This window comes from Shewanella sp. VK101, assembly GCF_056497865.1.
The window spans coordinates 357,029-414,699 of the sequence record NZ_CM151402.1 but is presented as its reverse complement, the minus strand read 5'-3'; the positions used below and the strand labels follow the sequence as shown (position 1 = coordinate 414,699).

At 52.2% G+C, this 57,671-nt stretch carries 54 protein-coding genes (2 of these 54 running past the window's edge); 29 read left to right on the top strand and 25 right to left on the bottom strand.

Annotated elements, in window-relative coordinates:
* Window positions 1–328, top strand: partial view of a GTP cyclohydrolase I FolE gene (folE, locus tag ACSHSR_RS01960; protein ID WP_025010867.1) — the 3' portion only. Its footprint begins 323 nt before the window's first position; the window shows 328 of its 651 coding nt (coding positions 324–651); the start codon falls outside the window, past its left edge; the stop codon is at window positions 326–328.
* Between the two features lie 102 nt (window positions 329–430).
* Here folE and pyrE read toward each other — a convergent pair whose 3' ends face one another.
* Entirely contained in the window at window positions 431–1,072 is a 642-nt protein-coding gene (pyrE, locus tag ACSHSR_RS01955; RefSeq protein WP_025010866.1) for an orotate phosphoribosyltransferase, read from the bottom strand.
* 105 nt (window positions 1,073–1,177) lie between these two features.
* Complete coding sequence (rph, locus tag ACSHSR_RS01950) at window positions 1,178–1,891, bottom strand: ribonuclease PH (protein WP_025010865.1); 714 nt, start codon at window positions 1,889–1,891, stop codon at window positions 1,178–1,180.
* Window positions 1,892–2,071: 180 nt separating this feature from the next.
* Between rph and ACSHSR_RS01945 the strand changes: the two genes are divergently transcribed.
* The 7 genes from ACSHSR_RS01945 (at window position 2,072) to ACSHSR_RS01915 (ending at window position 7,799) form a co-directional block, all read left to right on the top strand.
* Entirely contained in the window at window positions 2,072–2,935 is an 864-nt protein-coding gene (locus tag ACSHSR_RS01945; RefSeq protein WP_045283620.1) for a YicC/YloC family endoribonuclease, read from the top strand.
* A gap of 201 nt (window positions 2,936–3,136) precedes the next feature.
* Entirely contained in the window at window positions 3,137–4,402 is a 1,266-nt protein-coding gene (locus tag ACSHSR_RS01940) for a tyrosine-type recombinase/integrase (protein WP_418076182.1), read from the top strand.
* Window positions 4,403–4,413: 11 nt separating this feature from the next.
* A complete protein-coding gene (locus ACSHSR_RS01935) occupies window positions 4,414–5,262 on the top strand; it encodes a hypothetical protein (RefSeq protein WP_479631208.1) in 849 nt (282 codons plus the stop codon).
* A gap of 100 nt (window positions 5,263–5,362) precedes the next feature.
* Window positions 5,363–5,590, top strand: coding sequence for a helix-turn-helix transcriptional regulator (locus ACSHSR_RS01930; RefSeq protein ID WP_418076180.1), 228 nt, complete (start codon window positions 5,363–5,365; stop codon window positions 5,588–5,590).
* A complete protein-coding gene (locus tag ACSHSR_RS01925) occupies window positions 5,580–5,840 on the top strand; it encodes a helix-turn-helix transcriptional regulator (RefSeq protein WP_479631207.1) in 261 nt (86 codons plus the stop codon). The genes ACSHSR_RS01930 and ACSHSR_RS01925 overlap by 11 nt, the downstream gene beginning before the upstream one ends.
* Window positions 5,841–6,042: 202 nt before the next feature.
* Complete coding sequence (locus ACSHSR_RS01920) at window positions 6,043–6,912, top strand: YagK/YfjJ domain-containing protein (RefSeq protein ID WP_479631206.1); 870 nt, start codon at window positions 6,043–6,045, stop codon at window positions 6,910–6,912.
* A gap of 227 nt (window positions 6,913–7,139) precedes the next feature.
* Entirely contained in the window at window positions 7,140–7,799 is a 660-nt protein-coding gene (locus ACSHSR_RS01915; protein ID WP_479631205.1) for an HGGxSTG domain-containing protein, read from the top strand.
* Between the two features lie 130 nt (window positions 7,800–7,929).
* Here ACSHSR_RS01915 and ACSHSR_RS01910 read toward each other — a convergent pair whose 3' ends face one another.
* From ACSHSR_RS01910 to ACSHSR_RS01865, 10 genes are all read right to left on the bottom strand, one after another.
* Window positions 7,930–8,313, bottom strand: coding sequence for a hypothetical protein (locus ACSHSR_RS01910; RefSeq protein ID WP_479631204.1), 384 nt, complete (start codon window positions 8,311–8,313; stop codon window positions 7,930–7,932).
* Between the two features lie 21 nt (window positions 8,314–8,334).
* Window positions 8,335–9,042: a M48 family metallopeptidase gene (locus ACSHSR_RS01905; RefSeq protein ID WP_479631203.1), complete on the bottom strand. Its 708-nt coding sequence runs from the start codon at window positions 9,040–9,042 to the stop codon at window positions 8,335–8,337.
* A 14-nt stretch (window positions 9,043–9,056) separates the two neighbouring features.
* Window positions 9,057–12,218, bottom strand: a complete 3,162-nt coding sequence (locus tag ACSHSR_RS01900; protein WP_479631202.1) for a type I restriction endonuclease subunit R — start codon at window positions 12,216–12,218, stop codon at window positions 9,057–9,059.
* Window positions 12,215–12,886: a hypothetical protein gene (locus tag ACSHSR_RS01895; protein WP_479631201.1), complete on the bottom strand. Its 672-nt coding sequence runs from the start codon at window positions 12,884–12,886 to the stop codon at window positions 12,215–12,217. Before ACSHSR_RS01895 ends, ACSHSR_RS01900 begins: the two co-directional genes overlap by 4 nt.
* Window positions 12,874–13,731, bottom strand: a complete 858-nt coding sequence (locus tag ACSHSR_RS01890; protein ID WP_479631200.1) for a hypothetical protein — start codon at window positions 13,729–13,731, stop codon at window positions 12,874–12,876. Before ACSHSR_RS01890 ends, ACSHSR_RS01895 begins: the two co-directional genes overlap by 13 nt.
* Window positions 13,732–13,743: 12 nt before the next feature.
* Window positions 13,744–15,015: a restriction endonuclease subunit S gene (locus ACSHSR_RS01885; protein ID WP_479631199.1), complete on the bottom strand. Its 1,272-nt coding sequence runs from the start codon at window positions 15,013–15,015 to the stop codon at window positions 13,744–13,746.
* The gene (locus ACSHSR_RS01880) at window positions 15,008–16,732 is read right to left on the bottom strand and encodes a type I restriction-modification system subunit M (protein ID WP_479631198.1); all 1,725 of its coding nucleotides are present in this window, start codon (window positions 16,730–16,732) and stop codon (window positions 15,008–15,010) included. Before ACSHSR_RS01880 ends, ACSHSR_RS01885 begins: the two co-directional genes overlap by 8 nt.
* A 205-nt stretch (window positions 16,733–16,937) precedes the next feature.
* On the bottom strand, window positions 16,938–17,522 hold the full coding sequence (locus ACSHSR_RS01875; RefSeq protein WP_479631197.1) for a helix-turn-helix transcriptional regulator: 585 nt from the start codon (window positions 17,520–17,522) through the stop codon (window positions 16,938–16,940).
* Window positions 17,519–18,856: a type II toxin-antitoxin system HipA family toxin gene (locus ACSHSR_RS01870; protein WP_479631196.1), complete on the bottom strand. Its 1,338-nt coding sequence runs from the start codon at window positions 18,854–18,856 to the stop codon at window positions 17,519–17,521. The genes ACSHSR_RS01875 and ACSHSR_RS01870 overlap by 4 nt, the downstream gene beginning before the upstream one ends.
* A 688-nt stretch (window positions 18,857–19,544) precedes the next feature.
* A complete protein-coding gene (locus ACSHSR_RS01865; RefSeq protein ID WP_479631195.1) occupies window positions 19,545–20,660 on the bottom strand; it encodes a multidrug effflux MFS transporter in 1,116 nt (371 codons plus the stop codon).
* Window positions 20,661–20,814: 154 nt separating this feature from the next.
* Between ACSHSR_RS01865 and ACSHSR_RS01860 the strand changes: the two genes are divergently transcribed.
* The 4 genes from ACSHSR_RS01860 to ACSHSR_RS01845 all read left to right on the top strand — a co-directional run bounded on the left by ACSHSR_RS01860 (window position 20,815) and on the right by ACSHSR_RS01845 (window position 23,711).
* Window positions 20,815–21,591: an AraC family transcriptional regulator gene (locus tag ACSHSR_RS01860; protein WP_144168339.1), complete on the top strand. Its 777-nt coding sequence runs from the start codon at window positions 20,815–20,817 to the stop codon at window positions 21,589–21,591.
* Window positions 21,592–21,856: 265 nt separating this feature from the next.
* The gene (locus ACSHSR_RS01855; RefSeq protein ID WP_025010861.1) at window positions 21,857–22,114 is read left to right on the top strand and encodes a YjhX family toxin; all 258 of its coding nucleotides are present in this window, start codon (window positions 21,857–21,859) and stop codon (window positions 22,112–22,114) included.
* Between the two features lie 10 nt (window positions 22,115–22,124).
* The gene (locus ACSHSR_RS01850) at window positions 22,125–22,844 is read left to right on the top strand and encodes an SAM-dependent methyltransferase (RefSeq protein WP_479631194.1); all 720 of its coding nucleotides are present in this window, start codon (window positions 22,125–22,127) and stop codon (window positions 22,842–22,844) included.
* Between the two features lie 24 nt (window positions 22,845–22,868).
* Window positions 22,869–23,711 carry a class I SAM-dependent methyltransferase gene (locus ACSHSR_RS01845; protein WP_218996846.1) on the top strand — a complete coding sequence of 281 codons (843 nt, stop codon included), beginning with the start codon at window positions 22,869–22,871 and terminating at the stop codon, window positions 23,709–23,711.
* An 85-nt stretch (window positions 23,712–23,796) separates the two neighbouring features.
* Here ACSHSR_RS01845 and ACSHSR_RS01840 read toward each other — a convergent pair whose 3' ends face one another.
* Complete coding sequence (locus ACSHSR_RS01840; protein WP_479631193.1) at window positions 23,797–26,115, bottom strand: zinc/cadmium/mercury/lead-transporting ATPase; 2,319 nt, start codon at window positions 26,113–26,115, stop codon at window positions 23,797–23,799.
* A 607-nt stretch (window positions 26,116–26,722) separates the two neighbouring features.
* On the opposite strand from ACSHSR_RS01840, the gene ACSHSR_RS01835 reads away from it, so the two are divergent.
* Both ACSHSR_RS01835 and ACSHSR_RS01830 read left to right on the top strand, forming a co-directional pair.
* Window positions 26,723–27,619, top strand: coding sequence for an acyltransferase (locus tag ACSHSR_RS01835; RefSeq protein ID WP_223828889.1), 897 nt, complete (start codon window positions 26,723–26,725; stop codon window positions 27,617–27,619).
* The gene (locus ACSHSR_RS01830) at window positions 27,619–28,557 is read left to right on the top strand and encodes an acyltransferase (protein WP_479631192.1); all 939 of its coding nucleotides are present in this window, start codon (window positions 27,619–27,621) and stop codon (window positions 28,555–28,557) included. The genes ACSHSR_RS01835 and ACSHSR_RS01830 overlap by 1 nt, the downstream gene beginning before the upstream one ends.
* Window positions 28,558–28,629: 72 nt before the next feature.
* On the opposite strand, the gene ACSHSR_RS01825 is transcribed toward ACSHSR_RS01830, so the two are convergent.
* Window positions 28,630–29,127, bottom strand: a complete 498-nt coding sequence (locus ACSHSR_RS01825) for a 2-thiouracil desulfurase family protein (protein WP_071237708.1) — start codon at window positions 29,125–29,127, stop codon at window positions 28,630–28,632.
* Between the two features lie 417 nt (window positions 29,128–29,544).
* Here ACSHSR_RS01825 and ACSHSR_RS01820 point away from each other — a divergent pair, with 417 nt between their 5' ends.
* From ACSHSR_RS01820 to ACSHSR_RS01795, 6 genes are all read left to right on the top strand, one after another.
* Entirely contained in the window at window positions 29,545–30,270 is a 726-nt protein-coding gene (locus ACSHSR_RS01820; protein WP_025889868.1) for a GntR family transcriptional regulator, read from the top strand.
* A gap of 12 nt (window positions 30,271–30,282) precedes the next feature.
* A complete protein-coding gene (gene prpB / locus ACSHSR_RS01815; protein ID WP_025889867.1) occupies window positions 30,283–31,158 on the top strand; it encodes a methylisocitrate lyase in 876 nt (291 codons plus the stop codon).
* A gap of 180 nt (window positions 31,159–31,338) precedes the next feature.
* Complete coding sequence (prpC, locus tag ACSHSR_RS01810) at window positions 31,339–32,463, top strand: bifunctional 2-methylcitrate synthase/citrate synthase (RefSeq protein ID WP_025889866.1); 1,125 nt, start codon at window positions 31,339–31,341, stop codon at window positions 32,461–32,463.
* Between the two features lie 104 nt (window positions 32,464–32,567).
* On the top strand, window positions 32,568–35,159 hold the full coding sequence (acnD, locus tag ACSHSR_RS01805; protein WP_208189707.1) for a Fe/S-dependent 2-methylisocitrate dehydratase AcnD: 2,592 nt from the start codon (window positions 32,568–32,570) through the stop codon (window positions 35,157–35,159).
* Between the two features lie 85 nt (window positions 35,160–35,244).
* Window positions 35,245–36,444 (top strand): 2-methylaconitate cis-trans isomerase PrpF, encoded by a 1,200-nt coding sequence (prpF, locus tag ACSHSR_RS01800; protein WP_123115532.1) that lies wholly within the window; start codon window positions 35,245–35,247, stop codon window positions 36,442–36,444.
* Window positions 36,445–36,671: 227 nt separating this feature from the next.
* Window positions 36,672–41,108 (top strand): EAL domain-containing protein, encoded by a 4,437-nt coding sequence (locus ACSHSR_RS01795; protein WP_479631191.1) that lies wholly within the window; start codon window positions 36,672–36,674, stop codon window positions 41,106–41,108.
* 60 nt (window positions 41,109–41,168) lie between these two features.
* On the opposite strand, the gene ACSHSR_RS01790 is transcribed toward ACSHSR_RS01795, so the two are convergent.
* Together ACSHSR_RS01790 and ACSHSR_RS01785 are read right to left on the bottom strand one after the other, a co-directional pair.
* Window positions 41,169–42,260, bottom strand: coding sequence for a branched-chain amino acid aminotransferase (locus ACSHSR_RS01790; protein ID WP_025889864.1), 1,092 nt, complete (start codon window positions 42,258–42,260; stop codon window positions 41,169–41,171).
* Between the two features lie 105 nt (window positions 42,261–42,365).
* On the bottom strand, window positions 42,366–43,724 hold the full coding sequence (locus ACSHSR_RS01785; protein ID WP_345874811.1) for an esterase/lipase family protein: 1,359 nt from the start codon (window positions 43,722–43,724) through the stop codon (window positions 42,366–42,368).
* Between the two features lie 236 nt (window positions 43,725–43,960).
* Between ACSHSR_RS01785 and ACSHSR_RS01780 the strand changes: the two genes are divergently transcribed.
* Together ACSHSR_RS01780 and ACSHSR_RS01775 are read left to right on the top strand one after the other, a co-directional pair.
* Window positions 43,961–44,515 (top strand): outer membrane beta-barrel protein, encoded by a 555-nt coding sequence (locus ACSHSR_RS01780; RefSeq protein WP_025010852.1) that lies wholly within the window; start codon window positions 43,961–43,963, stop codon window positions 44,513–44,515.
* Window positions 44,516–44,792: 277 nt separating this feature from the next.
* Window positions 44,793–45,071, top strand: a complete 279-nt coding sequence (locus tag ACSHSR_RS01775) for a Rho-binding antiterminator (protein ID WP_028781134.1) — start codon at window positions 44,793–44,795, stop codon at window positions 45,069–45,071.
* On the opposite strand, the gene ACSHSR_RS01770 is transcribed toward ACSHSR_RS01775, so the two are convergent.
* Window positions 45,068–45,415, bottom strand: coding sequence for a RidA family protein (locus tag ACSHSR_RS01770; RefSeq protein WP_028781133.1), 348 nt, complete (start codon window positions 45,413–45,415; stop codon window positions 45,068–45,070). The genes ACSHSR_RS01775 and ACSHSR_RS01770 overlap by 4 nt on opposite strands.
* 202 nt (window positions 45,416–45,617) lie before the next feature.
* Here ACSHSR_RS01770 and zapB point away from each other — a divergent pair, with 202 nt between their 5' ends.
* Complete coding sequence (gene zapB / locus ACSHSR_RS01765; RefSeq protein ID WP_025010851.1) at window positions 45,618–45,821, top strand: cell division protein ZapB; 204 nt, start codon at window positions 45,618–45,620, stop codon at window positions 45,819–45,821.
* 2 nt (window positions 45,822–45,823) lie between these two features.
* Here the strand turns inward: zapB and ACSHSR_RS01760 are convergent, their stop codons facing one another.
* From ACSHSR_RS01760 to ACSHSR_RS01730, 7 genes are all read right to left on the bottom strand, one after another.
* A complete protein-coding gene (locus tag ACSHSR_RS01760) occupies window positions 45,824–46,036 on the bottom strand; it encodes a DUF1107 domain-containing protein (protein ID WP_025010850.1) in 213 nt (70 codons plus the stop codon).
* A 351-nt stretch (window positions 46,037–46,387) separates the two neighbouring features.
* A complete protein-coding gene (locus ACSHSR_RS01755; RefSeq protein WP_025889862.1) occupies window positions 46,388–46,999 on the bottom strand; it encodes a thiol:disulfide interchange protein DsbA/DsbL in 612 nt (203 codons plus the stop codon).
* Between the two features lie 159 nt (window positions 47,000–47,158).
* Window positions 47,159–48,160, bottom strand: a complete 1,002-nt coding sequence (locus tag ACSHSR_RS01750) for a serine/threonine protein kinase (protein ID WP_208182640.1) — start codon at window positions 48,158–48,160, stop codon at window positions 47,159–47,161.
* Window positions 48,157–48,450 carry a DUF3630 family protein gene (locus tag ACSHSR_RS01745; protein WP_144134341.1) on the bottom strand — a complete coding sequence of 98 codons (294 nt, stop codon included), beginning with the start codon at window positions 48,448–48,450 and terminating at the stop codon, window positions 48,157–48,159. Before ACSHSR_RS01745 ends, ACSHSR_RS01750 begins: the two co-directional genes overlap by 4 nt.
* Window positions 48,451–48,466: 16 nt before the next feature.
* Entirely contained in the window at window positions 48,467–49,939 is a 1,473-nt protein-coding gene (locus tag ACSHSR_RS01740) for a protein adenylyltransferase SelO (protein ID WP_479631190.1), read from the bottom strand.
* A gap of 5 nt (window positions 49,940–49,944) precedes the next feature.
* The gene (locus ACSHSR_RS01735) at window positions 49,945–50,277 is read right to left on the bottom strand and encodes a hypothetical protein (RefSeq protein ID WP_107353292.1); all 333 of its coding nucleotides are present in this window, start codon (window positions 50,275–50,277) and stop codon (window positions 49,945–49,947) included.
* A 113-nt stretch (window positions 50,278–50,390) separates the two neighbouring features.
* Window positions 50,391–51,239 (bottom strand): hypothetical protein, encoded by an 849-nt coding sequence (locus ACSHSR_RS01730; RefSeq protein ID WP_479631189.1) that lies wholly within the window; start codon window positions 51,237–51,239, stop codon window positions 50,391–50,393.
* A gap of 270 nt (window positions 51,240–51,509) precedes the next feature.
* Here ACSHSR_RS01730 and ACSHSR_RS01725 point away from each other — a divergent pair, with 270 nt between their 5' ends.
* The 5 genes from ACSHSR_RS01725 to ACSHSR_RS01705 all read left to right on the top strand — a co-directional run bounded on the left by ACSHSR_RS01725 (window position 51,510) and on the right by ACSHSR_RS01705 (window position 56,204).
* Entirely contained in the window at window positions 51,510–51,869 is a 360-nt protein-coding gene (locus ACSHSR_RS01725) for a DsrE/DsrF/TusD sulfur relay family protein (protein ID WP_025011924.1), read from the top strand.
* 139 nt (window positions 51,870–52,008) lie between these two features.
* The gene (locus ACSHSR_RS01720) at window positions 52,009–52,395 is read left to right on the top strand and encodes a nitrous oxide-stimulated promoter family protein (protein ID WP_025011925.1); all 387 of its coding nucleotides are present in this window, start codon (window positions 52,009–52,011) and stop codon (window positions 52,393–52,395) included.
* Window positions 52,396–52,452: 57 nt separating this feature from the next.
* Window positions 52,453–53,310 (top strand): hypothetical protein, encoded by an 858-nt coding sequence (locus ACSHSR_RS01715; RefSeq protein ID WP_109247737.1) that lies wholly within the window; start codon window positions 52,453–52,455, stop codon window positions 53,308–53,310.
* 68 nt (window positions 53,311–53,378) lie between these two features.
* Window positions 53,379–55,439, top strand: coding sequence for a S9 family peptidase (locus ACSHSR_RS01710; protein WP_109247738.1), 2,061 nt, complete (start codon window positions 53,379–53,381; stop codon window positions 55,437–55,439).
* Window positions 55,440–55,625: 186 nt separating this feature from the next.
* Window positions 55,626–56,204 carry a lipid-binding SYLF domain-containing protein gene (locus ACSHSR_RS01705; RefSeq protein ID WP_028780964.1) on the top strand — a complete coding sequence of 193 codons (579 nt, stop codon included), beginning with the start codon at window positions 55,626–55,628 and terminating at the stop codon, window positions 56,202–56,204.
* A gap of 49 nt (window positions 56,205–56,253) precedes the next feature.
* Here ACSHSR_RS01705 and ACSHSR_RS01700 read toward each other — a convergent pair whose 3' ends face one another.
* Window positions 56,254–56,823, bottom strand: a complete 570-nt coding sequence (locus tag ACSHSR_RS01700; RefSeq protein ID WP_479631188.1) for a hypothetical protein — start codon at window positions 56,821–56,823, stop codon at window positions 56,254–56,256.
* A 336-nt stretch (window positions 56,824–57,159) separates the two neighbouring features.
* On the opposite strand from ACSHSR_RS01700, the gene ACSHSR_RS01695 reads away from it, so the two are divergent.
* Window positions 57,160–57,671 carry the 5' portion of a LysR family transcriptional regulator gene (locus ACSHSR_RS01695; RefSeq protein ID WP_025011927.1) on the top strand. It continues 451 nt past the right edge of the window, so only the first 512 of its 963 coding nucleotides appear in the window; the start codon lies at window positions 57,160–57,162; its stop codon lies beyond the right edge, outside the window.

The following is a 57,671-nucleotide window of genomic DNA, read 5'->3' as shown; positions in this document are numbered from 1 at the left end:
TGAGCACCATCTGGTGACCATAGACGGCACGGCCACTGTGGCCTATCTGCCGCGGAAGAAGATCATCGGCCTGTCGAAGATCAACCGCATAGTGCGTTTCTTTGCCCAGCGGCCACAGGTGCAGGAACGCCTGACCCAGCAAGTACTGGTTGCGTTGCAGACCCTGCTGGAAACCAAAGATGTGGCGGTAAAAATGGATGCGGTGCATTACTGCGTTAAATCCCGCGGTGTGATGGATTCCACCAGCTCCACCACCACTACGGCTCTTGGCGGCGTATTCAAGTCCAACCCGGCCACCCGCGCCGAGTTTCTGCATCAGGCCAAATAGCCTCTCCGCCATAAAAAAACGCTGCCAAGGCAGCGTTTTTTATGGACTGTACAGTAGTTTACTCAAGCTTCTGTAAGAGATGAGATTCTATCCTGGGTGGCATTAAATACCATACTGTTCACGATAGGCGCTAACGGCGGCCAACTCCTGCTCCATCCCCGGTTTCTCGGCCAAGTAGGCAATTAAATCGGCCAGCTTGATGATGGCCACTATCTGGCAACCAAAGTCGCGCTCCACTTCCTGAATGGCAGACAGTTCGCCCTTGCCCTTCTCCTGACGGTCGAGGGCAATCAATACCCCGGCCAGAGTCGCGCCATTGGCCTGAATGATCTCCATGGACTCGCGAATAGCGGTACCTGCGGTGATCACATCATCCACCAACATCACCTTACCCTTGAGCTCGCTGCCAACCAGGTTGCCGCCTTCGCCGTGGTCTTTCTTCTCTTTGCGGTTAAAGCAGTAAGGAATATCCAGATCATGGTGTTCGGCCAAGGCTACAGCCGTGGTTGTGGCGATGGGGATCCCCTTGTAGGCCGGGCCAAACAGGAGATCGTAGTCGATACCGGCATCCACCAACGCAGCAGCATAAAAACGGCCCAGGCGGGCCAGATCCCGCCCAGTGTTAAACAGACCGGCATTGAAGAAGTATGGGCTCTTGCGGCCGGACTTCAGGGTAAACTCACCGAATCTCAACACCTGACGCTCAAGGGCAAATTCAATAAACTCGCGCTGATAGGCTTTCACGATCTCTCCTCTTGTGATTATGGGTAAGCCCTTAAGGCTCACGGGTACGAACAAGTACTCTCTGGAGTACGAAAAAAAGGACCCTCATGGGGTCCTTAAAAAAACTTAACTCAATGCAGCCTTCTGCACATCGATAATCTCACGAATGCCATGCTTGGCCAGCTCCAGCAGACTCAGCAACTCTTCATGGCTGAACGGCTCGCCTTCGGCGGTGCCCTGGATCTCGATGATCTTGCCGGTTTCTGTCATCACCACGTTCATATCGGTTTCGGCGGCGCTGTCTTCGATATATTCCAGGTCACAGATAGGCTCACCTTCAAAAATCCCCACGCTCACGGCGGCGATAAGGAACTTGAGCGGATTGGCCTTGAGAATACCCTTGGCACGAGCCCAATTAAGCGCATCCACCAGAGCCACACAGGCACCTGTGATGGCTGCGGTGCGGGTACCGCCGTCGGCCTGAATCACATCACAGTCGATCACTATGGTGTTTTCACCCAGCAGCTTCATATCCACAGCAGCGCGCAAAGCACGGCCGATGAGGCGCTGAATTTCCTGGGTACGACCAGACTGCTTGCCCCGGGCCGCTTCGCGATCCATACGGCTATGGGTAGAACGGGGCAACATGCCATATTCTGCCGTCACCCAACCTTGGCCCTGGCCTTTGAGAAATCTCGGCACCCCTTCGGTAAAACTGGCGGTACAGAGCACTTTGGTATCGCCGAACTCGACCAGCACAGAACCTTCCGCATGGGCGGTAAACTGGCGAGTGATTGAAATGGGGCGGGTTTGAGCCGGAGTTCTGTTGCTGGGACGCATAGTGAATTCCTGTATTTTGTCGTCTGGACTGAATTGGCTGCATATTATAGGGCCTTGCGGCGCTTGACGCCATGGCGGATCCGTATCGAACCGACAAAGTGTATACACTTCACTTTAACCCCGGGGGCAAGCTGTCTATAATCCTCTGCTACACCCGTCTTCAAGCAACTGGAATATCTGATGATCCACAGCATGACCGCCTACGCCCGTATCGAGCATAAAGCCGACTGGGGCACAGCCTCCTGGGAAATCCGCTCAGTCAACCAGAGATATCTGGAAACCTATCTGCGCCTGCCGGAACAGTTCCGCAGCCTGGAGCCTGTGCTGCGAGACAGACTGCGCAAGCGTCTCAATCGCGGTAAGGTAGAAGTCAACCTGCGCTACGAGCTGAGCGATCAACAAGGTACCCAGCTGAATATGAATCAGGACTTGGCACTGCAACTGTTGCAGGCCGCCAACTGGGTAAAACAGCAAGCCGGCCAAGGTGAGCTCAACCCGGTGGATATTCTGCGCTGGCCAGGGGTCATGTCCTCATCCGAGCAAGACATGGATGCCATTGCCGCCGAACTGCTCAAAGCCTTCGACGGCGCCGTGGATCAGTTTATCGAAGCCCGCGGCCGTGAAGGCAGCGCCATCAAAGAGATGCTGCTGACCCGCCTGGATGCCGTTGAAGCCCAGGTCGCCATAGTCCGCGAGCACATGCCCAAGGTCATGGAATGGCAAAGGGAAAAACTCAGCAACCGCCTGGCCGAAATCCAGGGCGAACTGGACCCGGCCAGATTGGAACAGGAAATGGTACTGCTGGCCCAAAAACAGGACGTAGCCGAAGAGATGGACCGCCTTGAAGCCCACGTGGCCGAAGCCCGCCGGATCCTCAACAAGGGTGGCAGCGAAGGCCGCAGACTGGACTTCATGATGCAAGAGTTCAACCGCGAATCCAACACCCTGGCCTCCAAATCAATCAGCAGCGAAATCACCGCCGCCGCAGTCGAGCTTAAAGTGCTGATTGAGCAGATGCGAGAGCAGATCCAGAACGTCGAATGATGTTTTCAGGGGGTTAACACCGCTTTAAAACCCCTTTTAAACCATGAGCTTGCAAAATACCATGTTTTTACTTGTTCGGGAATGTTTGCTATTGTTTGTGAAAAAGTGGGACTAAAGTGGTGACTAAAATCGCTTGAAACCACTAAAAATGGCCAAAAATAGACCATTTTTAAGTTTAGTCACCATTTTGGACTTAACCGCATGAATGATAAGCAAATTAAATCTTTTTTAAAAAGCAAAGAACTTGGACGTAAAGCTGTGGGAGGCGGGCTCTATATCAGAGTCCAAACAGAAGGCGTCGCATATTGGGAAGTCAGGTACAGCGTTAACGGCAAACGTCGTTCAATGGTACCCAATGGTGGCGTTTACCCAGCGATGTCTTTAGTCGAGGCCAAAGCCGAGGCGGCAAAAATCAAACTGCTAGCTAGGCAAGGAATCGATCCTCTTGCAGAACGAGAGAGGCAGCAAGAAGAAACGATCAAAACGGTCAATGACCTCTTTGAAGATTGGTACCAAACGACTGCGGTTCGTTTAAAGCATCCCGAAATCCCCAAGCGGATGTATACCAAGGATATCAAACCAACGATTGGCCAGCTAAGAGTCGAAGACGTTAACGCTCGGGATATTCGAGCGATCATCCACAAGGTGGCTAAGAGTAATCGCCCCACTGTGGCCAATAAGACTCTACTGTGCTGCAAGCAACTCTTTAACCATGCATGTAAGTTAGACCTCATCTCCGGCAATCCAGCCGCAGCTTTTAAACCTGTCGATGCTGGTGGCATTGAGAAGAGTCGCAGTAGGGTGTTATCCCTTAATGAAATCGCTACCGTATTCACTGTACTAAGAGAGAGTAAGCCCTCATTTAGCCATGAGAATTACCTCGCGGTAGCGCTGCTGCTTTGCCTTGGCGTAAGAAAGGGCGAACTGATAGCCGCTAAGTGGAGCGAATTTGATTTTGACGAAAAGCTTTGGTATTTGCCCGAAGAACGCAGCAAGACTGGCGTAGGCATCACGATACCGCTGTCTGATTTTACTATTGAATGGCTTAACGAGTTGCGTGTTATCGCTTGTGGCTCTGAATACGTTTTCCCTGCGCGTAAGGTAGGTAAGCGCAGAGGCTATATCTCGAACGATACTCTCAATCACGCCCTAGCCAAACTCTTCGGTCAAAAGCTCAATAGCCATGGAAAGTCTACAGAGGATGTCCTAGGCAAAGCAGGTGTAAGCCATTTCACAATTCATGACCTCAGACGCAGCTGCCGTACTTTACTAGCCAGCCTAAAGGTTGCCCCTCACATCGCAGAGCGCTGCCTGAACCATAAGCTAAAGGGTATAGAGGGCACTTATAACCAACATGATTATCTAGAAGAGCGCCGGGAAGCGTTAGAAAAATTGGCCGCGCTAGTGAGCCCTATGGTCAATAACCAAGCTAATGTCATCTCATTCGCAAATACCAAGATCAGCTAATTAGGCTATATATGACTGTTTTACCAAGAACCACAAAGAACGACCGAATCAATGATCTAAAGCAGATGATTTTGCCTGAAATGGTACCTGAACAGTTGAAAATGTTAGATGTAACACTCACAGATTTTTATACCGACAATTTGGCTAATGTCCAAGCCAGCGATGCGGGCGGCATTGAGTTACTCAGGCTTATGGAACGAAGAACCAATCTCATACTGAGTCGAGGTAATGAACTATATGCTAATAAAAGTCGCCTATCGGCTTCACAAGTCGAGTTGGTGAGTCAAAATATCAATATCTTCATGACGCAGTGCCAAACGTTATCTGAGCTTGTACCACCCTCAGCCCCAAAAAATGAGCCCATATATAAACTGATAGACCGACTCATCGAAACCGCTTTGTATATTGGCTATTACGCAGGCAGTAACGATACTTTAGCACTTACCGATAGGTACACCGACTCTGGTTACCGAGCCACTGTCACTCAAACGCAAAAAGGTGGCCAAACAAAGGCACAACCAATCAATGCCCTTAAAGACTTAGTTATAGATATGGCAAACCACCTTTACCGTGACCCTAATTTGATAAGTACCCCGAAAGTGACTGTGACAAAGGCGATCTATGAGGTTCTTCAAAACTATTCATCTAAAGGCGATAACAATAAGCACCCCTCGCTAGTGAAGTTTACTAACCGAGTACCAGAGTGCGACACCCTAAACAAATGGCTTAAAAACATCACGAAACCCGTCAATGAGCTAAAGCAACCCAAGCCTAGTTTTTCTATAGTCAAAGCCAAATTGAGCAAAACATTTACTGAGCAAACAATCACCAGAAAACTTAATCACAAGCTTAAACAATAAGTTAATCCAAAAAATAGGCACCTCTACTCAGTAGACTGTCTATCTCCATTTCTATAACCCCGCCAAAATCGCTCCTGAACAGTATGAAACAGGAGCGAGTATGAACTCATCACATCAAACAACAGACCGTTTCGTCCGAGAGGCTGAACGCCGGGCAATCACGTCAATATCACGTACTACTGCGTGGACACTAGAGCGCAAAGGCCTATTTCCCAAACGTCGACACCTATATCCACAAAGTACCGCTGTAGGTTGGCTCCTGTCTGAGCTCAATGAATGGGTCGCTACGCGTCAATCCAGAGATAAGGAGGCTTGCTATGCAAAATAAATCAATGAGAACTGCCCCAAGGCTAGATAAAGAATCCGATCATTTGGCTATGTACATTGAAGATACAAGGCTTGTTTATAAACAGCACATCCAACATGTATTTGGTATTAGCAGGTCGACACTATACCGATGGGTTAAATCAGGAAAGTTTCCAGAGCCAACAATGACCCAGAATGGCCGCTCATGCTGGCTGTTTAAAGATATACATGAGTGGTTTAACGAACGCTTAGAAAGGCGCTTAGGGGTCTAATTGCAAGCAGGCTTAGGCCTGCTTTTTAACAACTCTAGATGACACACTTTGAAGCATCTAACTAAAGCTACAGAACAGCCCCGACTAGCTACAAACCGCAGCATACGGGCCTTTCAATGCAGCGCTTCGCCTAAATACGGCGGATATTAAAGAATATACAGCTCGCTAACGCTACGGTAGTCAAATAACCAAGAGAACTAATATGACTAAGCTAATCTCTAACAATTCAAACACCGCAATACGTAAGAAAAACCAAGCTCGTCAATTTTTCATTAACCGCCATAACACTGAGTTATTTGCCTATAAAAACCATGCATACCAAGTCTATAAAAGTTTACCCAAAGGCTTATCGACCAAGACTCTTAAAACGATCATTTCAGACTTCGAGATAATGCTAAGCCATTACAGTAGGGTGTTAGTTTTTCGAATAGATCTACACCCTAAGACTGGTTCTGAGACCAATGAGACTATTTCTCTGTTTCTCAAAAGCTTGCTCAAGACTCTGAACACAAAATATCAATGCAAAGCGATTTATCACTGCGCTAGAGAGCAAGACACCGCTGACAAAGAGCACTATCACCTAGAGCTCTTGCTTAGCGGTCATAAGGTTAAACATTCCGCAGCACTCCAAATTTTGGTCAAAACGTTATGGGAAGCTCAAACTCAGGGCTCGGTGGTGTTCGTCAAAAAGCCTTTCTGCATCATTCGTCGGGGCGATAAGGCCTCTATTAAGGCAGCCTTTTACCGTACTAGCTATCTAACAAAGGAACGTACCAAAGAGCTTAATGGCAAAGCGAAAAGCTTTATAAGCAACAAGCTAAAACCTTCAGCAAGCTTCGACCCAGCAACTGACCTCATGCTGGTAGATCCTAACGTCACGTTTGAACGGAGTAAGCGCAAGCAGGTTTATCTGAATGCACCGCTAGCCCCAGCCAAGACCACCTCATCCAAATATGGGTGGTTCGATAAATTATCCAATGCCCAGCTCCTGAAAGAATGTATCTCATCAAGAACCTCTAGCCTCGTTCAACTGATCAATCCTCTTACTGATAGGCGTTTGTGCCCTCATTGATCACTCGGGCACTCTATGAACCGAAGAGTCATGATCAGCTTCTGTTCTTTGATCAAAGAAAAAGTGATCACTTAACAAGCATCAATAAACCGTCTCGTACAGAAACGGGGAGGGGCAGATAGGCAGTTAAGTGATCACAGGCCGCAACCGAAATTCTCAAAAGGCATAACAAACTCTATGAACCGAAAAATCAATCACAGTTGTGATCAGCCAACGAAGGAGATCACATGACAAAATTCTCGCTAGATAGCTTGCCCAAATGTGGGGCTAAGACACGTTCAGGAAAGCCTTGTCAGCGTTACGGCAATAAAACCAATGGTCGCTGTAAACTTCACGGAGGACGCTCGACAGGCCCCAAAACCAAACAAGGTAAACTTACCGTACGCGCTAATCCGATAGTTCATTCTGTCGTGTGGCATGTCAACAATGTACTCTTGGGGGGCATCAAAAAGGAAGATGCTTACAAAGCGGTAAACGCCTATCTCATGCTCGGTGAGCTTTGCGATAACGGCGATCATGAGGCCTATGGGCAAGCCATGGCTATCATTCAAGACACCTACGTAGAACTTGAGATGCTCAAATACAGTATCGCCAATTATGAGGGCGCGGTGGCGTTCTTACTGATTCAATCCGCCCTAGACCATTACTACAAAGAGAGCGGGAGCAAACACCTATTTTTCCATGTTCACACAGCGCTGTCCCCACCGTCATTTTTTAAACCGAATGGCCTCACCAAAACTCAGCATCAAGAACATATGAAATGGGATATTCGCTCGATGCGTAAGCGAGATTTTAGCTTCAACAGCAGAGTACGAGAAGCCCCTCATATTCGAGCATGGAAAAAACAATTTAAAAAACGTCAAAGGGCGTTATGGGACGATATTTAAGTTTAAGCGGTCAATGAGTATCCCTACTGTCCCCATAAAATGACCCGTTCTGACAGTTACCCTGATTTCTGGTGTCTTCATCAGATTAGATTTGAGCTAGTACAATTAATACCTTCGTTGAGCCAAACCGTTAATAAACTAAGCCCTGCTCGCGCTCTTTCTTAATATCAGCCAATCTAGCTCTCTTCTGCGCATTCGTGAGAGGTATGGCGGCCTGTTGGAGCATCGTATTGTAATTTTCATCAGGCGTGACCTCATAACCCATGCCTTGCAAAATCCCCATCATCGTACTTATCGAGCAAATAATCGGAGATCCTGCCTCATGAGGTATATGGCTATTCAGATAGCTGCCATCAAGAATATTAGATAGACTTTGAATGCACTCAGCTGGTGTAGACTCAAAAATGTACGCAGAGTCGATCTCCTTTACGTAAGACTGACGTGTACCGCAAGGCTTAGCCATCAGCACAAACACGTCGATGTCACCAGTCACTAGCAGCTTAACTAACGCCATCCTCCACCTCCATTTAAGTAATTACATCACCAGCAGTTGGGCGTTATCTCGCAACCACGCCTTACACTCTCGGTAATCAGGCATAACGCGCTCTACCTCGCGCCAGAATTGCGGTGAGTGATCATGGTGCAACAAATGGCAAAGCTCATGCACCACCACATAATCAACGATTCGGTTAGGGGCTAACACAATCAGCCAGTTGAACTCTAAGTCACCATAGGGGGTACAACTACCCCAACGACTCTTAAAGTCTTTGATACGCACTACAGCCGTTTCTACGCCCACTACCGACTGATAGCGCTCGACCTTTTCGCGGATTTTCTTATCCGCATTGCGCTTGTACCAATGAGTCAGCGAACGGCGAACAAACGTCTCTTGCTTGGCATATTCAGGCACAGTTACAGTGATCTTGCCGTTGACTAACCGGGTTGGCGTCACTTTGCCCTGAACCACTTTTAGGCGGTAGTTTCGGCCAAGATAAGGAAAGGCTTCACCAGACACGTACTCTTTACCACGCGATGGCCGTGCTTCGGCATGAATAGCGAGCTTCTCTAAAATCCATTGATGTTTAGCGGCCACCAGCTGGTGGATTTTCTCCATGGGGAGCGTTTTGGGCACCACAACGGCGACAACGCCCTCTTCCACTTTAATCGTGGCTGACTTGCGGCGCGCAGTGCGAACAACCTTTACCTCGTAGCCCGCTTGTTTGATCACGTCACTGTCTTGCATTCCTTCTGGCACCGTCATTTATTGCCAAACTTATGCTGAGCCAAATCGATAAAGCGGTCTTGCAGAATTGCCACCAACGCCCTATCACCAAAGGATTGATCCGTCACCACACGCTTAATGTTCTTCTTCATACGCTTAACCTCATCGTCCTTTTTGAAGAAGTCGACGATCTGTGTCGCCTCATCAAACATCAACACCAGCTTTTGAGTGGTCGCCTTAATCTCTTCATGTAGTTGATCGTCAATAACGTCACCTTCTCTAGCCTTAGTTACCTCAACCATCAAAATGTTGTAGAAGGCAAACTCAGTCTCGTTCAAGCCCACGTCTTGCGCCGCTTGCTTATGCGCCGCACTAAGGTCGTCTGTCATCTCTAGCAATAGCTCTAACTGACGCTCCCAATTACCTGCGGTTTTCTCAATAATGTCTCGCAGACGCAAGCTAAGCGAACGGTAATACTCAGGGTCGTCGTCTAGCTTGATATTGATATGGTGCTTCAACGCGCTCTCTATTTCAGAGGCTTTGGACTCAGCCGATTTTTTCTTGAGAACATGCTCTTTAAAGTTGGCGGCCAGCAAATCAATCGGTGGGATTTTCGGATCAACCCCTGTACTCAATATGTGCTCGTCCACCAGCTGGCGAACTTTCTCGCCAACATCGAGCAAGTCCATGCCATCGTCGTGATACTGGTTGCGCGCCGCATGATGCACTTTGCCCCACAGCTTCATATCGGGAATATATGGCTTAGCAGAGGCATCCGGCAAAATAACGTTGAGTTGCTTGGCAAAGCGCTTATAGGCGACTTCAAATTGCGCCCGCACTGCATCGTCTTTCAGCGCTAACACATAGTCATCAATATCATCACTGGTCACGCCTTTAAAAAACGCTTTAACGCGCCTATGTGCATCTTCTAGCTTGGGTAGTTCGTCTTTCAGGCTCTGGTAAGTGCCTTCAACATCATCACTGCTAAACAACTCCAGCGCGTCGGTGAGGTAACTTGCTAAGCCATAGTAATCCACCACATAGCCACACTCTTTGCCCTTATAGTTACGATTCACCCGAGCAATGGCTTGCATCAACGTATGATCTTGCAGCTTGCGGTCGATATACATCACCTGCGCAATCGGCGCATCAAAGCCCGTCAACAGCATGTCTTTCACAATCAAAAAGGCGGTGTTGTCGTATTTCCGTTGTTTCTCGTCCGTGCCGGGGAAATCGGTACCAAACGGCTTCTTAAAGTTAGCGATAACCTTTTTCTGATGCGCTTTATCGGTGTACTGGGCGATGTACTGAGGGTCGTTATGATCGCCTGAGATAATCACTTCTGACGGTGGCGCACCGAGTTCGTCTAAAGTCTTTTTAAACACAGTAGCCGCATGGCGACTGCCTACGACTATCATCGCTTTAAAGCCGTCAGGCTGAATACGCTCGCGGTAGTGCTTCAGCAAGTCGATACAGACCCAGCGAATACGCTGAGGCGCTTCACGTACGGCGCGCTCAACGCCATATTTACGCTTAATCTCTTGCTGCTCTTCTTTGGTGTATTCGCCAAAATACTCTTCAAACAGCGCGTCAAGTGACTCACCCGCCACGGCGGTTTTCACCTCTCGACCTTCATACAACAGCCTTACCGTAGCACCATCCTCTACCGCCTCATTGATTTTGTACTTATCAATGTAACCACCAAAGGCAGTATCCATCTTCTGGGTTTTAAGGAGTGGCGTACCCGTAAAACCGATTTTAGGGGCGTTAGGTAGTGCGGCGTTAATCGTGGTCGCTAGGCCGCCAAATTGGGTACGGTGCGCTTCATCAGCCAGCACAATAATCTTGTCAGAGATATTGAGGTCAACAAAGCTATTGTCACCCTGCTGCTCCGCCTCTTTCTCAGCGTCTTGGAACTTCTGCACCATGGCTGTTACAAGATCTGAGCTGTCTTTTTTCAATAGCTCACGCAACGAGGCCACTGAATCAGCATTGTAAACGGTTTCGCCTTGCGCACCCTGGAAAGTCGTTGAGAGCTGCTCATCTAACTGAGTTCTATCGGTGACAAACACCAGCTTGTATTGCTTAAGCTCAGGATCATGGCGCATTTTTACCGCCAACATCACCATGGTCAGCGATTTACCGCTCCCTTGGGTATGCCACACCACACCCGACTTTTCCTTACGGGTTTGCCCGGTCTTAAGCCTTTTAATCACCTTGTTCACTGCACGGAACTGTTGATAGCGCGCGACCTTCTTAATCAAGCGGCCATCATCCGGCTCAAACAGAATGAAATTGCGCACGATATCGAGAAAGTTCTCAGGACTAAACATCCCCGCTAACAAGCGCTGCTGAGCCGTCACCCTAGCAACTTGATAATCAGCTGGAGGCTCGGCCACTTGCTTAAGCTCGCCACCTGTAGGGTCGACTGTAGCAACGGGGAACTCGACATCGAGCTTATTAGCGAGCGGCACTACATCATCACTATCCCGTTGAGCAATCTGTGCATCAGTCAGCGGGTAAGCGTCTTTCCAATCACCATAATATTGTGCGGGCGAGCTAATTGTACCGACTCGGGCGAGATCACGGCAGGTCGAAACCATCAACTGGTTGTACCAAAATAGCTTCTCAGCGCCCTCAAAATGCTCAGGATGGCGCTGATTAGCGTAACGGCGCAATTGGTCAATGCCGTGATAAATAGGCGTAGAGATATAAGGTGATTTACACTCGATCACTGCTAACGGCAGGCCGTTAACGAAGCACACAATATCAGGGATGATGGTTTGATTGGGGCCTTCAACCTTAAACTGATTGGCACAGATAAACTCGTTATTGTCGATGTTATCAAAATCAATGAGCTTAACGGTTTGGCCTTTCTTTCCTTTGCCAAGGTCTTGCTCAACCGACAGATAGCCCACCATGGTTTGATAAAAGCCGTGGTTATACTCCATCAACCCCGTGCATTGCGGATGCGTGACCTCACGGACAACCTTGCGTAAGTTCTCTTCATTGATCCATGGGTTAATGCGCTCTATCGCCTGAGTTAAGCGTTTTACCAACACCACGTCACGCAAATAACCACGCTCTTGGTTGCTGTGCTCCGGTGCCAGCGCTTTACCGGGAACATAACGCCAGCCTAGCTGGTGGAGCTGCGCAATGGCGGGGCGTTCTACCTTATCAAACTCATCATTGCTCATAAGGCAACTCCCAGCCCACCAGCAACACGTTCATATTCGGCTTGAGCCGCTGCAACGGTGCGGTCTATTTGCTGTTTAATAAGCTCTACTATCTGATCAGCGCCATTATCAGACATCAGCTCAGCTAACGGACACTCGTAACCCGTCAAGATGCAAGATTCGCCATTCTTATCCTTTGCTGGCGAAGGATTGCGACTGAAATCAGGGTAAGCAGTGCCAGCCCATATATTGTTATACCAGTTATCTTCAAACGTTTGATATGGCGCGCATATCACCACGCGCAGTAAGCTTTGCGCCTTATCGACTGATAACGGCAAATTCAACGCATCGGGCTCGTTTTTATGCCCATTGCCATGGCTATCCACGCCCGTATCTGACACAACGATAAACTCAACCAGATAATCACCAATACGCACCTTGTTGGCCGCTTGAAAGTGGCTGTACAGGTAGTTAGTGTTTATCCCCGGCAACAGATCCCATTGCCAGTATTCAGTGATATTGTGATTGGTACGGGGAGTAAGCCCAAAGTCGGCATTTCCCCAATAGCTAAAATCCAACTCAAGGTTGTTTGCCATTTCCTTAATCGTTGGCACCATGCGCTGATAGTAAGCCGCCAATAAACGGTGCGCGGTACGTACCTGCAATAGCAAATCATCTACTTGTTCCATGTGCTGATGTCCTTGAGTGAAATGGGGTGCGATGTGGCAAACGCGGCTAGGTCGTGCCAACAGCGTGGTACTTTGGTTGCTGAAAACGGTTGAGGTTCGGGTTGAGTAAGTGCTTTGGGTTTCAGCTTATCGCGCAATAGCGCTTGCTGTAAGCTCAACCGTGGTAGCTGGTGGTCGAGTAACGTTTGCCAGCTGTAAACCTGTATTTTGAGTTGATATAAGCGCGCCGCTTGCAAAATGTCAGCGATAATACGCTTGTCTTGTGCATTGGGCTCACAATCGAGAACGCCCTTGTCGAGTTCCAGTATGTCATTGATCACTGGCTGCCAAGCCTGTGCGTTAATACCTGCTAGCTGGCTCTTAAACTCAGTATTGAGCTCTTTAATCCAATCATTAACCACCGCACGACTTGGAATACGGCCAATGGCGAGAAAATACAAGGGCAACTGGCTGCGCTCTTCAGCTTGCAGGTAAGAGGCGATCTCACGCTGCCATTGGTCAATATATTGGTCGCCACCTTCAGGTGGTTTTATTTCGAGAATCACGGTAGCACTGGCAAAGTTGAGCACTGCATCAGGCTCAACGCGATTGCGTTCGTCGTTATTATCAAGCTGAAAGCTAGGCCAAAAATCAATCTGCTCAAAGTCATCAAAGGCTGGCTCAGTCACGCCAAGCCAGCGCTGCATTAAGATTGCTTGTACAGGCGCAGACAGATAGGCAAAACGACCAAATACCGCCGCAGTGATCAGGTCTTCCCGTCCCTTAAACAGCTCACGCCAGCTTATCGACTGGCCTTTATCGCCTTCGATACGCCCCGCCTTTCCATGGAGAATCGCCTGTAACATTGCTCGTCCTTGCTAATCGATGGTTACCCGTACCTTGCCCGTTAGTAGATCCTGCATCAGGGCTTTTTTCAAAGAGCCAGTGTTGTTCAACTTGATGTTTAATAGATCGATTTTTCGATCCAATGCTTTAATGGTTGAACCAATAACTTTTTGCTCATCAAGTGGAGGCATAGGAAAATGTAACTTTTTAAACTCCGTTAACGAAACTCTTCTTCTCGTTCCCGCAACTTCAATTTTCTCTATCTCCTTGCGACCTAAAGGTGAATTAAGCAAATATGCGAGAAAATCACTATCTATGTAATCAGCTGGCCGGATACGTATGACATCTTGAGTAACAATTGCTCTACTTTTCTTTCGATAAACGCCAGAATTACAAGGCGGATCACCGACCTTTGCAACCAATACATCACCATATAAAACATTACAGGCACTTAAATAATCCGCTTTTTCCTCAGTAACGCACACTCGCGATATGTGTTTATAAGCCTGATCTTTCATATCCCTAACATAAATAACAGGAACTCCACTATCTGTTAGTTCTGTGGAAAGCAAATCACTTCCAAATGGACCATTTACAAAGGACTGTTTTTCGCTAGAAGCAAAATAAAGTAGAGGTCTTAACTCCCAGCATTTCGGAATCCGCCCGACAGGGGAACCCTTAAACTCGGTGTGCGGCTTGCCATCGACGCCAACGCCTTTAGTCAACAGCTCCTGCATCATGCCCGTTTTCAGGTCTTTGAGCTTGTCGATTTGCGCCTGTGTCTTCTCAATCACCTCATCCACCGAGGTCAGGATCTTGGCGATTTTTTGTTGTTCTGCTGGCGTGGGAGTCAAGACCTCTAAATTCTTAACATCCGAAGAGTTAATCGCTGGATAATTAGATCCGACCACTAACGAATCGATTTGGCTTGAAATATCGTCACCTAAAATGGTGTTAAAAATAAACCGCCCGTCATTACCATTTTTTGCTCTTATTACCGAAAAGCCTGTTGATGCTACAAAATCCGCTTCGGAGACATTGAAGTACGCAAAAGCTTTCAAATTTGGTCTTACAGTCGACATCAAGACGTCGCCCTGTTTTAGCTTTTTACGGGCACGACTAGGAGCATCAGAAAACTTTATGTATTCAGATGGCAGCTTAACTTGTCCTGTCGATACAGAAGCAATATCAATGTACCTAAATCTGTAATCCGGATCTGTCGATGTTTTTAACGAATCTTTGTCTATGTCAGCTAACAGACTCAAAGGGTTATATGACCACCCTTCAGGAACCTGATTACTCATAACCCAGCTCCTTGAGATAGCCTTGCATTACGCTCTCTGCGGTCGCTACTTCATCGTCGAGTTGTTTGAGCGATACTTGGTACTTGTCCCACCAGCGCTCTAATTGGCTGATGACTGCGGGTGTGGCATCGGTGGCAAACTCGCGAATCTGTTCTTTGGCACTGATCTCAGGGAGAAACTGATAGTAGCCCTCAGATTTAAGATTAAACACGCTGCTGACGTCGAAGCTTTGCAGGATCTCTTCTTGAATATATTCGCTCTCGACCTCACGCACTGGCACGCCGCCATGCAAGATAGCGCGGACATCAAAGATCTCTGCTGGTGGCGCGGTATCGGCGTAGCGGCGAATATTGAGGTTGTAGTCGTTGTCGACAATCTCACTCAGCTCAACCACTTGGGCGTAACGCTTGATATCTTGGTAGTTGTCGAAGGTGGTGACGATTTTCTCAATATCTTGCGGGCGCAGTTTGTTTTGGTTTTTGCCTTCTTCGTACTCAAGCTCACTATTGATAAACAGCACCTTGCCTTTACGCTCAGCCGTTTTGTTTTTATTGATGATCAGCAAGCAGGCCGGAATGCCCGTGCCGTAGAACAAGCCCGATGGCAAGCCAATGACGGCTTCGAGCAAGTCATCTTCTAGAATGCCCTGACGAATCGCCTTTTCGCTAGAGCCACGAAACAACACCCCATGGGGCATGACCACACCAACCATGCCTTCAGCGTTCGTACTGGCAATCATGTGCTGCACAAAGGCTAAGTCGCCCGCATCTTTCGGCGGCGTACCGTAAGGGAAACGACCAAAGCCGTCGTTATCACATTCGTCTTTCCCCCACTTAGACAATGAGAAGGGAGGATTGGCTATCACCCGGTCAAAGCGCATCAGCTCTCCACCTTCAGTGTGCTTAGGTTCGCGCAGGGTATCGCCTTTACGAATGTCGGCACTGAGCACGCCATGCAGGAACATGTTCATCTTACAGATAGCCCAAGTGTTCAGGTTCATCTCTTGGCCGAACAGCGACAGGTTGCCGGGGTTTTCGCCATGGGCGGCGAGGTAGTTACGGGTTTGCACCAACATACCGCCAGAGCCGGAGGTTGGGTCGTAGATACGCATACCCGCTTTAGGCTTGAGTAAGGCCACCAGCAGTGATACCACTTCGCTTGGGGTGTAGAACTCACCGCCCTTTTTGCCCGCGCTATCGGCAAACATTTTAATCAGGTATTCGTAGGCAGTGCCGAGCAAGTCAGGCCGCTCAAAGTCTTCATTACGCAGGCGGTGTTTGCTGAAGTGAGACAGTAAGTCACGCAGCTTTTTATCTGACAGCTTGTTTTTGATGTTGAAGTCGATAGTGACCAACACGCCTTCGAGACTGCCGTTGTACTCTTCAATCGCCTCGGTGGCTTTGTTGAGCGTTGCGCCGATATCGTGTTTTAGGTCTTTCAACTTTGACCAACGTGCGTTTTGCGGCACGAAGAAGGTTTTATCATATTCGTCTTCATCTTGCGCCAGCGCTTCGGCTTGCTCTAGGGTTTTGCCTTTACCAAGGTAATACTGCACCACGCCTTCTTGCGCCTCTTCAAAGGCGTCAGACAGGCGTTTTAAGAACATCATGCCAAAGATGTAGTCTTTGTACTCTGAGGCGTCCATATTGCCACGCAGGATGTCAGCGGCTTCCCACAGGAAAGATTCAAGCTGTTGGAGAGTGAGTTTTTGGGTCATTGAACAATGCAACCTTAAAGTGATTCTGGGCGTATCTTAACACCTGCAAACCAACTTGGACTATGTGGAATGTATCAATTTCAGCCTGTTAAGCACTAGGCTCTACTGCCTAGTGCTGACGCGGTATTTACGCCATTGGGAATGATGGGGTTATCAAAAAACTATTGTGGCGAGAGATCTCGACGCTCACTTAGAGTGTTCACTATCAGAGAGACCAAGTAACGCCTGTTGATATCGGCACTATCCCCACCTTAAGGCCAAAGGGCTTAAACAAACGATTGAGAATGTCTGTCTTATAGCTACCACGGTCATTCTCAACGTCAGAAAGCGTCTTACGAGATACTTTAGCCAAGTTTGCATACTCGTCTTGTGTTAGCCCTAACACCTCGACTCGCAGCGCTTTAAGCGCTTGCCCTTGGGTTAGCTCACCGCGCAAAAGCCGTTGTGTGATGGCATGAATCGCGCTTTTTCGTTCAGCCGTTCTAACACCGCCGGATTGCTTAGAGGCTCGTTTAGCGCCTTGCTTTGTTTGAGCCTCGGGAACGTTTTGAGATTGATGACGCGGTGGCACTTCAGTCGTAACCTCACTCCGTTGCTGGCGATTGGCTCTAAAACGGGCAATGGTTTCTGAGGCCCGTTTAGCAGCTTGTTTTGTTTGAGCCTCTGGAACGTTTTGAGATTGATGACGCTGCGGCACCTCAGTCGTAACCTCACTCCGTTGCTGGCGATTGGCTCTAAGACGGGCAATGGTTTCTTTAGCCGTTTCCGCAGTAGATGATTTATCACTCATACCAGCCCCCAACGAGTTAGCTTGTCTTCAATAAAAGTAAAGCCAATTGCAGGCATGTCGATGATCCGCTCAGGCACACCACGTTCAATTAACCGTTGCTTCAAGTCGAGGCATTGCTGGGCCGTGAACTTTAACGCTGCCATTAGCTCCTGAGCTGGCACCAGATCAGAGAGTGTGTCAGCAATCCCCTGAAAGTCATACTCCCCACCTACTTCGAGCGGCGCTTCCCATTTTGTGGTTCTGGCCACCCCTTCAGGGTCAGCTTTCATCGGTGCAAAATCAAAGATAGGCGCCAGCCTTATCCAACCATCGCCTTTAAGAAACGCTGTATTGCGGCCATGATTATCACTATTACCAAATAGGATATTGAGTAAGTCTCGCCGCACCCATTCAAGCACAAACGCGTGTACGTCAAACTGATAGCCTTGCTCTAAGACCATATGGCTATGAGTAATTTTATCGACCAGCGTTCTTATGGTTTGCTCGTGATCTAGGGTAACGCCCGCACCTTTGCCAAGTATCGAATAAACCGACTCCATTGCGTAACGTTGTTGGCCGAACTCATTGTAGTAGACGTCAAAACGCGGCAGCCACAATGATGGGTAGTTATCACCTTCTTCGAGCCTCATGTTGGCAGTCGGAATGGTGTCAAAGCCCATGTCTGCCAGCTCGTGATAATAGTGGTATTCAGCGCGCAAAATATCGCAATCGACAGGCGAACGTGAGCCTCTCGGATATTTGACCAAATAATGAAGGTCACGGTTTTGCGGCTCGTCTTGATAGCTATCAATCCAGATGCTTTGCTCATCGTCACAACGTAACAACAGCTTGGGGGCTTCACCGCCTGCACCTGTTGCGCCACCAGCCGCAGCGCCTCGGTGTTGCGCATAATCCAAAAAGTCAGCCGCGCGATTTTTAACGTCGTCTACTGTAAACGTCAGCTCATCTGCAATAGCCGAGCGCTCGGGTAACGACTCCTTGACTCGCAAATTACCGACTGGCGCAATCGTGCCATATTTCAGCAATACAAAATTTTGCTCATCTACACTCAAGTCGGCGATATCAAGGTACTTAAGCCAATAGCGTCGGCTTGCACCGCTAGGCATAATGTCATCAAGAAAATACAGCCATATCGGCTCATCAAAAAATAAGCTAACGGGGTGGTTTATAGAGACCGCGTGAATGTCGTCTTTATCTAGCTCAGCCAAAGCATAATCTTGCTCGTAATCTAACGAGGTAAGCCGATAATTACCTTGTTCACTCTCAGGAAAAGAGAGCTGTGCAATATCTCTCCATTGGCCATTAATGAAAGCCTGAATGGTCAAATGTTCCATAAGAGCTCCTAAACAATTAATGAGTAATTTAATACTCATTAAGCCAGCAAAAAGCGATTAATGAGTATATATTTACTCAAATACTACTATCAGTATAGAAAACATACAAAGCTTTTATGGGCAATAAACGGCATTCTCTAAGCAATTAGGTTAAAAACTCATGGGGAGTCACACCCACCGAACCCGCTATCACCTCATGGCGCATTACCATCGCGTAAGTTCATCAGATACTAGCCAGAGGCTGTCAACGCTCAGACATTGTGAAGACCACAAACTAAGTCAGAGCGACTTGATACCTCGCCACAACCATCACCCCTCTTTCTGTCTTGATTACTTGATGAGGCATTACCCAAGAGAGAACGATCAGCGCATTGTAGAGGTTGAACAAAGTGGGACTAATGTGGTGACTAAAATAGATAACCAGACCTCACCAACACCATAAGCACATGTTTAAATTTAGGTTATTAAACATGCACGACAGTCAGATCCAGAACGTGGAGTGATATTCCGCGCTGTTAAAAACGTTCAAAATTCAGCAAGCCCCATTCCAAAAAGCCCCTTCAATAAGGGGCTTTGTCATTTCTAGATCCTACCTAATAGCTGGTCGCCGCAAATGAACACTAAGACCGGAGACTGGGCCTAATAGCGCAAACTCTGCATTGAACTATAGCCAACTGCGGCAAACTCATCAACGAACCCGGCTTACCAACAGCGCCATACTGCCGCAGGCGATCAGTACCCATCCCAAGTGCTGCACCGCGCCTGCCAGAGCTAGGCCGCTGCCGATGAGTAAGTAGTACATCAAGCCGAACAGGGCACCGGCGCTGCCGGCCTGCTGCCGGTACTGAGCCAAGGCCATGCTGAGCACATTGGGGATCGCTATTCCGAATGCCATAACCACAAGTAGCATAGGCGCCAGAAACCCGATGGAGTTCAGCGAGAGTTGTACCCCTATGGCTCCCAGAAGCAGCAATAGAGCAGCACCTTGCAGGAGTTTGCCTTGAGAGACTCCCTTGGAGATCAAGCGTTTATTACTGTAGCTGCCGACCAGTGAGCCCAGGCCAAGGATTAAGCCGCTGTAACCGAACTGTTCCGGCGTGAACCCAAGCCTGGCAAAGTTGAATCCACCGAGTTGGTAGTAAGAAAACAGGGCGACGTTATAGGCAGTGACCAAGAGTGCAGATTGCCAGATTTGCCTGTCACCGAGCATACGTTTACTCAAGGCGACCAGTTGCAAACTCTGCCTGCTGGTTTGGGTTTCCGGCAACCTGATAAAACAATAGGCGAATAATCCCAAGGCCATAATAAACAAAGCCAAAAACACCGCATGATGACCACCCGCCTTGACCAATTGGCCACCGGAAAACATGCCGATAACAGGGCTAATGGCAATCCCAAGCCCCATCACACTAAACACTTTCGCCAACTCTTCACCGCTGAAGGCGTCACGCAGCATGGTTTGGGTGACGATTGAGCCGACAGCAATACCAAAAGCGCTGCAGGCTCTGGCGGCCATCAGCACGGCGAAGCTGGTTGTTGACATGGCCACCCAGGCTGCGACGCCATAGATAAAGAGTCCCAGCAACATGGCCGGGCGACGGCCCCAACTGTCGGCCACTATGCCCCACACTGCCACGCCCAAAGCGAAAGCCAGAAAATAAACCGATAGAGTTTGCGCCACCTGAGGGTAGGACACGGCAAATGTCTGCGAAATCGCCCCCAGGGCCGGGCTGTAAATGGTTTCCACTATTTGCGGGAACATCAGTAGCGCCAGCATCAACCATAACGAAGGTTTGGTTTTCATCTCTTATCCTTATCACAATAAAGCAAGCTGCGAACAAGCCCTGTTCCTCTATGCAGGCTTGATCCGCGCTTTTCCAAGTCGGCGCGCAGTGTATACTCGTGATGAAACGGCACGTTAACGACATAAAGACAAGAAACATCAAAATAGGGACATCATGGCGATTATTGAGCAGGAAACTGAGTTCGATGCGGATACCTTTCCAGCCAGTGTTATCGGCATTGCGGCCGATGTTGGCCAGCACGATTCGGGCATGCACCAACACCATAAAGGGCAACTGCTTTATGCCCCCCACGGCTGCATGAGCTTTGCATTGGAGAATGCCATCTGCATCTTGCCACCCACCAAAGCTGTGTGGATCCCGCCCGGTATTTCGCACCGTGCGGTAATGACCAATGTGGTGGCCTATCGCTCTTTGTATTTTGATTGTGCCAGGTTCAACACTCCGGCTGAGCTTCGCATTATAGAGGTCAACGCCCTCTTGAAAGCCTTGATAGACAAAATGGCACTGTGGCCTTGGGACACGCCGGAGCAGAATATGGCCAATAGCAGTGCGTTATTTTGGGAAGAGTTTTATGCCGCAAAGAAACATTCATTTCAGCTGCCACTGCCACAGGATCGCAGGTTTCGCCGATTCCGCCAGCGGCTTATCAAGGAAGAGTTTCTCGCGCCTGATATAGGCCGACTTGCCGGCAGTGTCGGCGCCAGCACCAAGACAGTCACCCGGTTATTCAAGGCTGAAACCGGTATGACTTATCAGCAATGGCGCCAACAATGGCGCCTTTTGAAGGCCATTGAACTCCTATCCGGCGCCAGATCTGTCAGCGAAGTGGCCCACAATCTGGCGTTTTCTTCCGACAGCGCCTTCATTGCGTTTTTTAAAAAGCAGACGGGCCAAACGCCTTTGAGCTTTATTCACAATCCAATCAACTGAAAACAAGAGTAAAATGTACAAACAACAGCCTAAAATCACAGTTCCCCAACCGGCTGATTTACATCTAACATCCTTAGTGGTAAAAATTGAGCGGTAAAGCTACTTTCAACTCTCATTGAGGCATTGATGCTGGAGATTGTAATCATCAGATAATCAGTTAACTGACCTTCCAAGGCCGGTCTGATTATCAATGCGCGTAAATCAAAGGTGGACACTGACAAGTGCCCGCATGTTTTGCTCATGATGATTATCGAGTTTTTCCAGTATGAATATATCCCGTCAGGAACAACGTACCCTGCACGTCCTCGCCAAAGGCGGACGCATTTGTTATTTCCGCGACACTTCAGGTCGCGTCACAGCCGTTGAATGTTATAGCCGCGAAGGGCTTGTTCTTTGCGACTGTACCCTCGCCATTTTCAAAAAGCTCAAAGCTAAAAAACTGATCAAATCTGTCAAAGGTCAGCCCTATCGCATAACCACGGCCGGCTTGCACAATGTGCGCGCCCAACTGGACAACCGTTGAGGAAAGAAAGATGAATACACTATTTTCCCGTGACTATATCAACAGCAACATGATGGGCCCCAACGCCCTGCGGCTGGCCGAAGAAGTCTGCCGGTCACTGCAACTGCAACCAGGGATGCGGGTGCTGGATTTGGCCTGTGGCACAGGCATGACCTCCATCTATCTGGCGAAGGCCTTCAACCTCGAAGTCACCGCAATGGATCTTTGGATAGCGGCCGAAGACAACCAGGCAAGATTCAAGGCCGCTGGCCTGGAAGACAGGATCACGGCGGTAAACTTTGACGTAACCCAGATGCGGCCGGGACATGCCCCATTTGCAGAAAACAGTTTCGATGCCGTCTTGTCCATCGATGCCTATCACTACTTTGGTGCCAGTTCAGCGTTTTTTGACACCCACCTCGCCCCTTTCATCAAGCCGGGCGGTCAGGTCGCCATAGTGGTACCCGGGCTGAAAAAGCCTTTTCCACTGCAGCAAAGCGTTGCCCCTGAGCTGGCCCCCTGGTGGCAGCCCGGGATGAACTTTTTCACCGTCGACTGGTGGATGCAACTCTGGCAACAGAGCGCATTTTTACAGTTGGAGCTGTGCGAAGAGAGCGGGCAGTGCACCCAGGCATGGCAGGAGTGGTTGGCATGCGACAACCCTTATGCCGTACGGGATCGCGAGATGATGGCCGCCGAAAACGGCCAGTGGTTCAACTTTACCAAAATGACAGGCCGCATACACAAGTAAGCTTTCAAAAAAGCAAGGAAAGGTATGAATATCAATAAGCTAATCAGCCAGCATTTGCCAATAAGGCTGTCGCCGAACGAAAGCAAAATTCCCTGGAATGATGCCGATTTCAGCCAGCGAATGCTGGAAAACCACCTCTCCCAGGAGCACGATTGGGCCAGTAGAAAACTGGCGGTGATTGAGCGCCAGGTAGATTGGCTCTGCAGCCAACTGGCTCCTGGCGCAAAAGTGCTGGATCTGGGTTGTGGCCCCGGCTTTTACACTCAATTGCTGGCAAAACGCGGCTTTTGCTGCACCGGCGTCGACTTCTCACCAGCCTCTATAACCTACGCCCAACAACAAGCGCAGACGGCTGGACTGGATATCGACTATCAACTGCTGGATGTCAGAAGCTACCGGCCGACCAAGAAGTTTGACTTCATCATGATGACCTTCGGTGAGCTGAATGTTTTCAGCACAGCGGATGCCAAGAGTTTACTCAAGCATTGTGCAAACTGGCTGATGCCGAATGGCAAACTACTTGTGGAAGTTCACAGCTTTGATGAAGTCAAACGACAGGGACAGGCAGAGCCAAGCTGGCAAAGGCATTCACAGGGCCTATTTCTCGATGCTCCCCACCTGCTACTGACGGAGCATGCTTGGGACGAGGCACTCCAAACCAGTTCCACACTGTTTTGGGTGATTGAAGAAAACGGCAAGGTGGCGCGATTCGGCAGCCGGATGCAGGCTTGGCAAGATGGGGAATATCTGCAGCTGTTAAACGAGTGCGGCTTCAACAAGATTCAGCGGATAGACACTGCAGAGTGGCCCAGCAGCAATACCTTTGAGGGCAAGCTCTACACACTAATGGCATGCTCCAAGGCATAACCTGAGTCCGTTTGAAAGAGGAAGGTGTTAAGGTCTAAACCCCGGGTACCTTCCTCTTTTTTATTGTTATCAACACCAATACATTTCAGTAGCGCTTTCTAAGCAGTCTCAAGGCGTTGGCAGTTACCAACACAGTTGCGCCCGTATCGGCCATCACCGCCAGCCAGAGGCCGGTGATCCCCAGTAAGCTGGTCACCAGAAAAATCGCCTTCAGCCCCAGCGCCAAGGCTATGTTCTGGCGGATATTGCTCAGGGTTGCCCTGGCCAAGTGGATCATTGCCGCCACCCCTCCCAACTGATTATGGGTCAGGGCCGCATCGGCGGTTTCCAGCGCGGCATCGGTTCCGCCGCCCATGGCAATACCGGTACGGGCTCGCTTCATTGCCGGGGCATCATTGATACCATCTCCCGTCATGGCAACATTGCGGTGCTCGGCCAATGCCGCCACCTCAGAAACTTTATCTTCCGGCAGCAGCCCGGCGCGCCAATCGATGGCCAGTTCCTCGGCAATCGCCTTGGCGGTTCTTGGGTTGTCACCGGTCAGCATTATGCTGTCGATACCGAGATGGCGTAGCTTGGCTATGGCTTCGGCGGCCTCGGCGCGCAGCTGATCCCTGAGGGCAATAATGGCCACAGGAAGAAGTAGCTCCCGCTCGGCATCACACAGTACCACCAGGGTTTGCCCCTGCTGCTCCAGTTCTGTGACGCGTTGCAGCAACTCAGGAGCTAGGTTTGGCAGCCTTGAAGGGGCCAACAGTCGCCAGTTTTGCGAATCGACCCGTCCTTCAACGCCCATCCCGGGTAAGGCCCGAATAGCTTCTGCGCCTGGCAGTTCCAGCCGCTGCTCTTTGGCATGATTGACTATCGCCTGTGCCAGGGGGTGATGTGAGCCCAATTCAATGGCGGCGGCCACCCTGAGCCACTTGGTCGCATCCTGCTCTGTGAGGCTCTCCACCAGGGTAACTTCAGGTTTACCTTCTGTGAGGGTGCCCGTCTTATCGAAGGCGACGGTATCGACATGTGCCAGTGCTTCCAATGCCGCGCCGCCCTTAATCAAGGCTCCCTGACGGGTTGCAGCCGCCAGCGCAGAGGTTACCGCCGCCGGCGTCGAAATTACCAAGGCGCAGGGGCAACCTATCAACAACAGTGTCAAACCACGGTAGATCCATTGCTCCCAAGGCTCGGCGTACAGCAGAGGTGGCAACAACACAGTCAACAAGGCCAGCAACATAATGGCTGGAGTGTACCAGCGACTGAACTTGTCGATGAATCTCTCTATCGGTGCTCTCTGCCCTTCGGCCTCTTCAATCAAATGCAGGATGCGGTCTATGGCGTTGCTGCCAGGCTCGGAGACAACCTTCATCTTCACCAGCCTGTCGGCTGCCAGGCAGCCTGCGGCGACCCGTTCGCCCTTAATCCTTTCTACCGGGATAGATTCTCCCGTAAGGGCACTTTCATCAAATGCCGCCGAGGCATCAAGCAGTTCGGCATCGGCCGGCAGGCGTGCCCCAGGCGCAACTTCTATGATGTCGCCCGGGCGCAGCTCAGAGGCGGCCACCTCTTGCCTCTGGCCATCTTGCAATCTCAACGCCTTGTCCGGCACCAATGCCATCAAGGCGCTGACTCCGGCGCGGGCGCGCCCGGCCGCAAACGATTCGAGCTGCTCACCGAGCATAAACAGGAGCAACACCATGGCCGCCTCGGCCGTTTCGCCCAGCAACAAGGCACCTATGGCGGCAACTGTCATCAGGGTTTCAATGGCAAAAGGGGTGCCGCTGCGAATAAGGGCCCAAGCCTTGCGGGCAATAGGCAGCAGCCCCCAAACTGTAGCCAGAGTGAACAGGCTGGTGCTGATACTCGCAGGCGCCAGAGCCGCCAGCAGCATTAACAGTGCCAGTGACAAAGGTTGCCAGTATTTGGGTTGCCAGTATTTGCCAAGCCGGCTCGCCGGGCCGGGTTTTGGGCCTTCCTTACCTGCCTGAGCCTGCTGCTTAAGCTTAAAGCCGGCCGCATGCACAGCATCGACTATGCCTTGGGGCGAAACGCCGGGCGTCAGTTCCACCAGCAGCTTTTCGGTGGCAAATACCACCCTGGTGCTGCAAACGCCGCTCACCCTGGAAACCGCAGTTTCGACTTTACGGGCACAGCTGGCACAGTCCATACCCAGTATTTGCCACTGATGCTGCTCACCTTGAGCAAGCCTGGCAGTGTTGACTTCGGCAGCAGAGTCGGCCTGATGGGACTCATGATGATCATGGCAACAAGCCGAATGACAGCCAGAATGCTCGTTGGAATGACTGACGGCTTTACCGGCTATCTGGCTATCTGTGCAATTTGCCGGGTCCTTAGCCCCCGCCTTTACAGTCTCGGGCGTGGGTTTGGGATCACAACAGAAATGACTCATAACTGTGCCTCATGCTATGGCTCAAATGATGCCTCGGAACTCAAATGTGACTATCCGGGCCGTTTGTTATTGCCAAGGAGTGTAAAGCTTGGAGTAAGCTCCAGAGTCAAGCATCTGTGCCAAAGTATTTGCCCGGCCCGAAAACCAAGCCCTATCAATTAACCAACCAGCCCAAGCCCTATCAGCCAGCCACTATCAATTAACCAGCCACTATCAATTAACCAGCCATAGCCGCTATGCCGCCCTAGCCTACAACGGCGCCGATTGTCCCATTTACCGGCGCCAGTGTTACGCTTGACAGTCAATCGGCTTCCACCAAAAATGCGCCGGGGACTTAAAGAGCCAGGCGCAGTTTCGCCACAAAGCAACATACGGGTAAAGGCTCAGGAAGATACTGAAAGACGCTGCACTACAAGCCATCTTCTGCACAGCGCAATGAATAGATGGCACAACTTATGCGGCTGAAGCTGGTTAAACCTCTTGTACCAATGCTTATGTGAGCAGGCCCTAACTCCCTGTCAACGCCAGCTTAAGATTGAAGCCAGGTGGCGACTGCGGTTAACATAGTCGGTCGATTTTTCTTTTTATGATCCTGAGGGAGCCCAAGTTGTCCTTGATTCGAGGTTGTCTTGCCTTTAGCGGCTATGTTATCAACACCCTGTTTTGGAGCCTGCCAATTCTGCTGGGCAGCCTGATAAAACTGCTTCCAATAAAGCCATTACAGCGCCTATGCAGCCACGCTTTGGATTTCTGCGCCAGCGCCTGGATCAGTGTTAACGGCGGCATAGAAAAGCTGCTTCATCCGCTGAAGATGCATATAGACGAGCTTCCGGAGCTGTCAGAGCAGGAGTGGTATATGGTGGTAGCCAACCACCAGAGCTGGGTCGATATTTTGATCCTGCAGCGACTGCTTAATCGGCGGATCCCTTTTCTCAAGTTTTTCCTGAAAAAAGAGCTGATTTATGTGCCCGTACTTGGGCTGGCCTGGTGGGCGCTGGACTTTCCCTTTATGCGCCGTTACAGCACGGCCGAGTTGAAAAAGAACCCGAAACTCAGGGGTAAAGACATTGAAATTACCCGTAAGGCCTGTGCCAAATTCAAGCACAAGCCGGTGAGCGTGATGAACTTTGTCGAAGGTACCCGCTTTCAGCCCAGCAAACACCAGAAGCAAAACTCACCGTTCAAACACCTGCTCAGACCCAAGGCCGGCGGCATGGCCTTTGCGTTGTCGGCCATGGGCGAGCAGATCCACAAACTGGTGGATGTCACCATCTATTATCCCGGCAAGATCCCCAGTTTTTGGGACTATATCAGCGGCCGTTTGCCTGAGGTTTACCTCCATTTGGAGGTCAAGGAGATAGACTCGGGGATGCGGGGTGACTACGCCAATGATCGTCAGTTCAAACAAGCCTTCCAGGAGCGGCTGAACGCCCTCTGGCAGCACAAGGATGAAGTGCTGGAACAATTGGCCGCCAAGGCAAACCATTCTCAAGGGGACTCCTGATGTTGCACTTCCTGCCCGGGCCTGTGCTGTTTATTCTCAGCCTGAGCTTGCTGATCATCAATACCGCCGTTTGGGGGTCGCTGGTGTGTATCGGCGGCCTGTTCAAATTGTTGCTGCCCTGGAAGGGTGGCCGCATCGCCATGACCCGGTTAATGAACCGTTTCATGTGGGCCTGGGCCAGCTGTAATGGCGGCATACTGCACCTGATAGCCAAGGTCGAATGGGATGTGCAGGGACTTGAAAGCCTCAAGCCAGATGGTTGGTATCTACTGATCAGCAACCACCTCAGTGGCTTTGATATTGCTGCGCAGACCTATATCCTGCGCAACAACATCCCCATGCTGAAGTTCTTTCTCAAGAAAGAGCTGCTGTATGTTCCTATCATGGGCCTGGGTTGCTGGGCGCTGGACATGCCCTTTATGAACCGCACCAGCCCGGAAAAGCTGAAGAAGAACCCCAAGCTCAAGGGCAAGGATCTGCAAACGACCCGGCGCTCCTGCGAAAAATTCAAAGACTTGCCCACCTCTATCATCAACTATGTGGAAGGCAGTCGCTTCACCGAAGACAAACGGCAAAGGCAAAAATCCCCCTACAAGCACCTGCTGCGGCCAAAAGCCGGCGGCATCGCCTTCACCTTGTCAGCCATGGGCGAGCAGTTTGATGCCTTGCTGAACGTGACAGTGCTTTATCCCGATGCCCCCAAGGATATTCTCGGCGCCGTGATGCAGGGTAAAGTGCACAAAATCGTGGTGCGAATCGAGGCTCTGCCCGTGCCTCAGGTGGATTCTGTTCGCTACTTCAGCGAGCCAGAGTACAGGGTAGAGTTTCAACGCTGGCTCAACGACATCTGGCAACAAAAAGATGCCCAAATAGACCTGTTGCTGGCCGAATGCAAACCCGCCGACGACTACAACAAGCTGGCACAAAAAAGCCACTGACAGTGATTGTCCAAGACAAAACAATGCCGGGCCTAAGCCCGGCATTGTTGTTTTAAAACTGAGTATTTCGACTCAAGCGCTTTTATCACATTCAGTCAGATACTTCTCGGCAGCATCCAGCTCAAATTCGCTGAACACTTGAATGCCATGACGCATCAGCAAGGCGGCGGTCACGCCGTCGCCCTCTATGAGTTGGCGGGAGAAACTGCCATCGTAAATCTTGCCTTTGCCACAGGAAGGGCTGCGGGCCTTGAGAATGGCCGCAACCACTTGCTGTTGCTGCGCCTTGGCCAGTGCCAGCTCGGCGCCTCGCTCAAAGGCCTCTGTCACGTCCTCACCGTCACAGGTCAGCACTCGTCCCTGTATCTGTTCGGCCGGAGCTCTGGGTGTCGGCAAGCCGCCGGCGCACTCGGGGCAGAAAGGCACCAGCCGCCCTTGGGCCTGCCATAGCTGCATTCTGGCATCATTGAGCAAGTTATGGCCACCGTCATAGCGTACTTCTTGCCCCAATAAACAGGCGCTTATCAATATCCGATTCGGTTTTGCTGTGTTGATGATTTCTGCGCTCATGCTTTGTCCACTCTTGTCACTCTTGCCTCTCTCCTCACTCGAACGATTCACTCCGGGCAACCGCCCTCCCCTAATTGGCAGTGGCTCATGCTCTCGGTTTAACGGCCCAGGGTCTGGGACACTGCTACGGATAACAAGCTTCGCTCTTTTCCTTGTCTGCCGCTGACAAGGAGCATTCTATCAGTCGCCCCTCAAGAAAACTGTTTAAAACGGGATTGTCGACAATAGTTGCAATAGCAAGTGTAAACCCATGCTAACAGCAAGTTTAAAAAATAAACCCAAGACAATGTTAAGTAAGGGTTTAACCACCAAAAACACCAAATTATTAGACTTACGTCTAGGTAAAGGCATTGTTGACAATGACCCAGATCACATCTAATGTCGAACCATTGTTAACAATCGAGCGAAACTTAAGCAGTGACTCAGGCACCTGTATTGGACAAAAACGGCGTTGATAAAGCCACTCCGGAGAAGAGCAGTACCCTGGTGGATCAGATCCTGGTGCAAATTCAGACCAGCATCATCAAGGGTGAGTTGGCTCCCGGCAGCAAGATCAACGAGCAGGCGCTGGCACTCAAGTACGGTATCAGCCGTGGTCCAACCCGTGAGGCCTTGCAAATCCTCGAGCGTCAGCGCTTGGTAGTACGTATCCCCCATGTGGGTGCCAGAGTCGCCGCCATGACAGTGGCTGAGCTCAACGACCTCTACGAACTGCGCAGCACGCTGGAAGCCATGGCCTGTGAACTGGCCGCCAAACGGATAACCGATGAGCAGCTCAGCCAGTTATGGCAACTGCTGGCCCGTCAGGAAGCGGCGCTGGCAGAAGGCGATACCTATTTTCAGGAAGAGGGTGATGTGGACTTTCACTACCAGATCATCCGCGCCAGCGGTAACAAGCACCTGCAGGAAACCCTGATCGGCGGCTTATATCACCTGCTGAGAATGTATCGCTATCAATGCACCAATAAGAACCGCCCGGTCAAAGCCATTGCCGAGCACAGACGCATCGTCGAAGCCATAGCACAGCGCGATGCCGAACTGGCCGGCTTGCTGATGCGCCGTCATATCGAACAGGGACGGCGCAATACCGAACTCAGACTCAAACAGCTTCAGGCGGAGCATGCCGCCCTGGACTCAATATAAGGAAGCAAACAGATGACTCGCAGCGCAGGACTCAGATTCCGCCAGGCTCTGGCCAAGGCCAAGCCGCTTCAAATCGTGGGAACCACCAATGCCTATTTCGCCCTGATGGCCGAGCAATCCGGTGTTCAGGCCCTGTACCTTTCCGGTGCCGGTGTCGCCAACGCCTCTTACGGCCTGCCGGATCTGGGCATGACCTCAATGAACGATGTGCTGATCGATGCCGGCCGTATCACATCGGCCACCGAACTGCCGCTGCTGGTCGACATAGACACAGGCTGGGGCGGCGCCTTCAACATTGCCCGCACCATCAAGGAATTTGAAAAGGCCGGTGTTGCCGCCGTGCATATGGAAGATCAGGTGTCACAGAAACGCTGTGGTCACAGACCCAACAAGGCCGTGGTCAGCACCGAAGAGATGGTTGACCGTATCAAGGCCGCTGTGGATGCCCGCACAGATGAGAACTTCGTCATCATGGCTCGCACAGACGCAGTTGCCGTGGAAGGGCTGGATGCCGGTATTGAACGCGCCCAGGCCTATATCGAGGCGGGTGCCGACATGATCTTTGCCGAGGCGCTGACCGAGCTGGATCAGTACCGTCGATTCAAGGCGGCCGTCAACGCCCCGATCCTGGCCAACATGACCGAATTCGGCAAGACAGAACTGTTCAACAAGGAACAACTGGCCGAAGCCGGTGCCGACATGGTGCTCTACCCACTGAGCACCTTCCGCGCCGCCAACCTGGCCGCCCTGAAAGTGATGCAGGCACTGATGGCCGACGGTCATCAACGCAATGTGGTCGATGCCATGCAAACCCGTGAAGAGCTGTATAAGTTCCTCGGCTACCACCACTACGAAACCAAGCTCGATGAGCTGTTCAGCCAAAAGTAACGGCTGAATCCAGGGATGATTGACCGGCGCAGACGCGCCGGTTGCTGGGTTTGCCCCAAGAAACACCCGGGGTTGCCGCCCTACACAGCGCCCCAGAGCGCTGAAAAAGGCAACCGCATACCAGACCAGCCATGGCTGGCCAACAAATTGACAAGAGTGTAACGGAAGAGGGAATGCATTATGACTGACAAGAAACTGAGCGGCGCCGGATTACGCGGCCAAAGCGCAGGCGAAACTTCACTGAGCACAGTCGGTAAGTCCGGCTCAGGCCTGACCTACCGCGGCTATGACGTCAAAGATCTGGCCGAAAACGTCAGCTTCGAGGAAGTGGCCTACCTGATCCTTTACGGCGAACTGCCCACCGAAACTCAACTGGCGGCCTATCGTCAGAAACTCAAAGGCATGCGCGGCCTGCCACAGGCACTGAAAGAGGTGCTGGAGCGGATCCCGGCCGATGCCCACCCTATGGACGTTATGCGTACCGGTTGCTCCATGCTGGGTAACCTGGAAACCGAAAAAGATTTCTCCGAGCAGAGTGAAGTGGCCGACCGTCTGCTGGCGGCATTTCCTTCCATCATCTGTTACTGGTATCGCTACAGCCATGACGGCGTGCGTATAGACACAGAAACCCATGACGACCAGATAGGCGCCCACTTCCTGCACCTGCTGCACGGCGAAGCTCCATCGGCCCTGCATGCCAGGGTTATGGATGTGTCACTGATCCTCTACGCCGAGCACGAATTCAACGCCTCTACCTTCACCGCCCGGGTTTGTGCCTCTACCCTGTCTGACATGCATTCCTGCATAACAGGCGCCATTGGCTCACTGCGCGGCCCTCTGCACGGCGGCGCCAACGAGGCGGCGATGGAGCTGATTCAGGATATGCGCGATGAAGACCATGCCCGCGAAGTGCTCAAGGGCAAGCTGGAGCGCAAAGAGAAGATCATGGGCTTTGGTCACGCCATCTACCGCGAGTCTGACCCCCGCAACGTGATCATCAAAGAGTGGTCGGAAAAGCTGGCGCAGGAATATGGTGATGATCGCCTCTATCGCGTTTCTGTCGCCTGTGAAGCCCTTATGTGGGAAGAGAAGAAACTCTTCTGTAACGCCGACTTCTTCCACGCCAGTGCCTATCACTTCATGGGGATCCCCACCAAGCTGTTTACCCCCATCTTCGTTTGCTCCCGCCTCACCGGCTGGGCCGCGCATGTGATGGAGCAGCGCGCCAACAACCGCATTATCCGCCCGAGTGCCGATTATGTTGGAGTTGAGCCACGCAAGGTGACGCCTCTCAGCGAGCGTTGATCCCGGCGGCGGCCAAACGGTCGCCCGATGAATGAGCAAGAGCGGGCACCCAAGTGAGCAGGGGCCCGGCTCTTTTTGCAGTTGCTTCTCAGTGGACAGAACTCATGAATACCAATTACCGAATTCCCCTGCCCGGCACCAGCCTCGAGTATTTCGATACCCGCGCCGCGGTCGAGGCCATCAGCCCCGGAGCCTATGCCAAACTGCCCTACACCTCGCGGGTGTTGGCCGAAAACCTGGTCCGCCGCGCCGAGCCAGGCAGGCTCAACGACTTCCTCGAACAGATAATCGAACGCAAACGGGATCTGGACTTCCCCTGGTTCCCGGCGCGGGTGGTGTGTCACGACATTCTCGGCCAAACAGCACTGGTTGATTTGGCCGGTCTGCGTGATGCCATCGCCGACAAGGGTGGCGATCCGGCCAAGGTTAACCCTGTGGTGCCAACCCAGCTGATTGTGGATCACTCTCTGGCAGTGGAACACCCCGGCTTTGAAGCGGATGCCTTCGAGAAAAACCGCGCCGTTGAAGACAGACGCAACGAAGACAGATTCCACTTTATCAACTGGACCAAGACGGCCTTTAAAAACGTCGATGTGATCCCGCCCGGTAACGGCATCATGCACCAGATCAACCTGGAGAAGATGTCCCCCGTAGTGCAGAGCCGCGACGGCGTAGCCTTCCCGGACACCTGTGTCGGCACCGACAGCCACACACCACACGTGGATGCCCTCGGGGTGATCGCCATAGGCGTGGGTGGCCTGGAAGCCGAAAGCGTGATGCTCGGCCGCGCCTCCTGGATGCGCCTGCCGGACATAGTCGGCGTCAAGCTGACCGGCAAGGCCGCTCCCGGCATTACCGCCACGGATATAGTGCTGGCGCTGACCGAATTCCTGCGTAAAGAGCGGGTGGTGGGTGCCTATCTGGAATTCTTCGGTGAAGGCGCCGCCAGCCTGACCCTGGGTGACAGGGCGACCATCTCCAACATGACTCCCGAATATGGCGCCACTGCCGCCATGTTCTATATCGATCAGCAAACCATAGATTATCTGCGCCTCACCGGCCGTGATGACCAGCAGGTGGCGCTGGTGGAAAACTATGCCAAGACCACGGGTCTGTGGGCCGACAGCCTCGAAGGCGCCGAATATGAGCGGGTGCTGGAGTTCGATCTCTCCTCCGTGGTGCGCAACATGGCCGGTCCTTCCAACCCGCATGCCCGTTTGGCCACCAGCGACTTGGCCGCCAAAGGCATTGCCGGCAAGGTAGAGCAGCAGGAAGGCCTGATGCCGGACGGCGCAGTGATTATCGCCGCCATCACCAGCTGTACCAACACCAGTAACCCACGCAACGTGATTGCCGCCGGCCTTATCGCCCGCAACGCAGTGGAAAAAGGCTTGGTACGCAAGCCTTGGGTCAAGACCTCTCTGGCACCCGGTTCCAAGGCGGTGGATCTCTATCTGCGCGAGGCAGGGCTATTGCCTTACCTGGAACAGCTGGGCTTTGGCATAGTCGCCTTCGCCTGTACCACATGTAACGGCATGAGCGGCGCGCTCGATCCCAAAATCCAGCAGGAAGTGATCGACAGAGATCTATACGCCACCGCGGTATTGTCCGGTAACCGTAACTTCGATGGCCGGATCCACCCCTATGCCAAGCAGGCATTCCTGGCCTCGCCGCCTTTGGTAGTGGCCTACGCCATTGCAGGGACTGTGCGTTTCGACATAGAGAAAGACGCACTCGGCACAGATCAGAACGGCAACGCCGTAACCCTCAAGGACATCTGGCCCAGCGACGAAGAGATAGATGCCATCGTCAAGTCGTCGGTCAAGCCGGAGCAGTTCCGCAAGGTGTATGAGCCCATGTTCAATATCGCCGTGGAATACGGTGATGGGGTCGACCCTCTGTATGACTGGCGCCCAATGAGCACCTATATCCGTCGCCCACCCTACTGGGAAGGCGCCCTGGCCGGTGAACGTGCGCTCAAGGGGATGCGGCCACTGGCAGTATTGGGTGACAACATCACCACGGATCACCTGTCGCCATCGAACGCCATTCTGCCATCCAGCGCCGCCGGCGAATACCTGGCCAAGATGGGCTTGCCGGAGGAAGACTTCAACTCCTACGCCACCCACAGGGGTGACCATCTGACGGCTCAACGGGCCACCTTTGCCAACCCCAAACTGTTCAACGAAATGGTCAAGGACGACAACGGCAAGGTGATCCAGGGCTCGCTGGCCCGTATCGAGCCCGAAGGGCAACAGGTACGCATGTGGGAAGCGATAGAAACCTACATGGAGCGCAAGCAACCCCTGTGCATCATAGCCGGTAAAGACTATGGCCAGGGCTCCAGCCGTGACTGGGCTGCCAAGGGCGTGCGTCTGGCCGGAGTCGAGGCGATTGTGGCCGAAGGCTTCGAGCGCATTCACCGAACCAACCTGATAGGCATGGGCGTGCTGCCGCTGGAGTTCTTCCCGGGGACCGACAGGCTGACCCTGGGCATAGATGGCACAGAAACCTTCGACGTTCTCGGCGAGCGCACTCCCGGCGCCACCCTGACCCTGTTGCTGCATCGCAGCAATGGCGAAACGGTGGAAGTACCTGTGCGCTGCCGCCTGGATACCGCTGAGGAAGTAACCATCTATGAAGCCGGTGGTGTACTGCAGCGCTTCGCGCAGGACTTCTTGCAGGGCAATGTTTAAGTCGGCCCTTGATGCGTGACCAAGTCGGCCATAGCCAAGGTTATGGCCGACTGATAAGAATACTTATGTCAAAGGATCCAATGCCATGGCATTTAAACCACAGATAAAAATTCCCGCCACCTATATGCGCGGCGGCACCAGTAAGGGAGTGTTCTTCCGCCTGGACAAACTGCCCGAGGCGGCCAGAGTGCCCGGCCCGGCCCGCGACGCCTTGTTGATGCGGGTCATCGGCAGCCCTGACCCCTACGGCAAACACACTGACGGCATGGGCGGCGCGACCTCGAGTACCAGCAAATGCGTGATCATGAATGCCAGCCAGGTTCCCGGTCACGACGTAGACTACCTCTATGGTCAGGTCTCCATAGATAAGCCATTTGTCGACTGGAGCGGCAACTGCGGCAACCTTTCCACCGCGGCCGGCGCCTTTGCCCTGCATGCCGGTCTGGTGGCCCCGGAACGGGTACCGGAAAACGGCATCTGCGAAGTGCGGATTTGGCAGGCCAATATCGGCAAGACCATTATCGCCAAAGTGCCGGTCAGCGCCGGAGAAGTGCAGGAAACCGGTGACTTTGAGCTCGACGGTGTCACCTTCCCCGCCGCCGAAATTGTGCTGGAATTTATCGACCCCGCCGATGATGGAGAAGACGGCGGCGCCATGTTCCCTACCGGCAAGCTGGTGGATGAGCTGACGGTTCCCACCCAAGTACACCCCAGCGGTAAAATTCAGGCAACGCTGATCAACGCCGGGATCCCGACCATTTTCGTCAATGCCGCCGATCTCGGCTATCAAGGCACCGAGCTGCAGCCGGAGATCAACGGCGATCCCGAGGCGCTGGCTCGCTTTGAACTACTTAGGGCACACGGCGCGCTGGCCATGGGGCTGATTAAGGATCTATCCGAAGCCGAAACCCGCCAACACACTCCCAAGGTAGCGTTTGTAGCCAAACCGCAGGCGCATCAGGTTTCCAGTGGCAAACAGCTGGCAGAAACCGATGTCGACCTCTTGGTTCGCGCTCTGTCAATGGGTAAATTGCACCACGCCATGATGGGCACGGCGGCAGTGGCCATAGGCACGGCCGCGGCTATCCCGGGCACCCTGGTTAACCTGGCGGCCGGTGGCGGTGAGCGCAGTTCGGTACGCTTCGGCCATCCATCTGGCACCTTGAAAGTCGGCGCCGAGGCCGAATTCAAGGACGGCCAGTGGCAGGTGACCAAGGCCATCATGAGTCGCTCGGCGCGTATCCTGATGGAAGGCGCAGTACGGATTCCGGACGACAGTTTCTAACAATAACGTGGTTTTCGATGGCAGTCGTTGATAACACTGCTGTCGATTGCCTCTCCCCTTTCCAAAAGGCTCCGCTTCCTCCCTTCCGGCGGGGCCTTTTTTCCTTTCTGTTATCAACGGGGCAACAAAGTAGGATAAAGTGCGATAAAGTTTGCCAAACTGAGAAAAGAAATCTGTTATAAAATAAATTCTCACCAATCAAAAACCTACTGAAAAAAGAGGGCCTCTTGTCTCGGATCTGCTGCCTACTCGCCGCTCTACTGTTATCTGTTTGCCTGTTTGAGCTCAGGGCAGAACCTGCGCCCCAGCTCAGATTCCAGCATGTCAGCAGCATGAATGGCCTGAATCAGAACAGCATCACCAGCCTCTACCAGGACAAGGCGGGCATTTTGTGGATTGGCACCCAGGATGGACTGCACAGTTACAACGGCATCGAATTTACTCTGTTTCAACATGACCCCTACCACAGCCAGACATTGTCGGATAATCATGTCACCGACATACTGCAGGATAGCCGGGGACAGTTGTGGATCGGCACCTTCAACGGCGGACTGAACCGCCTGGATCTACAGACGGGAGTATTCACTCCCGTTGGCCGTGACAAGGGGATCAACAGCAAAAGAATCAACCGCCTGACTCTGGTGGGTGAGACACTCTGGGTCGGAAGCGGCAATGGACTCTACGCCCTGGATACGATCAGCGGCGAGCTGCATGAGTTGTCACTGGGGCAAAATATCAGCGCCGATATCCGGGTACTGACTCCCATAGGAAAAGATGCCCTGCTGATTGGCACCCAAAGTGATGGTTTGCTGGTTTTGCGTAATGAAGGACTCAAGCCCCTGCCCTTACCCGATGTCGAACATGGTCATCCGGTACAGGCTCGCCAGAGCGAAGATGGCGCCCTGTGGCTGGTTATCGATGATGCACTCTGGCGTTATCCGCCCGGGCTGAAAAACCCAGAGTTCATCTACCGGCTGCCAACGCCCAATCGGGGCATTCTGGAGTTTATCTTTGACAGCAGGGGCGGCATCTGGCTAGGGGGCCAACAGACGGGGCTTATCCAGCTACAACTTAAAGAAGGCCAGTGGCAAGCCAGGCACTATCGCTATGACCCATCCGATCCCAATAGCCTCAGCGATAATGATGTCTACAGCCTGCTGCAGGACAACAACGGTATTCTGTGGATTGGCAGCCTGTTTTCAGGCATAGACAAGGTGAACCTGGCCCGGCAGTATTTCGAGCATATCTACAACAATCAACAACCCCTGGAACGCCAGCGGGACAACAATATCCGCGCCATTTTCCGCTCCGGCGACGGCTTGCTGTATTTGGGCACCGACAGGGCCGGCTTATTTCATATGGATCAAGATGGCCGATTTTTCTCCCACAACAGCCAGCTCGCCAAACTACTTGGGCAGGATGAATCCTTTTTGGACCTCACTATCAGGGCGATTACCGAGGACAGCAGCCGGAGGCTATGGCTGGCCAGCAGTGAAGGCTTGATAAGACTGAACAAAAGCGGCCAAATGCAGCTGTATCGGCCCCCGGGCAACGAACCCGGTATTCGCGATTTGATCATCAGCCCAGATGAACAGATCTGGCTCGGTGCCGGCAACACTTTATACCATTTCGACCCGGAAACCGGTGTTTTTCAGGCCCACTTTGTCAACGAGTATCTTGAAGAAGGGCCACAGTCGCAGATGATCCTCAGCCTGACCACGGCCAACAACGGCATCTGGGTCGGCACCACCAATGGCGCTTACTGGCTGCAACCTGACACGGGCCAACAGCAGATCATCCGCGGTGATCGCCTGGCCAATCCCATGGTGCGGGATATTCTCAGAGACAGGGACGGCAATATCTGGTTTGCCACTCACGGTGGCCTCAGTCGCCTGCGCCAGGATGAGCTGCAACACTTCGGCCGTAATCAGGGATTACCGGGCAATACCGTCTATGCCATGGAGCAGGACAAGAGCGGCGACCTCTGGCTCAGCAGTAATTCAGGGATCAGCCGCTTTGCCATCGATAAGGAAAAGGTGCTGACCTTCAACGAATATGAAGGTTTGCAGGCGCTGGAATTCAACGGCAATGTCAGTTGGCAGGACAAGGATGGCAGTATCTGGTTTGGAGGCATCAATGGGTTGAACCATTTCTACCCTCAGCAGGTGCCCAAGGTACGCAAACAACCCAAACTGGCCCTGGCCGGTTACCGCCTGGGCAACAGCTATTTTCCCAGGCTGGATCTTGGCCATATACCCGAGCTGACGATTCCCTACAGTGAGCAGTTAATAAGCTTTGAGATCACGGCACTGGATTTTGCCTATCCCCAACGCCACAGATTCAGCTTTTTCCTTGAAGGCTGGGACAAGAGTTGGCATCCGGCCCAGTCGCTGCACGAGATCAGCTATACCAATTTGGCGCCCGGCGACTATCGGCTGTTTGCCCGCCATCAGTTGCAACACAATCCCGAAGGACATGAGCAACTGTTGTTAAAACTCACAGTGCCGGCCCCTTTTTACCGCACCACCCTGGCTAATCTGTTTTATCTGGCACTGGCGCTGTTGTTGTTTGGCCTTTGGCTAAGGCGTTTCCTGTCACAACGTCGTCTCGAGCAGCAAACCCAGTCCAATATCCAGCTTTCTGAAGAGAGGCTGAAACTGGCGCTCTGGGGCTCGGGTGACCGGATGTGGGACTGGCAGTTGGAAGACGATCGCTTCTTCGTTACCGGCCCCAAACAAGGCTCGGAAGCACCACTGGAAACCAACGCCAGTCGGCAGATGGCGCTGGTACATCCCGACGACAGGCCCCATGTTCAAGCGGCACTGGAGAGTTACCTGCAGGGGGATGCCGAATTCTTCGAGGCCGAGTATCGTATCAAGCTTGGCAACACGCACTGGGGCTGGGTATTGGATCGCGGTAAAATAGTCGAACGCGACCGTAGTGGCAAACCACTGCGCCTGGCGGGCACCTACACGGATATCAGCATGCGCCGTGGCCAGGAAGAGGCACTGCGGCTATCCTCCCAGGTACTGGAAAGCATGAATGAGTCTGTGGTGGTCTGCGATCTCAACTACCGCATCATCTCGGTCAATCCGGCGTTTTGCAGCACTACCGGCTTCAACGAACAGAAGATCTCCGGCAAGTCTTTCCTGTTCCTGACCCGAGGACTCTACGCCAGAAGCTTCTATCAGCAGATAGAGCATCAATTGCTGAACCAAAAACACTGGTCCGGTGAAGTGCAGATTCGCACCCACAGCAAGCAGCCGCTGCTGGTATGGATGGAAGTCAACCAGGTGCTCAACAGCCAGGGCGAAGCCAGCCATTTCGTGGTGGTATTTACCGATATCACAGACCGCAAACAGGCCGAGGAAGACCTGCGCCTGTTGGCCAACTATGATCAGCTCACCGGCCTGCCCAATCGCACTTTGTTCCAGGACAGACTGGATCATGCCCTGCGCCAGGCGCACCGTAACCGTAACATGGTCGCCCTGCTGTTTCTGGATCTGGACAGGTTCAAACACATTAACGATTCTCTGGGCCATCATGTGGGCGATCAACTGCTGAAAGCGGTTTCCTCCAGACTGACCCAAGCGATAAGAGATGGAGATACGGTTGCCCGTCTGGGCGGTGACGAGTTCATCATCATCCTCGAAGGCCTGCAAAAAACCAAGGCGGCGACCGTTATAGCCGAAAAACTGCTGGCAGCGTTCGAGCGCCCCTTCGCACTGGAGAATTTCAGCCTCAATGTTTCACCATCCATAGGTATCAGCCTCTATCCGGATGATGCCGAAGAGGCGCTGGAATTGCTGAAGTTTGCCGATACCGCCATGTACCATGCCAAGTCGCTGGGGCGCAATAACTTCCAGTTCTACACAGCTAAACTCAACGCCTATGCGGTGCGCCATGTGCAGCTGGAAGCCGGGCTGAAACAGGCGCTGGATCGCGACGAATTCTATCTGCTGTACCAACCCAAATTCTGCGTCCATACCGGTAAACTCACCGGCATGGAGGCCCTGCTGCGCTGGGAAAGCCAGGATCTGGGGCCTATTTCTCCGGCGGAGTTTATTCCGCTGGCCGAGGAAACCGGCCTGGTCAACGCCATAGGTCAGTGGGTACTGCTGAGTGTCTGCAGTCAACTGGAGCGCTGGCAGAATCAGGGGCTGGAAGCGGTTCCGATAGCGATCAATATCTCCGCCAAACAGCTGCAGACTGACATTATTTCCAGCATAGAGGTTGCTCTTGCCATGCATGGTCTGGCTGCAGATCTACTTGAGATAGAGCTGACAGAGTCGGCTGTGATGCAGCAACCGCTGGAATCAGTGGAAATACTCAATCAACTGAAGGGGTTGGGGTTAAGCCTGGCGGTCGATGACTTCGGAACCGGCTACTCCAGTCTGGCCTATCTCAAGCGTTTCCCGCTGAACACTTTGAAGATTGACCGCGAGTTTGTCCGTGATATCACCAAAGACCCGGACGATGCCGCCATTACCAGCGCCATCATAGTCCTGGCTCACAGCCTGGAGTTACAGGTGGTGGCAGAAGGGGTAGAAACCCAGGCCCAGCTTAACTTCCTCGCCGCCCAGGGCTGCGATCAGGCCCAGGGCTTCCTGCTGGGGCGCCCAATGACAGAAGCGCAAGCACAAGCCTTACTCGGCCGAAAATAGCATCACCCCATAAAAAACGCGGCTCAAATGGCCGCGCTTTATCAATAATTAGTTATTGGCTTATGCCTTCTCCAGCCTGGGCACTTTGCAAACCCAACCTTGAGGGCCTTGTCTGTGCCCTTTCTGGATTTCGGTGAAGATTCGATAGATGCGACTGACATGTTCACCCACCTTGCCGTCACCAACAGTGACCACCCGGCCATCTTCAAAAATGTAGGAGCCGACCGGAGAAACCACGGCTGCTGTGCCGAAACCGCCGGCTTCGATGATCTCGCCCGACTCGACACCTGCAATAAAATCATCCAGTTTGACCTGCTCCTGGCGGACATCACAGCCAAGCAGTGGCGCCAGCTCAATAATAGACTGTGAGGTGATCGACTTGAGTATGGTATCGGTAAACTCAGGGATGATCACTGTGCCATCCTTGAGAATATGGAAGTGGTTCATCGCCCCGGCTTCTTCGATATATTCATTGGTCGAGTCCAGATACAGCACCTGGGAAGCACCGTGAGCCGCGGCAGCCTTACCGGCACGCAGTGAAGCGGCATAGTTGCCAGCGGCCTTGGAGGCACCGGTACCACCGGATACTGCACGGTGGAATTCTTTACTGATCAGCAGGCGAATGGCATTGAGGCTCTCACCATAGTAGGCGCCGCTGGGGCTCATCACCACACAGAAGGTGTAGCGGTTGGCCGGGCTGACTGACAGTCTGTCTTCGGTGGCAAAAATAAAGGGCCGAATATAGAGGCAAGCCCCGTCCTGCATGGGGAACCAGAGACGGTCGACATCGATAAGGGCATTGATCGCCTTAAGCTGCATGGCTTCATCAATATTGGGAATACAGACGATATCGGCAGAGCGGTTCATGCGTTCGGCATTCTTGTTGAGACGGAAGGTATAAATCTCACCGTCTTCATGCATAAAGGCCTTGGCGCCCTCAAAAATACTCTGACCATAATGCAGCGCCATCGCGCCGGGAGCCATCTCAAACGGACCGTAGGGGACGATGCGGGGATCCCGCCACTCGCCATCATAATAATCCATCATGAACATATGGTCGGTGCGCAGACGACCAAAGCCAACATTACCTTCAGGGCAAAACTGCTCTGAGCGACGCTCTGCGGCGGGCTTTAACTGATACTTGATTTCCATTGCTTACCACCTTGACTATTGTTCAAGCAGACTAGGGAGCGCCCGGAATAATGTCAAGAGGACCAAGGCCTGTGTCCAGCAGGAGTACTGTAAAAAATTTAGCCATCAAATATCGGTAAGTTCCCCCTGGGGAGCTAAGCGGGAAAAGTCGCCGCCCTCTTCAGGGCTGACCAGAGTAAACAGCCCTGCATCCCTGTGCCGCTTAAGCAAGAGATCCACTTCCAAAGTGGCGTCCTCCTTTAACAGCCTGGATACCGCGCCGGCATCAGACTGGAACTCAACCGCACGATAATAACAGGCGCCATCATCTGGGCGCGGTACCAACTTAAAGCCGATTTTCCCTTGAGACAGGGTCTGCATCTTGGCGGCATCCAGATACAGGGTCAGGCAGTTGGGGCTCTGCTGGTTGCGCTGCTTATCCTGCATAAAGCCTCTTGGCAGAATACCCGGCAGATACTGCTCGCCACTGAGCAGATAAAAATCGAAATCCTCTATGGCGGCGCCGGTATCATCCCACACCCGAATCACCAGCATGGTGTAACGCTTCTTGGTGGTCCGGCTTTGGGTTTGCCGCGTAAGCTCCTGACAGGCACGGCGGTAAGCCTCTACCGAGTCGACCTTCAACCAATTCAGAATCGCCTGCACTACCGGCTTGTTGGCAGCGTTTCTACGACTGACGGAACGCATGATCCCCATTTTCTCTTTGCTGTGGCAGGCCTTGGGAATAATGCCGAAGCCACTGACAGGGGCCTGAATGAAACTTTCCGGCGCCAGCTTGGCCACGCAGGCACCATCAAAGCTGTCACATTCCTGTGCCTGCTCCACCAATTGCAACCGAGCATAATTCATATTCGCCGCGGCGACCCGCACGACACCATCCGAGCCCGGCTCGGCGGTATAGGAGTTGAGATAATCATAGAGGGACGCATCTATACTTTCGCCGGTCAGCACCAAGGGCCAAAGCCGAGCGGCCTCAAAATCATAGTTCAACCAGGCTTTACTTAAAGCAGCCTGCCCCAGGCTGCCCAGCTCCAACCAGTCGAGGATCTTCTGCCCCGGCTCCAATCCATCGAACCAGGCCTTAATCCTGGCGAGGCGCGACTTGCCAAGCTGTGCCAAGGCGGAGCCGTGGTTGGCCGGTGCCAGCATGATCATATGAGTCACGGGACAAGCCGCCAATTTTTGGGCTCCGAAGAAGGTCTCCAACCAGCAACGTATCACGGCTGCTCCAGTGCTGTGGGTGATCACAGCGAAAGGTTCATCCCCCAGCACTTCACGTCTGGCAGACTCGAAGGCCAGCGCAACGTCCTCCAACTTCACCTGGTCCTGAAAACTGATGTAGCGTCCCAGGTGCAGATGACTCACCTCAAGCTCAGTGTCTGCCAGCTTGGCCAATGCCTGCGGCAAATAACCATAGGTCTCTGTGGACGTCACACTCCAGCCGTGTACAAATACCAGTCTCATCCCTTTTCCCTCAGGTTAACAGTCTATTTTTCGACCACAAACCCATCACTGACCCACAACAATTGGAATTTCTAACATCAGGTTTTTTAACACAAAAAGCCAATACATACGATTAAAAACCCGATCCAGCTCTCATTCAGGTGGAGTTCAGTAAAGCAGTCCTAACCTGCCGATGAACACAAGTTGACCCGGCTTAAAAACAGCCATCCGGACTTCCCCGGATCCAGGAGTAAATTATGAAAATTCAATCTCTAGTACTGGCTTCCGCTGCGGCTCTCGCTTTCTCAGCCCCTTCTTTTGCAGCTGACTGGTTTGTTGGCGGCGGTGTTGGTGCGCAGCAAAATGACTACTCTCATAAGCCCACTGATGGCGGCAAGTTCAGCGATGATGATCGCAATGCCGTCTACATGCTGCGTGGTGGTGCCTTCCTGACCCCCAACCAGCGTCTCTACGCGACGTACAGCTACAACAGCGATGACTTTGCCAAGCAGCAGATGGGACTGGTTTCCTATGACTACCTGATAGGTTTGGATCAGGCCAACAAACTGAACTGGTTTGTCGGTGCCAGCGCCGGTATCAACCACACGGCACCGGACAGCGGTGCCCTGGAATCAGACAATAATTTTGTCTGGGGTGGTCAGACAGGTCTGGTGTATAAGCTGAGCGACAATCTCAATACCGAGATAGGTTATCGCTATCTGAAGCAGGACTATGACAACAAGATAGACTCAGGCAAATATGCACTGGATAACACCCAGCAACTGTACCTGAGTGTCGACTATCGATTCTAGCCAAACTCCAGCCTCTAAAAAGCCCCATTTATGGGGCTTTTTGTTTAATATCTCTTCTTGAATCGAGTGGCATGGTTAACAGCCACGACGATACAGCGACTTTAGCAAGCCACTCCCCCACCAGGTTCATGTCTCACAATTTACTGCAAGTTATTTTGGTATAAGTGAAAATTCGAACTACTTTTATACCATTCTGCATGGAAGCAGGTGCAACTTTGGATAGCTCAAGCTTCCATCTGGAAGCGCATTATTTAACTTCAAACTAAAAGACCAAGATATGAAACCTTACCAAGCCATAGATTGCGGCCGCTATGATTACCTGGAGTTGGCCTGTATTCGCGGTTATCCGCTGAAAATAGAGCTGTTGCAAGGAGAGATACTGCATGGCAAGGCGCTGATCACCGAGACCCGTCCCGACAAGAGCGAGTGGCTGCTGGTGCAAACGGCCACCAGCAACCGCGCCATTCGAATGGATCAACTGCTGGCTATCACACCTGAGCAGGAAGGCGCCGAGTTTGGCCGAGTGCTGATTGCCTCGGCCGGCTGTGAGATTTAAATCGCCGCAATAACCGAGACTTCCACCAGATACTCGGGTTCGGCAATAGCCGCCTCCACACAGGCTCTGGCCGGTGCATGCCCCGCCGGTAGCCAGGCATCCCAGATAGCATTCATGGCATCATAATCGCTCATCTGTTTCAGGTAGATAGTCGCAGAGAGGATCCGCTCACGACTACTGCCAGCCCGCTTGAGCAGTTCATCCACCTCTTCGAGCATGGTACGGGTCTGCTGCTGAATATCGGCAAACTTATCCTTGGCAACCTGACCACAGAGATAAACCGTGTTGTTGTGGATCACTATGCTGCTCATGCGCGGATTGGTATCGATACGTTGAATTGTCATCGGCTTGGTTCCAGGTGAAAACCGTTATTTTATCCGGCAAAAGTCGGCTTGGGACAGTTGTGGTTCAGATAAGTGAAAAAAACTGCCAAACAGCCAATTTTATCGCATATTTTTTGGACACTTGGAGATAAGAGCTATTCCTTAAGCCAGCGGCACTGATAGAATCAATATCTCATTCGCCCAACTATTTAAGGACTCCTGTATGAGCCTAGAATTACTGTCCAAACTGGAGACCAAGATCCAGGCCGCGCTCGAAAATATTGAGCTTCTGAAAATGGAGCTGGAAGAAGAAAAGCAGAAGAATGCCCATCTGATAGAGCAAAACCAACAACTTCAGCAAGATCTCAACTCGTGGAACGAGAAAGTCACCGGCCTTGTTGGTCTGCTCAACGACGAAGTCAACTGAATCTAAACGGTTTTAGCTTGGCTATTCTGAGTTTCAATGAGTTCGTTCAATTCCATGATAGCCTGCTTTACCTTTGGCAGGCTTTTTCTCGGCAGCAAAAAGCGCCCTTTATCAAACTCTAATCTTCCCAGATCTTTCACCCAGACGGCGCCGGTCAAGAATATCCTTACGTGTTTGACAATCAGCTTGGGAGCATAGACAGGAAATACACGCACGAGAAACCTCCTTTAGTTGATTTCCGATCCCGAAGTTTTGACCCCCTAACCCGGTGGAAGGTTTCATTTCAATCCAGGAAAATGAGTCAAAATTCGCAAATATGCGCCTTTGTTCTAAAAATCTTGCTGTTATACCTCTCGCCCATGCAGATTAGTCAATAAAGCAACACTTGCCAATTTTTTGACGCACTGCTAGAGTAAAGCCGTTACTCAGGGTAAAAACTGAGCCCTATGGCTCTAATCCGTGCTTCTTGCGACCAGGGAGTACGGTTTTTTTTTGCTTTATGCCCAGCTGTTTTCCGGGTAACAAAAAAGGGCCATTAAGGCCCTTTTTTGTATTTAGATGCTAAATTATTTCAGCTGAGTCAGATAGATAGCAATATCCAACATCTCGTCATAAGACTTGATGGCACCGGTTTCAACCCGATACTTACCATTCACCACCAGCGCTGGAACACCTGAGATCTTGGCGTTTTCTGTGTTGCGCTTCATGTTAGCCACCATGCTGTTGACCATAAAAGAGTTGGCCGCAGAATCAAACTGCTTGGGATCCACACCATTGGCAACAAAGATAGCCTTGATGTCATCACGATTGGTGAAATGCTGCTTCTTGTCCTGAATGGCGCTGAACATGGCATGATTGACCTTATCAGACACCTTCAGTACTTCGGCAGTGGCGAAAGCACGGGACATCTCAACACCCATCTCGCGGCCGATAAAGTCGACATGGTTTTGCTCAAAAGCCACACCTTCGGGCAGACGAGCCTTCAGCTTGGGGATCACGTTCTTTTCAAAGTTATAGCAATGAGGACAGTAGAAAGAGAAAAACTCTGTGATTTCAGGCTTGGCGGAGGCGGGGCCTTCACTAACCACAGTATAATGCACGCCTTCTTTGTACTGGGCCGCTGTGGCCGCCAGGGGAAGCAGCAAAAATGCCGCCGCCAACATCAGGATTTTCTTCATTGGAGTTCCTTGTTTATTAAAATTTCAGCCAACACTGCTGGAGTTGCTGAATAACATAATCTTCTTTTTGAGTCGAACTCAAGCTCTGAGTTCCCTTTTTGTTAAATCCAAATGCCGGGCGGCCATATCCTCAACGCCCGGCACTCGTTCGATGCAGCCTCAATAAAGAATAAGACTCAGTGACGCTTCATCCAGGCGCTGTTGCTGTTCTTTAAAGGCTTGCAACTGCTGTTGCCAGTATTCTTCGGTCGCAAACCAGGGGAAGTGGCGCGGAAACGCGGGGTCGTCCCAGCGCTTGGCCAGCCAGGCGTTGTAATGCAGCATTCGCAGAGCTCTGAGTGGCTCTATCAACTGCAGCTCTTTGGTATCGAAGTTGGAGAAGGCCTCGTAGGCCTCCAGCAATACCTCCAACTGCAACGTCTGTTGCTGCCTGTCGCCGGACAGCATCATCCACAGATCTTGCACCGCAGGGCCGTTGCAGGCATCGTCGAGATCGACAAACCCGGGGCCATTGGGGGTCCAGAGAATATTGCCGGGATGCAGATCGCCATGCAGACGCATACTCTGGTATTCGATACCTTGCCAGCGCCGCTGCAGCTCAGAGAAGAGGCTTAACGCCGCCTCGAGCAGATGTTCCCGCAAAGCGTTCGGGATCAGCTCTGTGCGCTGCAATTGTTCCAGCGCCGGAGTACCAAGGGTTGTCGGCGTCAGATTCAGGCGCTGTTTGAACAGGCTGCCACGGGAATACTGGTGCAAACGGCCGATGAACTGGCCGGCACCCTCTATCTGATCCAGGTTGTCCACCTCAAAGCTGCGACCGCCTATGGAAGGAAACAGCGCAAAACGCCACTCTTTGAAGTGATGCAGACTGCAGCCGTCGAGCACCACAGGTGCAGCAATGGGGATCTCGGCTTCGGCCAGCTCGAACGTAAATTCATGCTCTTCCAAAATCTGGGCATCGGTCCAACGCTCGGGGCGATAGAACTTAACCACGTACCTCTGGCCACGATCGCAACGAAACTGATAGACCCGGTTCTCATAGCTGTTGAGTGGCGTTAGCCCCGTCTCGGGGTAAATCGCCAGACTTTCGATGGCATCCAAAATCAGTTCAGGGGAAAGATCCCGATAATGAAACGCCGCCGTGGCCTGCTTTTCTGTCATGCCTGTGACTCCAGTAAGTGCTTCAGGTATACCAACACATCCCAGTCTTGTTCATTCTGGCAGCTCAACCAGCACACATCGCCGTAGAACTCATAGTTGAGCCACAAGAGACTGCCTTCAAAATCCAGCAGCCATTGGTGACGATCAGCCCCCCATTGCCGCTCCAGCACCTTGGCATCGAGCGCCCGGCACAGGGGCTCGGCAAAGCTGTCGAAGGCTTCGAACTCGACCCCGGCCGTCATCGACAGGGTTTTATGCTCGGGATCCAAGCTAAGATTTTGATACTGCATTTTTTAATCCTATTTCTTAACTACTGCAGGACATGATCAACCCCTGCCCCCAATCCGGAGGTCGCTTGGCATACTCCTGCATCTCAGGCTGTTCATCGAACGGGCGTCTGAGGAGCTGGTGCAACTGCTCAAGCGGCTGGGTATTGCCCTCCTCTTCGATGGCAATGATCGCTTCCTGAGCCAGATAGTTGCGCAAGATATATTTGGGGTTGTGGGCCCGGCGCTCGGCCTGCCACTGCTCAAGTCCCTGGCGAGTATCGATACGGCACCGGTACTCGGGCAGCCAATCATCCCAGCCCTGACGATTGATAAAATCATCCCTCAGACTGCTGTTTTCTGCCTTGGGATCCAGCTCGCCAAAGCGGCGCAGGCTCTGGGTGTAGTCCAAGGCGTTTTGTTCCAACAAGCCGGTAAAGGCGCCGATAAGCGCCAGGTCCTTGTTGTCCTGCTCCAGCCGGGCATCAAGGCTTAAATCTTCGGCCAAAGGTGCCAGCCCCAACTTGGCGCGCATCAAACCAAGATATTGCTGCACTAACTCATGCTGATAGCTATTGAGCGCGGCTATCAAATCATCGGAAGCCAGCACTGGCGTCAACGCCTGCGCCAAACGTTGCAGGTTCCACAAGCCGACGCCGGGTTGCTGACCGAAGGCGTAGCGTCCCTCGGGATCAGAATGGTTACAGATAAAGTCTTCCTTGAAGGTATCGAGGAAGGCGAAGGGGCCAAAGTCGAAGCTGTCACCGAGAATCGACATATTGTCGGTATTCATCACCCCGTGGGCAAAGCCCACCGCTTGCCAGTGGGCTATCATGCGCGCGGTATCGCGCACCACCAGCGCAAACCAAGCCTTGTAGCCGTCATAGTCCAGGCTGAGCTGGGGATAATGTTGGCTGAGGGTGAAATCGAGCAGCTGCTTGAGCTTGTCGGCCTGACCCTTCTCGCTGTAACAGAAATACTCGAAGTGGCCAAAACGTATATGGCTACGGGCCAGGCGCACGGTAATGGCGCCTTTTTCCAGCGACTCGCGCCACACCGGCAGCTCAGAGCCGATCACCGCCAGTGCCCTGGTGGTGGGCACGCCCAAATGATACAGCGCCTCGGAAACCAGAAACTCGCGCACCGCAGAACGCATCACTGCACGGCCATCACCGTGACGCGAGTAAGGCGTGGGTCCCGCGCCCTTCAAGGCCAGATCCCAGGCACCGTCAGGCCCCTGCGCCTCACCGAGAATGATCGAACGGCCATCGCCCAACCTGGGGCTGTAGCCGCCAAACTGATGTCCACTGTAGACTTGGGCGTAATATTCGGCGCCCGGCATTCTCTGGTTGCCGGCGAGTTGCTGCAGCAGGGTTTCATTGGGGCCAGCCAAGCCCAAAAGCACCGCCGCATCATCACTCCAGGCCAACCAATGGGGCGAAGGTAGCCCGGCAGGCAGTACCTGCTGGTAAAATCCCGCCAGGCGGGTGAAGTAATCCTGTTTAAATTTCATGTCCCTTAGGGGCCGTTATTGTGCCATTGGTCACAGATTATCATATCCCTGTCGTCGAGACGGCAGTTGTGACCACACTCGAAGCTGCCCTTGCCCTCATTGAGGCGCTGCATGCCTCTGCCCTTGTCCTGGCACTGCTGCAGGGTTTGATAATAACCGGCAATGGCGTGGTAACGATCCAACGTCTCGACCGTTTGCGGCTCGACGTCCGACTTATCTCTATTCGGCTGCTGTATATCCGTATCCGGATAGTAAAACAGGGTCCATTGCGGCTGCTTGCTGCAGGCTGCCAGCAGCAACAGCGAAGTGAGGGCAACCCATAAAGTCGCTGGTTTCATTGCGGCTCTCCATCAATAAAAAAGCGAACCCGCAGGCTCGCTTGGGAAGGAGTGAAAAAGCACTTTGCCCTTCACTCCTTGCTTGATTCTACACATTGAATCGGCTTTTGTACTCAGGCTGAGGCTTTATCTCTGGCCTTTTCTATCCGCTTGATACGACCTTCAAAGCCCGTAACTGTGCCATCTTCCAGCCCATATTCAATCGCCTTGTTGCAAAGAGCTATGGCGGCATCGAAACGACCTGCATCGCTGCACAGGGTAGAGAGCTGCATAAAACCCGTGCCCTTGAACTCGGCCTTGGGTGATTTGCTGAGTACTTTCTCCCGACTGGCGGCAAACAGGGCGCTATATGCGGTATCGTACTCTTGCCCCAACTGCAGATACTTGCTGTTTTTCCGCTGCTTGTAGCATTCACCTATCACGGCCAGTAAAGCATCATGCGCTTCGATAGCGCCTTCAGAGGCCTGATACTGTTCCATCGCCCGCTTGAGGGTAATATTGCCCCAACTGATATCCGGCGCAGCCGCCTTGACTGGCTCTGGCTCTGGCTCTGGCTCTGGCTCTGGCTCTGGCTCTGGCTCTGGCTCTGGCTCTGGCTCTGGCTCTGGCTCTGGCTCTGGCTCTGGCAGGACAGCCTCGACCTCGGCGCGGCCAACTTCCACCTCTGGGGCGATATTTTCCGCTTGAGGTTCAAGCTCAGGCGACTCTGCGACCGCTTGCTCAGCCGATGGCTGAGGCTTGGGTTCGGCTTGCTCTTTCGATTCGGCAAAGTCCAGATCGACACTCTGGTGCTCTTCCTGAGTCTCGTTTTCCGTCTCGGCCTGTGGCGCCTGAGGCATGGCCGAAGCTCTGTCTTTGAGCTTAAGCGCCTCATCACGCTCCTCTTTTGCCAGCCGCTGCGCCCGGTTATAGAGGAAAATACCCACTGCGACCAACAGTACTACGACCAGGATTTTAAACATCTTCGTCCACCATTTCTTGAGTGCCGGGCCAACTGGCGGCCCTGTTTTGTGGTATTGGCAATCCGCCAAAGCCACCCCGCTCTGCACAGAGTTTAACCGATATTAATAGAGTATCGTCTTAGTATAAATCAAGTATTTATGCTTTTTCTGCTCGCTTTTAGGCGCTTTTTGCAATTGAAACTCAGTCTGTGAAGCCTGGCGCGCCATCGACAGATACAAGCTGGTACACTCCTAGGGTTTTGATCCCAAGAATGGCAAACAAGGATTCAGATGCAAAAATTACTGATAGTGGCTCACGCCAGCCCTTATGGCACAGAAAAATTATTCAACACTCTGCGTATCGCCCTGGCGCTGAAAGACCAGGAGCAGACCGAAGTGGAACTCAAGTTATTCCTGATGTCAGACGCTGTCTTTGGCGCAGTAAAAGGTCAGAATACCCCTGATCTCAGCTACAACCTGCAGCAGATGTTTGAAATCCTTACCGCTCAGGGTGTGCCCTTGCTGCTGTGCAAGACCTGTGTTGAAGCCCGCGGCGTAGTGGCCGACATGCTGCTGGACGGCGCCGCCATTGGCACACTTGGCGATTTGAGCCGCTGGACCCTGGAAGCCGACAAGGTTATCCATATCTAGGGTTAACTTGTCATTTGACCTTGGGTGCGCATAAAGCTTCATTTTGTGCGCACCTTCATAATTCCTGCCACTGACTTTGAACCCTGCCCCACCTCAGGACTAAGATGACCATAGTTGAGTTATTTACTAAGGTAAGGCTATGGAACTGCTGCAAGGAAAACTACTGACCGAATTCCGCACTGTTTCTGCCATGGTGTGGATCTACTGCCGTGACCATCACCCCAGAACTGAAGATGGCAGCCTCTGCCCCGACTGTCAGGCCTTGATGGAGTACGCTCACACCCGCCTCGACCGCTGCCCCTACGGTGAAAGCAAGCCCACCTGCAACAAATGCCCGGTACACTGCTACAAACCTGAACCCAAAGAGCAGATGCGTCAGGTGATGCGTTATGCCGGTCCCAGAATGCTGTTGAGCCACCCGATACTGGCACTGCGCCACCTCTGGTGCGAGCGCAAAGCCGCACCGGGCAAGCCCCCGAAGGATGCCTCCAACCGCCATAAGCGCATGCAGTGCGCCAAAAACTGACTATTTTTTGTTGCACCCCTCAAGCGGCTGAGATAAGAATGTCGTTAAGGGGGCCAGATGACTGCATTCAGCGACATTTTTACCCAAGCTTACTGGTGGCTGTCGCTGCTTGGAGGCCTGCATTGCCTGGCGTTGTCCATCTACGCCCGCTTTGTCTATCAGGACAGCCATAGCCAACGTCGACTGCTCGCCGGCATCTTTGCCTTGATGGCACTCTATTTCTTTACCGGCCTGTTCAATAATGACAATACCCCGGCGCCTATCCATTTGCTGTTTCTGTTATTGTTGCCGCTGTACTTCCTGTTGATGCCGGCACTGTATCAATACCTGAAGCAACAACTCAGGCCGACTGTAGATGCAAGGTTGCCGCTCAAGCATCTGTTGCCGTCCATACTTGCCATGTTTCTGGTGGTGTTGCTGTGGCTATTCAATCCCAGCCTGGTCACAGGTGTGGCTCTACTGGGCTACCAGCCCAGCCTGAGTTGGGGTTCCCTGCTGTTGCCACTGTTGCTGTTACTGCAAACCACCCTGTACCTGGTATTGGTGCTGCAGCTGATGAAGCGCCACTTTCATGCATCGGCTCAGCAGGACAACAGATTGCAACAGCTGCGCAGTAACTGGCTGCTGGTATTGACCCTGGCACTGATACTGAACTGGTTGGTTCGTAACATTGCCGTGCTCTTGACTCTATTTCTCGGCGATCAGTTTTCGGCTGTGGCGCAGGCAATCCCGAGACTGGCACTGCTGCTGACCCTCTATCTGCTGGCCATCTACGGCCTCAATCAGCTCACCCGCGCCGCCTATCTGCGTGGACGCGAATCCCGTGCTCAAGCCGCCTCTGTACCCAAACAGCCTCTCGATAAGGAAGAGCTGGATTTTCTCAATGAGATACTGCACGAAAAAAAAGATAAGTAACATCGCCCAGGCTGTGACCTTTACGTTAATCTAATGCGGCTTTTAATAACAAAAACAAAGGAACAGAGATGGGATTGCCTAACAGCTACAGCCTGCTGGCCCTGTGCCTTATCGGTATGGGAACCCAGGTATTGGCCGCAGAGCGGCAGCATAAAATAACCAATCAGGACTTTTTCGAGATAGCCAACATGGGCCAGGTAGTGCTCAGCCCGGATGCCAAAATGGCCGCCTGGCTGGAATCGCGCTGGGACAAAAATCTGGATAAGGCCCAGAAAGACATCTGGCTGGTCGACAGCAAGAGCCGCCAGAGCAAACGACTGACCTTCAGCAACGAGAGTGAAAGCGCTATCAGCTGGAGCCCGGATGGCCAATATATCTACTTTCTCAGCAGCCGCGGTGATGCCGAGCAGCCGGCGCCCTTTAACGCCAAACCGCAAATTTATCGTCTCTCTATCCAAGGTGGTGAAGCCGTCCCCGTTACCCAAGAGGCCGGTGGCGTCAAGAGTTACCAGCTGAGCGACGATGGCAGCCAGCTCTATTTCCTGACCCATAAGACCCTGACAGACAAAGATCCCTGGGCCGGTATGCGCGCCGCTCACCAAGGCCCTGAGTATGCTCACGGCAGTCGCGATACCAATCCTCTGTACCGCCTGGATCTGAACTATTTTCGCAAGCAGTTGCTGCTGGATGATGACAAAGTGGTTTGGGAGTTCAGCGTCAGCCATGATGGCAATAAACTGGCGCGGATCACCACAGAAGACAACGAGCTGGTCAATCTGGAAGGTTGGTCCCAGGTAGAAGTCTTCGATATCAAAAACGCCGGCAACCAGGTTCTGGCCGACAAGCGTTGGCGTGAACAGGCGCCCTCTCCTTACGGCTGGCTTCTGGGGCTGAGTTGGGCCGAGGATAACCGCCGTCTCGCCTTCAGAATCGATTTCGACGGCCATCCAGGCAGGCTGTTTATCAGTGATACCAGTAAACCCGAACAGGCACCTTTGAGTGTTAAACGCCAGGGTGATATGACACTCAGCGGCGGCGACATCCATTGGCGTCCTAGCAGCGAAGAGATCTGCTATCGCGGCGCCGATCATGCGCTGGTACGCCTCTACTGCACTGAAATCAATGACCTGGAACAGGGTAACACCCGGACTCTGCTGCAGGATGATACCGTCATCGGCAGCTACAGTTTCAGTCACAACGGCAAGCAACTGGCGTTCAGCCATAACGGCCTGGATCACTTCTACGATCTGTTCATCGCCAACGCCGAGAAACGCAAAGCACCGGCCAAACGCCTGACCAATATCAATCCGCAAACCGATTCCTGGCTGCTGCCACAACTGAGCATAGTCAAGTGGCAAGCCGCCGATGGCACTCAGGTTGAAGGCATACTGGAATTACCACCCGGCTACCGCAAAGCCGATGGCCCCCTGCCACTTGTTGTGCAAATTCACGGCGGCCCCACTGCCGCTACCCCGTTTGCACTGCAACACAGATCCTATGGCCGTGCCACTTTCGCCGCCAACGGCTGGGCCTTGTTGTCGCCCAACTACCGCGGCTCTACCGGTTATGGCGACAAGTTCCTCACTGATCTGGTGGGGCATGAACACGAGATTGAGGTAAACGACATCATGGCCGGTGTGGACAAGCTGATTGCCGAGGGCCTGGTCGATGCCGACAAGCTGGCCGTCATGGGCTGGAGCAACGGCGGCTATCTGACCAATGCGCTTATCGCCAGCAGCGACAGATTCAAGGCCGCCAGTTCAGGGGCCGGGGTATTCGATCAACGCCTGCAATGGATGCTGGAAGATACGCCCGGACATGTGGTCAACTTTATGCAGGGCTTGCCATGGGAAAAACCCGAGGCTTATACCCATGGCTCGTCGCTGACGCATGCAGACAGAATAAAGACCCCGACACTTATCCATATCGGAGAGAAAGACGCCAGGGTACCTTTAGGGCACGCCCAGGGGCTATATCGCGCCCTCAAGCATTACCTGAATGTGCCGGTGGAACTGATTACTTACCCGGGTGAAGGCCATGGTTTGAGCCGCTACAAGCACAAACAAGCCAAGATGGACTGGGATCAGGCCTGGTTTGAACATTATGTTCTCGGCAAACCCTTTCCTTAGCAGCGCTGTATAGGAGATGGGTTAACTGAACTCTGGCTGACATTCACTCCAAAAAGCGCCGTTATCGGCGCTTTTTTAGTCTCCCCCTCTGTATTTTTGCTGCCGGACAAGTAAGCTCAAGAGTACCTACAGGTACCCAGTCTCTCATTGACGGGGAGCTTAAGACTCTCAATTTGGAGGTTCATCATGAAAGCCATTTCAAGTACCTTGTTTGCCTTATTAGCCCTGGCGAGCAGCCTGCTGCTGATCCCGACGGCCAGTGCCAATGACAGCTACAGCAGTGCCATAGCTACCTTCAAACAAGCCAGTGAAACCCATAAATTCTTCGACTCTGCCTATGGTTACGCCATATTCCCCACTGTCGGCAAGGGAGGTCTGGGCATAGGGGCGGCCTATGGTAAAGGACGTGTCTATCGCGGCGGCGTTTATACCGGTGAGTCGAGCATGACTCAAGTTTCCATCGGTTTTCAAATCGGTGGTCAGGCCTACAGTGAGATTATTTTCTTTAAGGATGAACAGGCCTACCGCGACTTTACCAGCGGCAGCTTTGAATTCGGCGCCCAGGCTTCCGCCGTAGCCATCAACGCCGGTGCCAACGCTCAGGCCGGTACTACAGGCAACTCGGCCGGAGCCGGCCAATCCGGCGGCAGTCAGGCTGCCAAGGCCTCCTATATCAACGGCATGGCGGTGTTTACCGCTGCCAAGGGTGGCCTCATGGTTGAAGCCGCACTTGCCGGACAATCATTTACCTTCGAAGCGCAATAAGCCCATGGGTGAGGTGATTCTGAGTCGCCTCACCCATTTGCCAGTATTATCAATGTCCCCATGGCGCCGGAGGTGGCGTTACTTCATTGCTTAAGTTGAACTGCAACAGAAAATCACGCTTCTCCCGGGTCAGGCGATAACTGAAATTCTGCTGCTCCAGCCCCAAATGCCAAACATTGGTTACCGACTGGACCAGACCATGTTGTTTGAAATTGGCAATTGAAAATTCATCGACCGGGAATGACTGCCAGGACTCGGTTCCCGGACTGCGACTGTCACCGCCATACTGGGTTACGGCATCTTCGCTGCCATCCTGATGACGATGATCATGCTTGAGCCTGAGGCCATCGGCCGTCTTGCTGATCACCCAGGTGCGGGATCTGTCCTCTCCCACATGCAGCGGAATACGGATCTCGATTTTTGAGCATTGGCGCACATGCATCACCAGCGGCTGGCCCGTAAAACCATCGCCGCTGCTGCCCCCCTTGATCAACTCACCACTGTAGGCCTTGCCACACAAACCGGATAAGTGGTTAAAAAACTGCTCGGCAGCAGTCAACTCCTGCCCCTGAACCGTCGTTGCCAGCAGCAAGGATGCCATCAGTCCCAATCGTTTCATTATTCTTGTTCCTTCTCCATTAAATGAACGACTATAACGGCGCAGTTTGAAACCAAACTGAATCCCTATAACAAGTTTTTGCCATGCGCAAGTAGCAAAGTCACAAGTGAGTATCTCGAAAATACTTTCACTGTATTACTTGAGTAAATTCACACCCTGAGAATAAAAATAACCCTATGTTAATTTCGTCTGCGGAAATAAGGTTTTTTCGCTTAGCTAAAAATAGGAAGCAATTCATGTTTCAAATAATTAACTATTTCTCAATGTGATCTTAATCTTGGCAATAGGCCAACAATGAATTCATAGTAATGTCTCAGCAGTGTGGGGAGCGATTACATGAAAATTGACAGCCTTAATTACAACCAATTAAAAGTTTTACTCGCTGTATATAAACATGGTCAAGGAAGCTTGGCCGCAGCCGAATTAGGTATATCCAGTTGTGCCGTCACCCGTACACTAAATGCGCTACGTGATGTTTTTATGGACTCTTTATTTGTCCGTAAATCAAATGGATTAATTCCTACACAAAAGACCGAAGAGTTAATCCCACACGCCAAATTATTGGTAGAACAATATCAACTGCTTGAGAGGCAACATTCTGTCTTTTCCCCCAGCCAATCCGGCGGTCATTTTGTTATCAGAGCCTATGATGAGTTTGTCTATGCGGTTCATAAAGTCATAGATAACTATATTCTTCCCGAAGCCCCCAACTTGCGTTTCGACATCCGTACACTCAGCCATGACTGCAGCAATGAGCTCATTGGTGGCGGCGTCGATTTCGTGGTGGTCTACGAAGGCTTCGATGACACCCGGCTCAACTATGAAATCTTCTCTGAGACAGGTGATAT

Excerpts from the sequence above, each read along its gene's own strand:
- rph (WP_025010865.1), bottom strand. The coding sequence starts at position 1,891 with ATGCGTCCCAGCAACAGAACTCCGGCTCAAACCCGCCCCATTTCAATC.
- ACSHSR_RS01945 (WP_045283620.1), top strand. The coding sequence starts at position 2,072 with ATGATCCACAGCATGACCGCCTACGCCCGTATCGAGCATAAAGCCGAC.
- ACSHSR_RS01940 (WP_418076182.1), top strand. The coding sequence starts at position 3,137 with ATGAATGATAAGCAAATTAAATCTTTTTTAAAAAGCAAAGAACTTGGA.
- ACSHSR_RS01935 (WP_479631208.1), top strand. The coding sequence starts at position 4,414 with ATGACTGTTTTACCAAGAACCACAAAGAACGACCGAATCAATGATCTA.
- ACSHSR_RS01930 (WP_418076180.1), top strand. The coding sequence starts at position 5,363 with ATGAACTCATCACATCAAACAACAGACCGTTTCGTCCGAGAGGCTGAA.
- ACSHSR_RS01925 (WP_479631207.1), top strand. The coding sequence starts at position 5,580 with ATGCAAAATAAATCAATGAGAACTGCCCCAAGGCTAGATAAAGAATCC.
- ACSHSR_RS01920 (WP_479631206.1), top strand. The coding sequence starts at position 6,043 with ATGACTAAGCTAATCTCTAACAATTCAAACACCGCAATACGTAAGAAA.
- ACSHSR_RS01915 (WP_479631205.1), top strand. The coding sequence starts at position 7,140 with ATGACAAAATTCTCGCTAGATAGCTTGCCCAAATGTGGGGCTAAGACA.
- ACSHSR_RS01910 (WP_479631204.1), bottom strand. The coding sequence starts at position 8,313 with ATGGCGTTAGTTAAGCTGCTAGTGACTGGTGACATCGACGTGTTTGTG.
- ACSHSR_RS01905 (WP_479631203.1), bottom strand. The coding sequence starts at position 9,042 with ATGCAAGACAGTGACGTGATCAAACAAGCGGGCTACGAGGTAAAGGTT.
- ACSHSR_RS01900 (WP_479631202.1), bottom strand. The coding sequence starts at position 12,218 with ATGAGCAATGATGAGTTTGATAAGGTAGAACGCCCCGCCATTGCGCAG.
- ACSHSR_RS01895 (WP_479631201.1), bottom strand. The coding sequence starts at position 12,886 with ATGGAACAAGTAGATGATTTGCTATTGCAGGTACGTACCGCGCACCGT.
- ACSHSR_RS01890 (WP_479631200.1), bottom strand. The coding sequence starts at position 13,731 with ATGTTACAGGCGATTCTCCATGGAAAGGCGGGGCGTATCGAAGGCGAT.
- ACSHSR_RS01885 (WP_479631199.1), bottom strand. The coding sequence starts at position 15,015 with ATGAGTAATCAGGTTCCTGAAGGGTGGTCATATAACCCTTTGAGTCTG.
- ACSHSR_RS01880 (WP_479631198.1), bottom strand. The coding sequence starts at position 16,732 with ATGACCCAAAAACTCACTCTCCAACAGCTTGAATCTTTCCTGTGGGAA.
- ACSHSR_RS01875 (WP_479631197.1), bottom strand. The coding sequence starts at position 17,522 with ATGAGTGATAAATCATCTACTGCGGAAACGGCTAAAGAAACCATTGCC.
- ACSHSR_RS01870 (WP_479631196.1), bottom strand. The coding sequence starts at position 18,856 with ATGGAACATTTGACCATTCAGGCTTTCATTAATGGCCAATGGAGAGAT.
- ACSHSR_RS01865 (WP_479631195.1), bottom strand. The coding sequence starts at position 20,660 with ATGAAAACCAAACCTTCGTTATGGTTGATGCTGGCGCTACTGATGTTC.
- ACSHSR_RS01860 (WP_144168339.1), top strand. The coding sequence starts at position 20,815 with ATGGCGATTATTGAGCAGGAAACTGAGTTCGATGCGGATACCTTTCCA.
- ACSHSR_RS01855 (WP_025010861.1), top strand. The coding sequence starts at position 21,857 with ATGAATATATCCCGTCAGGAACAACGTACCCTGCACGTCCTCGCCAAA.
- ACSHSR_RS01850 (WP_479631194.1), top strand. The coding sequence starts at position 22,125 with ATGAATACACTATTTTCCCGTGACTATATCAACAGCAACATGATGGGC.
- ACSHSR_RS01845 (WP_218996846.1), top strand. The coding sequence starts at position 22,869 with ATGAATATCAATAAGCTAATCAGCCAGCATTTGCCAATAAGGCTGTCG.
- ACSHSR_RS01840 (WP_479631193.1), bottom strand. The coding sequence starts at position 26,115 with ATGAGTCATTTCTGTTGTGATCCCAAACCCACGCCCGAGACTGTAAAG.
- ACSHSR_RS01830 (WP_479631192.1), top strand. The coding sequence starts at position 27,619 with ATGTTGCACTTCCTGCCCGGGCCTGTGCTGTTTATTCTCAGCCTGAGC.
- ACSHSR_RS01825 (WP_071237708.1), bottom strand. The coding sequence starts at position 29,127 with ATGAGCGCAGAAATCATCAACACAGCAAAACCGAATCGGATATTGATA.
- prpB (WP_025889867.1), top strand. The coding sequence starts at position 30,283 with ATGACTCGCAGCGCAGGACTCAGATTCCGCCAGGCTCTGGCCAAGGCC.
- prpC (WP_025889866.1), top strand. The coding sequence starts at position 31,339 with ATGACTGACAAGAAACTGAGCGGCGCCGGATTACGCGGCCAAAGCGCA.
- acnD (WP_208189707.1), top strand. The coding sequence starts at position 32,568 with ATGAATACCAATTACCGAATTCCCCTGCCCGGCACCAGCCTCGAGTAT.
- prpF (WP_123115532.1), top strand. The coding sequence starts at position 35,245 with ATGGCATTTAAACCACAGATAAAAATTCCCGCCACCTATATGCGCGGC.
- ACSHSR_RS01790 (WP_025889864.1), bottom strand. The coding sequence starts at position 42,260 with ATGGAAATCAAGTATCAGTTAAAGCCCGCCGCAGAGCGTCGCTCAGAG.
- ACSHSR_RS01785 (WP_345874811.1), bottom strand. The coding sequence starts at position 43,724 with ATGAGACTGGTATTTGTACACGGCTGGAGTGTGACGTCCACAGAGACC.
- ACSHSR_RS01780 (WP_025010852.1), top strand. The coding sequence starts at position 43,961 with ATGAAAATTCAATCTCTAGTACTGGCTTCCGCTGCGGCTCTCGCTTTC.
- ACSHSR_RS01775 (WP_028781134.1), top strand. The coding sequence starts at position 44,793 with ATGAAACCTTACCAAGCCATAGATTGCGGCCGCTATGATTACCTGGAG.
- ACSHSR_RS01770 (WP_028781133.1), bottom strand. The coding sequence starts at position 45,415 with ATGACAATTCAACGTATCGATACCAATCCGCGCATGAGCAGCATAGTG.
- zapB (WP_025010851.1), top strand. The coding sequence starts at position 45,618 with ATGAGCCTAGAATTACTGTCCAAACTGGAGACCAAGATCCAGGCCGCG.
- ACSHSR_RS01755 (WP_025889862.1), bottom strand. The coding sequence starts at position 46,999 with ATGAAGAAAATCCTGATGTTGGCGGCGGCATTTTTGCTGCTTCCCCTG.
- ACSHSR_RS01750 (WP_208182640.1), bottom strand. The coding sequence starts at position 48,160 with ATGACAGAAAAGCAGGCCACGGCGGCGTTTCATTATCGGGATCTTTCC.
- ACSHSR_RS01745 (WP_144134341.1), bottom strand. The coding sequence starts at position 48,450 with ATGCAGTATCAAAATCTTAGCTTGGATCCCGAGCATAAAACCCTGTCG.
- ACSHSR_RS01740 (WP_479631190.1), bottom strand. The coding sequence starts at position 49,939 with ATGAAATTTAAACAGGATTACTTCACCCGCCTGGCGGGATTTTACCAG.
- ACSHSR_RS01735 (WP_107353292.1), bottom strand. The coding sequence starts at position 50,277 with ATGAAACCAGCGACTTTATGGGTTGCCCTCACTTCGCTGTTGCTGCTG.
- ACSHSR_RS01730 (WP_479631189.1), bottom strand. The coding sequence starts at position 51,239 with ATGTTTAAAATCCTGGTCGTAGTACTGTTGGTCGCAGTGGGTATTTTC.
- ACSHSR_RS01725 (WP_025011924.1), top strand. The coding sequence starts at position 51,510 with ATGCAAAAATTACTGATAGTGGCTCACGCCAGCCCTTATGGCACAGAA.
- ACSHSR_RS01720 (WP_025011925.1), top strand. The coding sequence starts at position 52,009 with ATGGAACTGCTGCAAGGAAAACTACTGACCGAATTCCGCACTGTTTCT.
- ACSHSR_RS01715 (WP_109247737.1), top strand. The coding sequence starts at position 52,453 with ATGACTGCATTCAGCGACATTTTTACCCAAGCTTACTGGTGGCTGTCG.
- ACSHSR_RS01710 (WP_109247738.1), top strand. The coding sequence starts at position 53,379 with ATGGGATTGCCTAACAGCTACAGCCTGCTGGCCCTGTGCCTTATCGGT.
- ACSHSR_RS01705 (WP_028780964.1), top strand. The coding sequence starts at position 55,626 with ATGAAAGCCATTTCAAGTACCTTGTTTGCCTTATTAGCCCTGGCGAGC.
- ACSHSR_RS01700 (WP_479631188.1), bottom strand. The coding sequence starts at position 56,823 with ATGAAACGATTGGGACTGATGGCATCCTTGCTGCTGGCAACGACGGTT.